This is a genomic window from Corynebacterium sp. USCH3, from assembly GCF_037619475.1.
GTDB lineage: Bacteria > Actinomycetota > Actinomycetes > Mycobacteriales > Mycobacteriaceae > Corynebacterium.
This window is the reverse complement of the sequence record NZ_JAQPZT010000004.1, coordinates 1-56,022: the sequence shown is the minus strand read 5'-3', so window position 1 is coordinate 56,022 and position 56,022 is coordinate 1. Positions and strand designations below refer to the sequence as shown.

The following is a 56,022-nucleotide window of genomic DNA, read 5'->3' as shown; positions in this document are numbered from 1 at the left end:
CCGTCCTTGAGGTAGACCACGCCGCCGCGGAAGTCCTGCGCGGTGCCCGTGACTGCGCCCCTGCGGTCGTCACGGATCTCGTAGACCTCGCTGATGCAGTCGCCGAGGTCGTAGTTGTTCTGGTTCGTGCGGTAGCGTTCCACCGCCTCGGCGAACGCCCCCTCCGCCTCGCACTGCACCCCGCGGTCAGATTCCCCGAGCCCGAGCGCGTCGGCCATGAACGGCCACGCCTGCTTCATCTCGTACTCCCAGTACGGCCAGATGTGGGTGCCGTTGGGGCGGAATTTCGTGACCGTCTTCACCCCCGCGGCACGGGCGAAGTTCACGAAGGTCTGGCTGGTCACGCGGGACGCCGCCTCCATGGCACCGGCGTTGACGTCGTCCGGGCTGCCCGGCATGTTGTCGTCGGCGTCCCAGGCCCCGGCGAACCCGGTGCCGGCGGCGACGTAGACCGTGGTCCCGGCGCGCCGGAAGTTGCCGACGAGCAGCTTCGGGTCGTGGGTGAACCACTCGCGGGAGTAGTAGTTGCCCCACATCTTGCGCGCGTCGAACCCGGCCTGACCGGTGATCATGCCGAACGCCCGGGGCATCAGCGGCGACGAGGTGTCCAGGTACCCGGAGAACGACGCCGCGAAGTCGAACATCTCGGCGTTGCGCCCGGCGAGGACCATCGCCCCGGTCGCCCCCATCGACAGCCCGCTGACGGCCCGTCGATCGTTGGTGCGCCACCCCTGCTCCAGGATCGGCGGCAGCTCCTTGGTGAGGAACGTCTCCCACCGGAAGTTCCTGCCGCCGTCGGGCGACTGCCAGTCGGTGAAGAAGGAGCCACCCCCACCGACCGGCAGCACGAGGTTGACGTTCTTGTCCGCGTAGAAGCGGACGGCGTCGGTGGCGTAGGACCACGCGCTCTCGTCCTCGCTGCTGTAGAGCGGGCCGAGCTGCCACACCGACGGGAAGGTCTTCTCCGGGGAGCTGTACCAGTCACGGGCCAGGTGGACCTGCACCTTGACCGGACGCTCCGGCATGGCGGCGGAGTTGATGTGGAGCATGACCCACCGGTCGGTGATCCACTCCACCTTCTCCACGGACACCCCGTCCGGCAGGTCCGGCAGGTCCTGGTCGGTGACGGACAGCGGTTCGCGCTGCGGGGCGGGCCCCGGGTCCATGAACGCCAGCGGGGAGTTCTCCGGCGCGGTCCCCGCCGGAGCGTCCACGGCACCGATGGCTTCGTCGGACGCTGCCGCGCCGTGGGCGGGGCTGTCGTCGATGTCGAGGGCGGTCGCCGGTACCGTCGGCGAGAAGACGAGGGCACAGGCCAGCAGCGCGCCGGTAATCCGGGCTCGCCGTGAGAGGCGCAGGGACACGGGGGATTCTCCTTGAGTGAAACGTCGGTGCAACCCCTGCCCAATCGCCGGAGTGCCCGTTATTTATACCTTAAGATATAAACTTTTACTCAAAGGTGTCGCAGGTCACCCGTCACCCATGCCCCGGCGTGACCACCCGTGACGGGATTCGGGCCGGTCAGGAGCAGTAGTGGCTCTCCGCGGCCTCGGTAATGATCCGCTCAGCATCCTCAGCCGACACCTCGGTGAGTTCCTGCACCTGGAGCTGGCCGGCGATCATCGGGACCGCGAAACCGTCGCGACCCTCCTCGTTGGCCAGGCACTGCTCGTGGGCGGCGGCGATGACCTGGTCCTGGATCTCGGAGTCCCCGAGATCGATGTCGTTGTCCTTGAGCTCGGAGAGGAAGGCGTCGTCCTCCGGCATCCGGGGCGCGACCTCACCTCCCGGCTCCTCGACCTCGTTGACCTCACCGTCGCGCGGGGTCTCCCCACCGTCCCCGGCGTCCGGGGCGGGGCTCGAGGTCGGCGAGGACGCCGTGGCGGAGCCGGTCGTCGAGGAACTCACACTGGGCACCCCGCTGCTCTGCGCGTCATCGTCGCTGTCGACGGTGGAATCACCACCGCACGCGGCCAGGGCACCGGCCAGCAGCAGCGTCGCCGCCACCGAGCCGGCCTTCGTCACCGAACTGCGGATACTCATCGCGGGTCCTTCTCGATCCGTCCGTTGATCTCCCGGATCTCACCGTGCTGGAACTTCACGACCTCACCGCCGGCGGGGATCCCCTGCTGGTCCTCGACCGGCCAGCCGAAGCGTCCCTGCTCCCACTTGTCCTCGCCCCAGGCGTCGAAGATCTTGCCCTTGCGGATGATGTGGGCGCCGGTGGACGCCGACCAGTAGATGTTGCCGTTCTCGAAGGCGGTGAAGGCGCCACCGCGGACCTTGTTCTCCTCGGAGCGGGGGAAGCCCAGGCCGGAGTCGGCCGGACCGCCGGCCTCGAGGTACTTCTCCCCGATCTTGCCCTCGATCATGCGGACCTTACCCTCGGTGTCCCGGACGGCGACACCGTTCTGGAACTTCTGGATCGCGCCGCCGGGCACCTGCTCGACAGCGGAGACCGGGTACCCGAAGGCGCCGTTCTCCCACTTGCTCCTGCCCCAGGCGTCGACGATGTCGTTCTTCACCGCGACCGCACCGGTCTGCGGCGTCCAGTAGATGATGCCGTTCTCGAAGCGCTGCAGGATGCCGCCGTTCTTCAGACCGGTCTGCTCTTCGCCCGTCGGGTAACCCAGCCAGCTGCCGGCGCCGCCCATCTCGGAGTAACGGGCACCGATCCGGCCCCACGTCGCCCAGGCCTTGTCCGCGTCCTTCTTCCAGTAGATCCGGCCGTTGCGGAAGTCCTGCACCTTGCCGCCGTTGGCGGCGTCGTACTCGTTGGTGGTGCAGGTGCCCAGGTTCTGGCTGCGCTGACGCTTCTCCGCCTCGGCGATCTTGCCCACCGCGGCACATTTCGCGCCCCGGTCCTCCTCGGACAGGCCGAAGGTCTGGGCGATGTAGGGCCACGCCTGGGTCATCTCGTACTGCCAGTACGGCCAGTCGTGGGTGCCGGAGCTGCGGTACTTGGTGACCACGTCGACACCGGCGCGCGTGGCGGCGTTGGCGAAGGTCTGGGTCGTCATCCGCGACATCGCCTCCAGGCCGAAGGCCGCCGGATTCTCCGGGAAGCCCGGGATCGGACCCTGGCGGTCGTACGGGCCGGCGTTGCCGTTACCGGCGGACACGTAGACCGTCATGTCCTTAAGCGCGTCCACGTGCTGCTTGGGGTCATTCTCGTTCCAGCGTGCCGAGCCGTAACGACCCCACATCCGCTGGGCGTCGTACCCGGCGCCGTCGTTCGTGGCGTAGTTGATCGCCTGGGGGACACCGGGCGAGGTGGTGTCGAGGTACCCGGAGAACGACCCGACGAACTGGAAGAGCTCCGGGTGGCGGTGCGCCAGGTTCATCGCGGCGGTACCGCCCATGGAGATACCGGTGATCGCACGCTGCTCGGTGGTGCGCCAGCCTTCACGCAGGACGGCCGGAAGCTCCTGGGTGAGGAAGGTCTCCCACTTGTAGGTCTTGCCCTCCTCCGGCTGCTGGTCCCAGTCGGTGTAGAACGACGAGTTTCCGCCGACCGGCATGATGACGTTGACGTTCTTGTCCGCGTAGAACTGCTGGATGTTCGTCGACAGGGTCCAGCCGGACTCGTCGTCGCGGGCGCGCAGGCCGTCGAGCGCCCAGACCGACGGGAAGTCACGGTCGGGCTGGCTGTACCAGTCCCGGGCCAGCAGAATCTGCACCAGCACCGGGCCCTCCGGCATCGAGGGGGTGTTGATGTAGACGTTCGCCCACCGGTCGGACAGCCACTCGACACGGTCGACGTCCACACCGTCCGGGAGTCCCGGCAGGTCCTGCTCGGTGACGTCCTGCGTGGGACGCTCCGGGACATCGTCCGGGTCGAGGTAGTTCCCCAGGCTGCCGCCCTGGGCCGCGGCCGGGGCGGCCAGCGGGAGGGCGAGCGCCACAGAGAGCGGCAACGCCAGGACGGCGGCACCGACACGCCGTGAGGCCCGACGGGACGGACGGCTGGCGGGGGACTTCCCGGTGCGGGTGTTCGCAGCGATTCTCATGGTGGTGGCGATTCTTCCTTCGTAGGTACGTCTCGACGGCATCAGCGGTGTCAGCAGTATCGGCGGCACCGGCGGCAGTCCCGGCAGCGGGTTCCCCTCCCACTGCCGGGATCCGGTCGGAACCGGTGTCCGCCACGGTCTGCCGTGACGGCAACACCGGCAATTATGGCAATCGGCCCCCGGTTTCCCGGGACAACACGCCAGAACCTTGAAGTTTTACTTGAGACTTAGTTTCTGGTGGGAGTGTAGCACCCGCCCGCCGTCGGCCCCTACCGCAGCACGAGAATCCAGATCGCCACGTGATGCAGTCCTCCCGCCACGATCGTCGCAGCGTGGAACACCTCGTGGAACCCGAACCAACGCACCGACGGGTTCGGACGCTGACGGCCGTACACCGCCGCGCCCAGCGAGTAGATGATTCCCCCGACCACGATGAGCACCCCGGCGACGAGCGGAATCGTCTCGACGAACCCACCGATCTTGAGCACGGCCAGCCAGCCCAACGCCAGGTAGACCACCACGTCCAACCAGCGCGGGTGCCCGATCCAGAAGATGTTCATCGCCACGGCGGCGATCGCCAGCACCCAGCAGACCGGCAGGATCCACAGCCCGTCCGACCACGAGTCGAAGGCGAACACGGCGATGGGACCGTACGTACCGGCGATGAAGATCGCGATCATCGAGTGGTCGGCCCGGCGCCACGCCTGCACGGTCGCGTCGCTGCGCCACGGGGCCCGGTGGTAGAGCGCCGACACCGCGAAGAGTCCGATGAGGCAGAGGGTGTACAGCGCGGTGATCCACGACAGCGTCGTGTTGCCGTGCAGGATGAAGGCGGTGACGGTCAGCGCCGTCCCGGTGCCACCGAAGTACCAGGCCGCGTTCTCGTGGAGCCGGCCGCGCATGTACGGCCGCGCGCCCCGGTCCACCGGCCGCAGCCGGCGCTTGTCCCCTACGCCGTCCCCTGCGCCGTCCCCTGCGCCGTCCCCGATCCCGTTCGCTTCTGTTTCCATACCTGCCATACCTCAGCAGTGTATGCGTACGGCCCGGGAGATGTCGGTACGACATCTCCCGGGCCGGCACGTTCCCCCTCCGCTATCCGCCTGTCAGCAGACGACCTTGCCCGCGCGGTAACAGACGTTCAGGGCATCCAGGACCTTCGGCCGGGCCTTCTGCAGCTCCGGGGTCCACAGCGTCCAGTTGTGCACGCCGACCGTCGGGTAGCTGGCGGTCACGTTCGCACCGGAGGCACGGGCGGCCAGTTCGAAGGTCGCCGTGGAACCGCGCGATGCCCACTCCAGGCCGATGCCGGCGATACCCCCGACCGGGTTGGCCATGAAGTCGTCCCGCGGGCCGGGGATACCGGCGGCTGCGGACACGTACACCGGCATACCGGCGAGCTTCGGGGCGTTCAGCAGCGGGTCATTGGCGAACCGGGTCGGGTGCACCGGGTGGCCCCACATGTCCCAGATGTTCGCGCCCGGGGAACCTTCATTCATGGCGAACTGCAGCGCCATGTACATTCCCGGTGCGGTCGTGTTCAGGTAGCCGGACAGCGAGGTGACCTGCTTGAACTGGTTGCGGTGACGGGACGCGAGGTTGATCGCGGCGGTACCGCCCATCGACAGACCGACCAGGGCGTTGCGGGTCGGGCTGATGCCGAACCCACTCTGCAGCTGTGCCGGCAGCTCACGGGTCAGGAAGGTCTCCCACCGCGGCTTCTTCGGCGTGGTGGAACCGTTGAACGGGCCGATCCAGTCCGCGTAGAACTGGGAGGCACCGCCGACCGGCATGACGACGTTGACGTCGTCGTTGACGAACATCTCCGGGGCGTGCCCCAGGTAGGTCCAGGCGTTCCAGTCGTCGCGGGCACGCAGCCCGTCGAGCAGGTAGACAGCGGCGTCGCTGTTCGAGCGCTTGATCTGGACCTGGATGTCCTGGCCCATCGCCGCAGAGTAGAACCAGCAGTTCTGGACGAAGTGATTGTAGTTCGCCCAGCTACAACGGGGACCGAGGATCCCCCGGTCATCGGCCGAGGCGGTCGGGGCCACGACGGCGGCCAAGCCGAAGGCGGTGCCGATCGCGACAATCAGGGCCATGATCTTGCGGCCCAGCGAGCCGGTCGCGGACCGGTGCTTTCCGGTGGCAGTCGTCATGTTTTCCTTTACGTGCTTGTGTTCAGACGGCGGAGTCCGTGCCGTCCGTGCCTACAGTGTTCGGAACGTTACCAAACAGTGATCTTTCCCGCCAAGAATATCGGCAAGCCGCCGCCAAGCGTTACGGCAGCGTCCGTCCAGCTAAGTGACAGCCGGAATAACGTAGACGGCCACCGCGATCGTGGCCACCCACAGCAGCGCCAGCGCCTGCAGCGTCCGGTCACTCAACGCGATCTCGTCGGGCGCGCCACCCTCACCACGGTCGACGTCGGCGGCGTAGCGCAGGATCGCGACGGTGAACGGCACCATCGACACCTGGTACCAGACCGACGCGTGCCCCGGGTGCTGCTGACTCATGTCGAAGCCCCACAGGGCGTAGGCGAGCACCACGGCCGTGGCCGCCAACGTCCACACGAAACGCAGGTACGTCGGCGTGTAGCTCTCCAGCGACTTGCGGATCTTCGCCCCCGAACGCAGCGACAGCTTCAGCTCCGCATACCGCTTGCCGGCGGCCATGAACAGTGAACCGAAGGCGGCGACCAGCAGGAACCACTGCGACAGGTCGATGCTCGCCGCCACGCCACCGGCCATGGCCCGCAGCATGAATCCGGACGAGACCAGCGCGATGTCGATCACCGGCTGGTGCTTCCACCCGAAGCAGTAGCCCAGCTGCAGGGCGATGTACACCGCGATGACGATCGCCAACGACCCACCGTTGGACGCCAGGAAGCTCAGGCCCACCGCCGCGACGATGAGGACCACCGCCATGGTGTACGCCAGGCCCACCGGCAGCACACCCGCCGCGATCGGCCGGAAACGCTTCGTGGGGTGCTGACGGTCGGACTCGACGTCCTTGGCGTCATTGACCAGGTAGATCGACGACGCGCCGAGGCAGAAGACGACGAAGGCGATAATGATGTCGGTGATGACCCGCCCCTGGAAGAGAAGGTCCCCACCGGCGGCCGCGGGGGCGGCGACGACCAGGACGTTCTTCACCCACTGCTTGGGACGCAGCGCCTTGACCATCGCCTCAGGGAGGTTACGGGGCGCACGGTGGGACGACCCGGCAGCGGCGCCGGCGGCACCTGTGGCACCCGTGCCCTCCGCCGCACCGGACTCCTCACGCGCATAGGTCTGGTCCTCCCACGCCGCCGGCTCCTCGAGCCCGGAGGTGTGCGGTTCCGACCCGATGAACACCTGACGCTGCAGGGACTCGCCCGGCCGCTCGTTGGTGTCGTGGGACTCGGCGGGGTCGAACTCCGGATCCGTGCCTGGACGAGTCATCGCTTGATCTCCTTCGCGGTTCGGTGGACGGTCTTCTCCGTCGCCACACCGAGGGCGACCCCGGCGAGGACGTCAGTCGGGTAGTGCACGCCGAGGACCAGACGGGACGCCATCATCACCGGCACACCCGCGAGCGGCAGGCGCGAGCCGGTGATCCGACCCAGCGACCTCAGCGCCGCAGCGGTCGACGTCGCGTGGGACGAGGGGAAGCTCAGCCGGGACGGGGTCGACACCCCGACCCGGATCCGCGGATCCGAGGGACGGCGGCGACGCACGACGCGCTTGAGCACGACAGAGGCGGCGTGGGCGGAGAAGGCGGAGACGCCGAGCTCCAGCCACGGGGCCACCGTCCTGCCACGGGCGGCGGACACCGCCGCACCGGCACCGGCCAGGGCGAACCAGCCGAGGGCGTGCTCACCGAAGTGACTCAGCCCCCGGGCCGTGCCCAGCACGGCCTCCCCGGACGACCCGGAGAGGACGGCGTCCTGCACGGCGACGAGGACGTCCGCCTCGGCCCTGCTCATCGGTTCTCCCCCGGCTCGAAGATCTGTGCCCAGGCGTCCACGCTGGTCAGCTCGGGGTGGGCGACACGGTAGCGCTGCCGCATCTCGTCGAAACGGGCCGCCACCTCCTTCTGCAGGCGTGCCGACTCGCGGGCCAGCTCACGGGCCTCGTCACGGTCACGCTTGCGGTACACCACGCCCCGACCGTCGGCGGTGGTGACGGTGGCGCCGTCGAGCCGGCCCAGGGAGAACCAGCGGGCCTCGATCGGCGGCAGGTTCACCTGCGGAACCTCATGGTGGTGCGGGTCCGCGGCACGCAGGTTGTTCGCCAGCACCTTGGCCAGCCGGGTCACCTTCGCCACCGGGCTCAACGGGATGTCGGTCAGCTTCGCCGGGCCCCCGTCCGCCGCCGGCAACGCGGAGGACGACGGGACGACGACGGCATCCGGGAACTGCTTACGCAGCGCGTTGATGCGTGGCAGCGCCGTCTCCAGGATCTCGAAGAGCTGGTCCGGCCCGGCGAGGAAGTCCTTCATCGCCTCGTTCTGGATCGCGACGGTGGAGTACTCCATGCAGATCAGGTGCTTGGCCGTGGCCTTGGTCATCGAGGCGATGATGCCCGTCGGGCTGCCCTCGTGCTGCAGTGCGGCGACGATGAGCCGGTTACGCAGGTGGAAGTAGGCCTGCCAGTCGATCGCGTCGTCCTTGTCGGACCAGGCCATGTGCCAGATCGCGATACCGGGCCACGACGCGGTCGGGAAGCCGTGGTCGCGGGCGCGCAGGCCGAACTCGCCGTCGTCCCACTTGATGAACAGCGGCAGCGGCTGGCCGACGGTGTCGGCGACGACGCGCGGGATCATGCACATCCACCAGCCGTTGTAGTCGGCGTCGATACGACGGTGCAGGTCCTTCGAGTCGACCTGCTCGCCCGAGGCGTTCGTGCCGTACTCCCCGCGGTCACGCAGCGGGTGGTTGTAGAAGTCGTGGTCGTAGTGGGTGTGCGGGGCGGCGGTCCACATGAAGCTGCCGCGGTCGATGATCTCACCCATGGTGTGCAGGTGGCTGCGTTCCTGCAGGTTCAGCATCTGCCCGCCGACGAGCATCGGGGAGGACGCGTAGCGCGACGCGGCCAGGGCACGCAGCACACTGTCCGGCTCGATGGCGATGTCGTCGTCCATGTAGAGGATGAAGGGGCTGTCCGTGCCACGCTCCGGGTGACGGGCCTCGTACATGATGCGCGAGTAGCCGCCGGACCCGCCGAGGTTGCCCTGGACCGGCATGCGCAGCCGGTCGCCGTAGTGGGCCTCGACGGCCGGGAAGCCCGGCTCGTCCTTCGGGTGCTTCGTCCCCTGGTCCGGCATGATCAACGCGTCCACCACGGAATCGACCACCGGGTCGGAGGAGAGCGCCTCCAGGGCGGCGACGGCGTCGGTCGGACGGTTGAACGTCGGGATGCCGATCGTGACGCGGGCCTCCGGCGCCGGCAGGAGGTCGCCCTCCTTGAGGGTCGTCTTCTCCCCCGTCGCCGGGTCGGTGACGACCGTGTCGGAGACGACGCGCTGCTCGGCGGCGTCCTGCGTGGCGAACCAGCCGGCACTGTGGATCGTGGTGTCCGACTCGCAGGTGATGTCGAACCAGATCCAGCCGCCGTCCTCGAAGGGCGCGAGGGACACGGTGAACTCGGCGACACCGTGTCCGTCCTCGTCGACCTCGACGATGCCGCCGGTCACGGCGATGCGGGAACCGTCGATCTTCGACCGGTAGATGTCGATGCGGGCGTCGCCGGTGAGGTCGACGCGCAGCTGGACCTCGTCGAGCTGGCTCCAGCGGCGCCAGTAGGACGCCGGGAAGCCGTTGAAGTAGCTCTCGAAGCTGACCTCTTCGCCGGCGGGGATCCGCGCCGAGGTGCGGGACAGTGCCGTGACACGACCCGGGGTCTGCTCATTCTCCACGATGTAGAGGGAGCGGACGTCCCTGGGTTCTCCCCGCTTCGGCAGAATGACCCGGGCGAGTCGCCGCGGGTCGTAGCGATCGTCACGGCGATCGTCGCTCATCTCAGTGGTTGCGCTCATGAAGTTCTACGCCGGCCTCCGTTAGACAGTTGTACGCCGACGATTATTCCCCATCACGGCCGTCCGGGCGTAGTCGAGCACGCGACGGACGCCTGTGAGTCCTCTGTGGGTTCCTGCCGACCGTGCGTACCGTGGACGGCATGAGCGACACCAGAACCATCGTGATCACCGGCGCCAGCGACGGCATCGGCGCCGCCGCGGCACGTCACCTGGCCGACGCCGGTCACCGCGTCGTCCTCGTGGGCAGGTCACCGGAGAAGACCCGCGCCCTCGCGGAGGAACTCGACCTGCCGCACCATCTGGCGGACTTCCAGCACCTCGACGAGGTCCGGGTGCTGGCGTCCACGCTCCTCGACGCCTACCCGCGCATCGACGTACTGGCGAACAACGCGGGCGGCATCTTCTCCCGGGAGACCACGCAGGACGGTCACGACAAGACCTTCCAGGTCAACCACCTTGCCCCGTTCCTGCTGACGAACCTTCTCCTCGACCGGCTCCGCGAATCCCGTGCCACGGTGATCCAGACCTCCAGCATCGGTGCCCGCCTGTTCGGCAAGGTGGACCTCGACGACCTGGAGAACACCCGGAGATGGACCGCGAACAAGGCCTACGGGGACGCGAAGCTGGAGAACATCCTCGTCACCCGGGAGCTGGACCGGAGATTCGGCGACGAGATCAACGCAGTGGCGTTCCACCCCGGCGTGGTCAGCACCAGCTTCGCCTCGGAGACGTCCAGTCTGATGCGATTCGTCTACCACCTCCCCGTGGTGTCGAAGCTGCTGATGACCAGCCCGGAGGACAGTGCGCGACTGCTCGTGGAGCTCGCCCTCGGCAGCCCGGGCAGGGACTTCACCCCCGGCGGGTACTACGAGGACGGGAAGATCGCCGGGAAGGTGAACCCCCAGGTCCACGACGCAGTACTGGCGGAAGGCCTGTGGAAACGCAGCGCGGAGATGACCGGGCTAGGGTGAGCCGGGCCCCTCGACGCCTACACCGTCTCGTCGACCGTCCGCCCGGTCCTGTCGTCGACCGTGTCGCACGTGTCACGGTGGTCGTCTCCTCCGCCGCGCGGGCGGCGGCGTCCTCCGCGCCGATGCGCGGAGAATACGACGAAACATGCCAGAGAATCCCCTTCATCAGGGAAAGTACCCGGGAGTATGTTAGATAGGTTTATCATCGGAAGTATGACGGCCGACATCCTCTCCCGCGACGACCTCGCCTTCCTCCTCTACGACTGGCTGCACGTCGAGTCACTGACCGAGCACGACAGGTTCTCCGAGCACTCGAGGGAGACCTTCGACGCCATGTTGGATGCCTCCCGCGAGCTCGCGGAAACCTGGTTCCGGCCGCACATGCGCGCCTCGGACCAGGCCGAACCGACCTTCGACGCTGACGGCGTGCACACCCACGAGGCCATCGCCCCCGCATTACGCGCCTTCGCCGACTCCGGCCTCACCGCAGCCTCCTTCAGTGAGGAACACGGAGGCGTGGGCCTTCCGCTCACCGTCTCCCGTGCCTGTTTCGCCTGGCCGCAGGCGGCCAACATCGCCACCGCGGCCTACCCCATGCTGACCATGGCCAATGCCGCACTCCTGCTCGCCCACGGCACACCGGACCAGATCAGCACCTACGCCGAACCCCAGCTCGCCGGCAGATACAGCGGGACGATGTGCCTGTCCGAACCCCATGCGGGGTCCTCACTGGCCGACGTGAAGACCCGCGCCCGGCGCGACAGTGCCGACAGTGCCGACAGTGCCGACAGTGCCGACGCCTGGCGGATCACCGGGACGAAGATGTGGATCTCCGGCGGCGACCACGAGATGACGGACAACATCATCCACCTCGTCCTCGCCCGTACCGGCCCGGTGGAGGACGGGGTCAAGGGCCTCAGCCTCTTCATCGTCCCGAAGTTCCTGCCCTCAGGTGAGCGCAACGATGTGATCCTCGCCGGTCTGAACCACAAGATGGGCTACCGCGGGACCACCAACACCCTGCTGAACTTCGGCGAGGGTGCACACACACCCGGCGGTTCGGCCGGGGCGGTGGGTTACCTCGTCGGCGAGGAGAACCGTGGGCTGCAGTACATGTTCCACATGATGAACGAGGCGAGGATCGGCGTCGGGACCGGTGCCGCCGCCCTGGCGATGACGGGGTACCTCGAGTCGTTGGACTACGCACGCAGCCGCCCGCAGGGGCGTCCCGTCGGCGCGAAGGACCCTGCCCAGCCCCAGGTGCCGATCATCGACCATGCCGATGTCCGGCGCATGCTCCTGGCGCAGAAGGCCTATGCCGAGGGGTCGATGGCACTGTGCCTGTACGCCGCACAGCTGGTGGACCTCGCCAGCGTCGCCCCCGACGACGAACGTCCCCGCCTCGAACTGCTGCTGGACGTGCTGACCCCGGTGGTCAAGAGCTTCCCGTCCCAGTACGGCCCGGCGGCCAATGACCTGGCGATCCAGATTCTCGGTGGCGCCGGCTACACCCGTGACTACAACGTGGAGCAGTTCTACCGCGACAACCGGCTCAACCCGATCCATGAGGGCACGCACGGCATCCAGGGCCAGGACCTGCTGGGGCGCAAGGTCGTCATGAAGGACGGCGCGGGGCTGGCACTGCTCGCCGAGATCATCATGGAGACGGTGTCGACCACGGCCGCCCTGTTCCCCGAGTACTCCACCGCGCTCGCCGACCGCGTCCGACGTCTCGTCCACGTCACAGAGATCCTGTGGCAGGACGGCGACGCGGCCGCCGCACTCGCCCATGCCACGGACTACCTGGAGGTCACCGGGCATATCGTGGTGGCCTGGATCTGGCTGGACATGGCGCATGCCGCAGAAGCCGCGGGCTCGCCCCTGGCCGCCGGAAAACTGGCCGCGGCGGAGTACTTCTTCACCCGGGAGCTCCCCACGGTGGACCCCGTCCTCGACCGTCTGGAGCACCCCGACCGGCTGTTCACCGACCTGGACGAGAGCGTGTTCTAGAGCGTGTCCTGGAACGTGCCCTGTTACGTGTCCCGGCCGTCTACCGCTCCCGCTCCCGGTGGATCGCGGCGACGCCTTCGGCGTAGGTCGTGACCCGGAAGTCCGGGAAGGCCTCGGCGAACTTGTCGGTGACGAAGACATTGTCCACCGCGTACCGCGGGAGGAGTTCCCAGAGTTCGCGGACATTCTTGCTGAACAGGCGACCGGCGGCGAAGGCGACCTTCGGCACCACGGAGTAGCCGACCTCGCGCCCCCACTGCCGTGACGCGAGCCGGACAAGGTCCTTGTACGTGATGCGTTCCTTGTCGACCGGAAGGTGCCACGTCTGACCGTAGGCGGAGTCGGTGTTGCCGATCAGCGCCATGGCCCGGCTGGCGTCCGGTGTCCAGATCAGGCTGCGTCGGGTGTCGGCGCTCAGTGGCACCCGCGCCTTCTTCCCCTCGGCGACAGCGTCGAACACCAGTGTGTTGGTGAAACTCTGGGTCTTCCCGGGACCGTAGAACTCCGGGGCGCGGCAGATGACCGCGTCGACCCGGCCCTGTTCCATGGCCTCCAGCAGCATGGTGGTCATGGTGGCCCGGGTGCGCCCCTTGCTGCCGCGTGGTGCGAACGGGGTGTCCTCGGTCTGTGGCACGCTGGTCATCGGGTACATGTAGGTGTTGTCGAAGAAGACGAGCCTGGCACCGTGCTTCTCGCAGGCGTCGATGGTGTTCCTCATCATCGTGGGGAGTTGCGCGGCCCAGAGTGCGCTGTCCGGGGGAAGCCCCACGGTGAGGTAGACGATGTCGCTGCCCTCGACGGCCCTGTCCGTCTCGTCGGCGTTCATCAGGTCGGCGGACACCAGCTCGTCACTGTCATGCAGTTTCCGGGGGTGGCGGCTGACGAGCCTGATGTCCGCGGTGTAGTTGTCATGGAGCTCGCGTGCGAGTCCGGTTCCGATCTGTCCGTTGGCTCCGAGAATGGTCTGCATGGGTGACACTGTAAACATCAATGTGTACGGCGTCAACACCGGTGCGGCCGGCCGGCCGGAACCACCTCAGCGGACAGGCCGGAAATCCCGGGGTCCACGTCCCGTGACCCGCCGCATCGCCGTGCTGAATGCACTGGCGGAGGTGTACCCGACCTTCCGGCACACCGTCCCGACGGGAACCTCGTCCGCCAGCAGCGGCACCGCCGCCGACATCCGCGCCACCGTCCGCCACTCACTGAAACTCATGCCCGTGTCCGCACGGAAGGCACGCGCGATGGTCCGTCCGCTGGTGTTGAGAATCCACGCCCAGTCCTCCAGCGAGCGTGAATCATCGGGACAGTCCAGGATGTGCTGCGCGACCGGCTGGATCAGCCGGTTGTCCGGCAACGGCAGTTCCAGACCGGGCAGTGACGGTTCCGCCATGAACTCCAGACACAGCCGCTGGGCACGGAAGCGCTGATCGCGCTTCAGCCCCTGGTACGCCAGCAGGACGAGCATCTCCCTGGTCGCGGTGTTCACCGCCACGTCCCGTACCCCGTCCACCGGTGCCACCCACGCCGACGGTCTGACGTAGACGGCCGTGAGCGTGGTGGACGCACTGGTGTCGGCCACGTGCCCCACGCCGGCCGGAACGAAGACCCCGGTCCCGGGCGGAAGGTGGTGACGGTGGCCGTCGACATCCACGTGGGCGGTCCCCCTCATCGCCCAGAACACCACGTGGTGCCCGGTGTGCCGGTGGAAGCGGTCGGAACAGATCTCCGGCTCCAGCGGACTGGGGTAGCGCAGTTCCCGCATCGTCAGGAGGTAGTCGCCGGGAATCAGGCTGTCGCTCCGGGTCTCACCGAGGTCAGACGGCGCATCCACAACGGTCACAGCCCGTTCTCCTCGTAGAGCGCGTCCACCAGCTCGTCGATCTCGTCGTCGTCTCTGCCGCTGGCGTACAGCGCCTGGACCGTGTCCCGGAAGTCCTCACCCAGGGCGTCGTGGACGGCGATCCACCCCTCCTTGTCGTGCACCCAGTAGCCCATGGTGGTGGCGGCCGCCCTGGCGAACCCCTTCTCCTCCCGCAGCTGCCGGCGCAACGTACGGGACGTACGGGTCTCCGTCGCCACCCACACCGCGGCGTCCTGCGGGACCTCCAGCGCAGACAACGCACCGGGCAGGCCGCTGGGGGCGACACCGTTCCCCGTACCCGACAACCAGACGCAGTCGACCTCCCCGCGGGTCGGGGTGATCTCGAATCCCTCGCCCCGGACCTCACAGACCAGCGTGGACCACATGCCCGCCGGGCCGTCTCGCAGAGACGCAACGCGGCGGGGAGCCCGGGCTCATCGCAGAAGAGGATCTGGCGGGTGACACCGTCGGGGCGCCGGTAGACGTCGACCGGTTCCGTCAGCCCGACCTCGCCACCGACCCCGACCGAGGTCGCCCATGTGGTCGCGACGCCGTTACCGTGGACGACGAAGTCGATGTCCACCTCACCGGGCCGCCAGTCACGGATGGTGTAGGTCCGCATCTCGGACGGCTCCACGCCGTCCGCGTAGACCCAGCCCCTCCCCTCCACCGTGGGCAACCGGACAGGTTCACCCGGAGTGTCCGGGAAGAACACCCGGACCCATTCGTCCCCGACACCCGTGGTGGGGTAGTCGACCATGTCCGCTCCACCAAGGCTGACCCGGATCATGGCTTTCCCCACGCGGGTCACGGCCGTCACCTCCGCCCGGTGGATCCGCGGCTCGTGTCCTGCCTCACCTGCACCCATATCTGTCTCCTCCTGTCCGCCACGGGCCTCCGGCCCCACTCACGACATATTCGCTAAGGCAACCCTACATACCGGGATCTTCGCGCAGCGGACAGGAGGTGGTGCGTAGGTGACCCGTGCCTGCGGTCGGGACGACGGGACTGTCGCGCAGCAGACAGAATCTGTCCGTTACGCAGCCACCCGGGCAGTTAGCGTCAACGACATGACACTGAAAAGACGCTCCACCCGGCCGGTGTTCACACCCGTGCTCGCCGGCCTCTGCGCTGTCTCCGTGACCTCGCTGGCCGCCCTGACCGCGTGCTCGTCCGACGACGGAGACGGTGCCGGCCGCAGCACAGGCGACACCGTCACCTTCGACTACGCGGGACGGCAGGTCGAGATTCCGGCCGACCCGCAGCGGGTCGTGTGCATCGAGACCCGCCTGTGCCCCGAGTTCGCCGAGATCACCGGCCTCAACCTGGTCGCGACCCCCGAGACCACCGCCGAATCGGCGGAGGACAACGTGGTCAACGACGACCTCCCTGACTCGGTGACCAGGTACGCCTTCGACACCACGGCACCCGATGCCGAAGCCGTGGCAGACCTGGATCCGGACCTCATCATCACCACCGCCGCCTGGTTCGACACCTACGACAACGAGCAGCAGAACCGGCTGGAGGGCATCGCCCCGGTACTCGGGCTCGACGGGGACCTGGCGACGACGTCCGATGAGGCCGGCGGCGCCGACACCGACGCCTGGCTGGCCCCGCTGCTGGACCAGGCGGAGCAGCTGGGCAAACGGGCGGACGCCGAGGCAAGCATCGAGGACTACCACCGGACGGTCGAGGAAGGTGCGGCCCGTCTCGACGACTACGAGGGCGCGACGGTCGCCGTCGTCGCCCTGCAGGACGACCAGTTCGTCCTCGAGGACGAGAACCTCGTCCCCGAGGTCCTCACCGACCTCGGTTTCTCCGTCCTCACCGACAGCGGGTCCCGCGAGCCGGACGGCTCGCTGAAGCTGTACAGCAGGGAGAACCTCAACATCCTCGCCGACGCCGACGTCATCCTGGTGCAGAACCCCGACTCCCCCGTCGCCGAGGACGCGCTCTGGAAGCGGCTGCCCGCCGTCGTCGACGGCACGACCCCGCAACTCCTGTACAACCACCGCGCGGGATACTCCAAGGTGGGGGCGAACTTCGCGGAGTACGTCGTCGACCAACTCACCTCGTGAGAGCTCAGCGCACGGGGGATGCCGGCACCGCCCCGCGCTGATCAGAAGCTCCACGCCGAGACGGCGCACATACCCTGTTCCCCATGATGTCAGGCCTCCAGCGGGGCGAGGATCCTGTCCTCGACGACGTCGAGGTACGCCGTGGCGGACGCGTAGTCGGTGACGAGCCCGTCGACCTCGACCACGTGGTCGTCCTGCGCGGCCTTCAGCTGCTGGAACAGGGGGCTGTCGATGATCTCCTGCATGATCGGGTCGGGTGTCCCGTCCGCGAGCACCGGGACCAGGATGACGTCCGCCTCCCCGAGCAGTGCGTCGATGTTCTCCGTGGAGTACTCCTCCCACCCCTTGGGGAACTCCCCGCCCGGCACCGACGGGGCGGTACGCATACCGACCTCCTCGTACACCGCGCCCAGGATGCCCGACGGGTAGTTGATGTAGAAGTTGGCGGAATCCGCCATGGGCCCGATCGAGGCGAAGGTGTGGCTGTCGAGGATGTCGCGGTAGTCGTCCTGCAGTTCGGCGAGACGGTCCGCGTAGGTCGCCCTCGTCTCCTCCAGTGCGTCCGCCGCGCCGACGGCGGCGGCGATGTCGGCGACGATGGCCTTCCAGTCGCCCCGGGTCTCCCCCTCGACGATGACGGTGGGGGCGATCTCGGAGAGCTTCGCGTGGATGTCCTCGTCGATCTCGAGCACGTCCCCGACGATCACGTCCGGGTCAGCGGCGGCGACAGCCTCGATGTCCAGGTCGAAGAACGCCCCGACGGGCTCCGCGGACTCCACGAAATCCATCTGCTCGTCGGTGAACCCCTGCGCGTAGTCGCTGTAGTCCTGGGCACCGACCGGAGTCACGCCGAGCGACTTCAGTTGCCACGGGGTGTCGTAGGAGACCGCGACGACCCGCTCCGGCTCCCGGGGGACCTCCACCTCGCCGTAGGCGCTGTCGACGGTGTGGAGACCGTCGCCGTCCTGCCCGTCGTCGGACGTGCCACAGGCCGCGGCTGCGACCACGACCCCCGCGGCCACGGCCGTGGTCAGGATCCTCCGTCCCACGACGCGCGCCCGGCGCGTCAGGGTGGTTGTGTTCATGGCTGCTCCTCGTGTCTGCTGAAACGTGTCTGCTGAAACGTGCGGCGTCGATGCCGTTCAGGTCCAGACGGTATCGAGTACCGACCTCCCGCAACGGACATGTTCTCCCGCGGAGCGGACACGACCCCGCCCGGGCGGTCCCGGTGTCCGTTCCGCGACGACACTCGTCCTCCCCGACCCCGTCGTCCGCCCTAGCGTGAACACCCATGCGCCCGACTCACCTCCTCCCCACGGACCCCGGCGACTCCGGGAACTCCGGCTCCCCCACCACGGGCCGGATCCTCCGGCTCGCGCTGGCCCGTGACGGCCGTGCCACCCGACTGGCCCTGTGCACCGGAGGGCTGATCGTCCACGACATCGGGGAAGCCGCGGTCCCGGTCCTCATCGGCACCGTCATCGACCGGGCGATCATGCCCGGCGACCGGACGGCCCTGGTCGTCTGGCTCGGCGTCCTGGCGGCAACCTTCCTGGTCATGTCGCTGAGCTACCAACGCTCGATGCTCGGCATGGTGCGGGTCTACGGCCTCGGCGAGCACGACCTGCGCCAACTCTCCGTCGGCCGGGTCCTCCACCCGCGTCGTCATGCACACCGTCCCACCGGTGAGCTCCTCTCCATCGCCACCAACGACACGTACCAGGTCGCGGGCGTGTCCTGGAGCATCGTGCAGCAACTGGCCACCGTCGCCGGACTCCTCACCGCGGCCGGGGCCCTGCTGGTCATCTCCGTGCCGCTCGGGGTCGGCGTCCTGCTCGGCGCCGTCGCCGTCCTGTCCCTCATGCAGTGGCTCTCGCGGCCGATGTTCGCCCGCGGCCGCACCGAGCAGCGTGCGGTCGCCGCGGCCAGCGACGTCGCGGCGGACGCGATGGCGGGCCTGCGCATCATCAGTGGCCTCGGGGCACAGGACGAGGTCAGCAGACGGTACCGGGCAGCCAGCCGCCACTCCCGGGACACCGCCGTCGCCTCCGCGGTGTCCCTGCGCACCTATGACGCGGTGAGTGAGATCGTCTCCCTGGTCTATCTGGCGGTGCTCACCGTCGCCGCCGGATGGATGGCCGTCGGCGGGACCATCACCCCCGGTGAACTCGTGACCGTCATCGGTCTGGCGCAGTTTCTCAAGGGGTCGCTGGCCCACATCGGCACCTTCGGCGCGAACTGGTCCTACAAACGGGCCTCCGCCGCCCGGCTATGCGCACTGGTCGCCGACCCGTTCCTGCTGCCGGCGGGGCTGTCCCCGGGCACGGTGCACGGTGAGGTGACTGGCGGGGTGACTCTCACCTGGACCAGCCCCGACGGGGCCCGGCTCACCGCGTCCCCCGGACGTCTCGTCGGCGTCCGGGTGCGGGACGCCGCCGCGGCCCGGCACCTGGTCGACCGTCTCGGGTTCCGCACCGCGCCGCGCCGCGGGGAACTCGCACTCGGCGGGGACGACGCCCTGGACATCGGCCCCGACCGGTGGCGGCGGACCGTCACCGTCCCCCCGCGGGACTCCACCCTGTTCAGCGGCACCCTGCGACACAACGTCACCTTCGAGGTTCCCCCAGACGGTGCCTCAGGCGCTGCACCGGCGGCACCGCTCGACCCCTCGGTCACGGCCGCGACGGCGCTCGACGACGTCATCGACCATCTCGGGTCCGTCGACGCCCCGGTCGGGGAGGGTGGCCACCGGCTCTCCGGTGGCCAACGCCAGCGTGTGACACTCGCCCGGGCACTCCACACCGCCGGCCCGGTGCTCGTCCTGGACGAACCGACGACCTCCCTGGACCCGGTGACCTCGCGCGAGGTGGCGGCAGGTCTCGCCCGGCTCACCACCTCGTACGGGCCCTCCCCCGGGCGGGCCGTCGTGGTCGTCACCACGGACCACGCCCTGCTCGAACTCTGCGACGAGGTGGTGGAGCCGTGAGCCCCACCGGCACCCGGGACCGACGACTTCCCGAGGCGTCCGTCCGCGACACCGGACGCGTCGTCCTCACCCTGCTGCGCCCCCGACTCCGGACGCTCACCGCCGTGGTCGTCCTGTTCGCCCTCGGCTCCGGCACCGCCCTCGCCGTACCTGCCCTGCAGGGACGCGTCGTCGACGACGTCATCGCCGGCCACGGCCTCCCCCGCCTGTGCCTGACCGGCGGGGCCATCGTCGTGTCCGGCGGCCTCGCCGCAGTGCTGATCCTCTGGGGAGGTCGCCTGCTGGTCACCGCCCTGCAGACCACGCTGGCCGACCTCCGGGAGAAAGTGTTCGACGCGGCGGTCAACCTCGAGGTCGGTGACGTGGAGACGTCGGGCAGCTCCGACGTCGTCTCCCGCGTGACCGGGGACGTCGAGTCCGTCACCGGCGCCGTCACCGAGGTCCTCCCCCGCACCACGCAGGCACTGTTCACCCTGGCCGTCACCGCCCTGGGGGTCGCCGTGCTGGACCCGTGGCTCGCCCTCGCCGCACTGGTGGCCCTCCCCGTGCAGATCCTCTCCGGGGTGGTGTTCCTGCGCCGGTCACGACCCCTGTACGTGCGCCAGCAACGTATGGACGCCGAGCGCGGCCAGGCCCTCATCGAGACCGTGAACGGCGCCGCCACCGTCCGTGCCCACGCACAGGACGAGACCCGTCTGACGCTCATCGCCGAGCGCAGTCTCGCCTCGGTGGAGATCGGGCGAACGGCGACGAAGGTCCGCAACGTCTTCAACGGAGGACTGAACACCGCCGAGTTCCTCGGTCTCGCCGCGATCCTCGCGGTCGGCTTCTGGCGGGTGGACGCCGGGATGCTGTCCGTCGGTGCGGCGACCACCGGCGCACTGTTCTTCCAGCGGATCTTCGCCCCGGTGAGTGTCCTGCTGGCCAGCATCGACGACCTGCAACGCGCCGAGGTCGGACTGGCACGCCTCGTCGGCGTCCTCCAGGCGGAGCGGGACACCGGGCCGTCGCAGACCGTCCAGGACGCGGACCTCGCCATCGAGGGACTGTCCTTCCGCTACCCCGGGTCCGTGCGTCCCACCCTCGGGCACGTCAACCTGACGGTGCCCGCCGGCCGACGTGTGGTCCTGGTCGGTGCCTCCGGATCCGGGAAATCAACACTGGCCCGGCTGATCGCGGGGACCCTGCGGCCGGACACGGGCACCGTCCGCATCGGCGGGGTCGACGCGCACGTGGCCGCCGCCCCGTCCGGAACCCCGGCGGTCGCCCTGGTCACCCAGGAGATCCACCAGTTCTCCGGGACCGTCGCCGACAACCTGCGGCTCGCGACGCCGGACGCCACGGACGGTGACCTCCTCGCCGCCCTGACCCGGGTGTGTGCAGGCGGCGAACTGCTGGACCTCGACCACGACGGTCGCCTCGACGAATCAGCGGTCCAGCAGCTCGCGTTGGCCAGGATCCTGCTGCTCGATCCGCCGGTGGTGGTCCTCGACGAAGCCACCGCCTACACGGGGACCGTCGGAGACCCCGACACCGGGACCGGGACTGTCACGGGGACTGTCACCGCAGGCCGGACGTCCGTGATCGTCGCGCACCAGCTGTCCCAGATACGGACCGGTGACCTCGTGGTGGTGCTGGACTCCGGACGGATCGCTGAATCGGGTACCCACGATGATCTCGTCGCCTCGGGCGGACGCTATGCGCGACTGTGGGACGCCTGGCGGGCCTCGTCACGCTGAGACAACCACGTGAGGGCGGATCTGACCGGTAGAACCGCCCCCACGTGGTCGTCCCAGGATGCAGGGGCCGGTGCGGGGCCGGTGCGGGACGGATGCGGGGCGGATGCGGAGCAGACCCCGGCCCCTGCCCCTCCCTGGCTACCCCAGCATCTGCTCCCGGACCTCCACGCGACGCACCTTCCCCAGCTGGTCGGCGGGCAGCTCGTCGAAGACCTGGAACACCCGGGGAACCTTGTAGCGGGCCAGTCCGTCCCGGCAGTGTTCCTTGAGCACATCCTCGTCCAGCCGTGCCCCGTCCTCCAGCACGACACCGGCGGCGACGGTCTCCGAGCCGTCCTCCCGCGGCAGCCCCACGACACTGGCCTGCGCGATCGACGGATGCTCGGTGAGCACCTCCTCCACCTCCGCGGGGTAGACGTTGAACCCGCCGGTGACGATCATCTCCTTGATGCGCGAGACAATCTTCACGAATCCGTCCGTCTCCTTCACCGCCATGTCACCGGTGCGGAACCACCCGTCGACAAAGGCCTTCTCGTTGGCGTCCGGACGGTTCAGGTAGCCGCCGAAGACCTGCGGGCCCTTCACCACCAGCTCACCGGCCTCCCCGTCGGGCAGTTCACGGGACGGGTCGTCCTGGTCGACGACACGGACGTCGGTGTCGGGGAAGGGGATGCCCACGTAGCCGGGACGGCGGTCGGTGCTCATCGGGTTGCCGATGACGATCGGCGAGGTCTCCGTGAGCCCGTAACCCTCGACGAGCAGGCCGCCGGTCATGTTCTCCCAGCGCTTCACGAGCTCCACCGGCAGACCCGAGGCGCCGGAGAAACTGGCCTTGACCCCGGAGATGTCGATCTTCTGCTTCTCCGCGATGTCCATGATCGTCTGGTAGAGGGCAGGCACTCCCGGGACCCAGGTCGGCTTCTGCTTCTTCATCGCCGAGGCCAGCAGGGGTTTCTCCGGCGCCGGCAGCAGCAGGACGGTCCCGCCGATCAGCGGGGCGAGGGTGATGTTCATCGTCAACCCGTAGGCGTGGAAGATCGGCAGCGCGGCGAGCATCCGCTCCGGTTCCTCCCCCTTCCCCAGTCCCGGGACCCAGGCGACGCCCTGGATGATGTTGGCGCACAGGTTGGCGTGGGACAGCGCCGCGCCCTTCGGGGTGCCGGTGGTGCCCGAGGTGTAGAGCACAATCGCGGGATCGGACGGGGTGACCTCCGCGGTCTCGATGAGCGCCCGCCCCTCGGATTCGGAGGCGTCCTTGACCAGGTCGGACCATTCGGTGAGTCCGTCGGTGCTGCCCTGCAGTTTGTCGCGCATGGCCTTGACCGGCTTCACCGGGAGTTTCAGTGCGGCACGCAGGTACACCGGCATCGCCCGGGTGACGGTGACCGGGATGATCTGCTCGAGCGGGGCGACGGTGCGCAGTTCACGGGCGACCTCGACGGCCTTGTCCCAGAAGATGCCGACCTTCGCCCCGTGGTCCTTGAACGCCACCGACAGCTCACGGGCGGTGTACAGCGGATTGTGCAGCGTGGCCGTCGCCCCGAGGGAGAGCACCGCGTAGAAGCTGATCAGCGCCTGCGGACAGTTCGGCAGGGCGATCGCGACCCGGTCGCCCTTCCGGACGCCACGGTTGTGCAGCATCGAGGCGGCCTTGCGGACTTCGCGCCCGTAGTCGGCGTAGGTCAGCGTGGCACCGAAGAACGTCATCGCCGGACGGTCCGGCCACGTCCTCACCGCATGGTCGAAGACGGCGGCGAGGGTGCGCGCGTCGGCGCCGTCGTACTCCAGCTCGGGGCTGGTCCATTCGGGGTAGTACTGCTGCCAGGTCCGATTGCTCGTGCTGTCACTCGTGCTGTCACTCATGGTGTCTCAGGATACGCCTGTAAGATAGGTCACCCTTCTGCACTCACGGCATCCACGGCACCCCGGTGCCCGCGGCGCAGATACCACCACCGAAAGGTCACCACCATGTCCACCTGGCTCAACCCCTACCTGAAGTTCCGGAACACCGCCGCCGAGGCCCTGGCGTTCTACGCCGAGGTCTTCGGCGGGAAAGCGGACACCCTCACCTTCGGCCAGGCCGGCGCGGCCGACACCCCCGAACGTGAATCCCTGCTGATGCACGGCCACCTGGAGACCCCGGACGGCTGGACGTTCATGGCATGCGACACCGCCGACACCGACCCGCGTGAGTTCGACGCCCCTCCGGTCGACCTCTGCATCGGCGGCGACGCCGACGAATACGACAAGATCGCCGGCTGGTTCGCCGGGCTGTCCGACGGCGGCACCGTCGTCCTGCCCCTGGAGAAGCAGATGTGGGGTGACCACTTCGGACAGGTCCGTGACAAGTTCGGCATGTCGTGGATGGTGAACATCGCGGCGGAAGGTGCCGCCGGCGACCCGTCCTGACCCTGGTCTGACCCTGGTCTGACCCCGTCCAACAGCAGTACTCCGTGGTATCAGCGCTGGTAAAATGGCTTTGACAGTTGCCATGACCCAGATCACAGTGCACAGTGGAACTCATTCGAGTGCACCACCACACACCACTGACACCATGGAGATGAGAACCGGATGACAGACATATTCGATCCGGACGGGGCGACGGTCGTCGTCACCGGCGCGGGCAACGGTATCGGCGCGGCACTGGCCCGTGCCCTCGCCCGGCGCGGCGGCAGGGTCGTCGTCTCGGACCTCGATGAGGCCGGGGCCGCCCGGACCGTCGCGTCGATCACCGCCGACGGGGGCGAGGCCGTGGCCGCTGTCGGGGACGCCTCCTCCGAGGAGGGCGTCGCCTCCCTCGTGGAACGCGCCCGCGACACCTACGGCGACATCGACGCGTGGTTCGCCAACGCCGGGGTCGACCGCGGTCGCGGTCTCGATGCGGCCGAGGCCGACTGGGACACGTCGATCCAGGTCAACATGATGGCCCATGTCCGGGCCGCACGACTGCTGGTGCCCGGCTGGGTGGAACGGGGCCGCGGGCGCTTCGTGGTGACCGCCTCGGCGGCAGGCCTGCTGACGATGCTGGGGGCACCCGCCTACTCGGCGACCAAGCACGGTGCGGTGGCCTTCGCCGAGTGGCTCTCGGCCACCTACCGCCACCGGGGAGTCGTGGTCCAGGCGGTGTGCCCCCAGGGCGTGCAGACCAGCATGCTGGCCGGCGCCGGGCCGTACCAGGAGCTGCTCGGGAAAGACACCGCGCTGACCCCGGAACAGGTGGCCGACACCGTCCTGGAGGCACTCCAGGGCGACGACTTCTACATCCTCCCCCACCCGGAGGTCGCCGACTACTACACGAAGCGAGCCACCGCACCGGACCGGTGGCTCAACGGCATGAACAGGATCGCCCGGACCGTCGAAGACCTCGAAGGCGTCGAAGACAAGGAGCAGAAATGAAGGCATGGCAGGTTTCCGAGCTCGGTGAGCCCTCCCAGGTTCTCACCGCCGTCGAGAAGGACATCCCGGAGCCCGGCCCCGGGCAGGTGGTGGTCAGGACGCGTGCCACGGCGTCCAACTTCCCCGACGTCCTGATGTGCCGGGGGAAGTACCAGGTCCGGCCCGATCTGCCGTTCACCCCGGGGGTGGAGCTGTGCGGTGACGTCACCGCCGTCGGTGAGGGCGGCGAGGGCGTTAAGGGCGTCACTGTCGGCGACCGGGTATACGGCACGTCCGAACTCCCCCACGGTGGTTTCGCCGAATATGCCGTGCTCGGCGCCGCCACGTGTTTCCCCGCGCCCGCGTCGCTTGAAGACGGCCAGGCCGCATCGCTATTCATCGGCTACCAGACGGCGTGGTTCGCACTGCACCGTCGTACACAGCTGCAGGTCGGCGAGACACTGCTCGTCCACGCCGCGGCCGGCGGTGTGGGCAGTGCGGCGATCCAGATCGGCAAAGCTGCCGGCGCACGCGTCATCGGCGTGGTCGGCGGCCCGGACAAGGCGGAGATCGCCCGTCAGCTGGGTGCGGACGTCGTGGTCGACCGCCACTCCGAGGACTTCGTGGCGGTGGTGAAGGAGGAGACCGGCGGTCGCGGCGCCGACGTCGTCTTCGACCCGGTCGGTGGGGACACCTACCGCCGTTCCACCAAGTGCATCGCCTTCGAGGGGCGCATCGTGGTGATCGGCTTCGCCGGCGGTGAGATCCAGGAGGTGGCGCTGAACCACGCCCTGATCAAGAACTACTCGATCCTGGGCCTGCACTGGGGCCTGTACAACAAGTTCGACCCCGATGCGGTGCGCCACTGCCACGAGGAACTGACGACCCTGGCCGACGAGGGGAAGGTCGCGCCACTGGTCAGCGAGCACCTCAGCTTCGACGAGGTACCGGACGGACTGCAGCGTCTGGCGGACGGCGCCACGGTCGGACGTGTGGTCTATCAGGCGTGAACACGTCAGAAGAAGGACGCCCTGTCGCCGGCAGGGCGTCCTTGCCGTATCCGTCGGAAGATTTCGTTTACGTCTCATCCAGGGCCTGGCGCGCGGCGGACTGTGGGGCGATGTCGTCCTCCTGCTGACCGGATCCGCAGGACCCGAGAAGCGCAGGTCTCAGGGGCCTTCGGCCGGATGGGCATCCCCGCCCCGACTGCTCCTGGGCAACCTCATGATGATCGGTTGCAGCCTGGCGATGCCCGACGGCGCGTTCCTCAGCTGGCACTGGAACACGATCCTTCTCGGTGCAGGCCTGCTCGCCGGAACGAATGCGGCGTCAAATCTGGGCCCGTCCACCGTGCGGACCACGGAAGCAACCCGCGTCACTCGTGCCGCGCTCGATCACGAAGCGGGATCAGGCGAGGCCGGGGCCGCGGGTCGCGACTCCTGGAGCATCTCCGGCGAGTCGTGGATGCACATGATACGGAGCTCTGAGTCGCCGGTGTTCGTGAACGCGTGCCAGACGCCGGGTTGCACGACTGCGGTGTCACCGGTTCGGGCGACGAGTTCCTCATCACCGATATGGATCGTGGCTTCGCCCGCGAGAATGGTCCAGGTTTCCGTGTATGGATGGCGATGTAGTCTTGGACCCCCTCCAGGGTCATTGATGGCCAGGAAGAAGCTGACACCGGAACCGTGATCCCGACCCTCGAACCTCAGAGTTCGACTCCCCGAGACGCGGATCTCGTCCGCCGGGATGATTCGGCTGTGGGTAGGGTTCACGTGTGCACGGCCCACGGTTAGAACGGCCGTGAATCTATGCCGTCGAGCCAGAGCCGCCCGATGGATCCGGGCGGTGTCGCAGACGGGTCGGGGTTGGCGAGGTCAACGGAGTCGAGGTTCCGGATGATCTGGGCGAGAGCAGTGGCGTGGCCGTGGCCCAGGCCGTGCTCGTCCTTGAAGTAGGCGACGATCTCGCCGACTTTGGATGCCTCGGTGAACCCGGCCTCGCCTGCGGTCGCGATGAGCTGGCGGGGCGTCTTGCCGGTCTGCTGTTCGATGGTGGTCAGATATGCCTGAGCTGACATGGGGACTCCTGTGGTGGCGCGGGGGTGGGAACGGTGGCTGGTAGGAGGACGGGGCCCTAGGCCGGTCGGTAGACGTCGAGGCGGGCTCCGTTGCCGAGTGGGGTCGATTCGTCATGGCTGAAAGCTATGCGTCCGGCGCCCCACCCGTCGAAGAGTCGACGTCCAGTGCCGAGCACGAGGGGGTGGACGATCAGGCGCAGTTCGCTCAGCAGCCCGTCGGACAGGAGCTGTTCCACCAGACTGATGCTGCCGGCGACGGTGATGCGGTCGTCACCGCACTCGTCCAGACTGCCGATTGCTGACGCCAGGTCGCCCCGTGGACGCAGGATCCTCGTCTCTCCCCAGTTCGCCTCAGCCTCCGCGATGCGATCCGAGACGACGACCTTGGTCATGCCGTTGAGCTGTGCCGCGAGCGGGACATCGTCGCCCTGTTCGGGCCAGGACGATGCGAACACGTCGTAGGTCGTTCTCCCCAGAAGTAGCGTGGAGGTGGTCTGTTCACGGCTGATCTCGGTGAGCATGGCCTCATCGACCCACGGAAAGTGCCACTCCTGCGGCGCTGCGACGACGAGGTCGATACTTGTGAACAGCTCGGCGGTGATCGGTCGCTTCATGACTCACGTCGCACGAAGGCCGAGAAAGCAGGGGCGACGAGCGCAGGGTCGGTCTGGTGAGTTCCGCCGGGGAAGGTCTCGACGCGAGCGTCGGGCAGCGCGGCGGCCACCGCCTCGCCTGCCGCCGTGAGGAACGGCCAGGTGTCCGCACCTATTCCGACGAGCACCGGCACCGAGACCTCGGCGTAGCGAGCGAGCGGTGCCGGGTCACCGATCGACAGCGGGGCCATGAAGCGGCCGTCGTACCGGATCGTGTGCGCGGCTGAGGCCAGTTGCTCCCAGTTCGGTGCGAACGTGACGCCCTGCGCCATCTCCTCCGGCAGGCCGACGGCGTCGACGAAGAAGATGCGGAACGCCTCGGCGGGATCGTCGGACGCCGCGGCGGCATCGAGTCGTTCCACGTAGTCTCCGGGCAGAGGCGGTCGACTGTCATCCACGACGACCGCGGGCTCGTACGCGATCACGCGATCGGCGGCCACCCCCGCTCGCGCAGCTTCCAGTGCCAGCACCGCGCCGGAGGACTCGCCTATCAGTGCGGCTACCCGCCCTCCGAGCGTCTCGATGATCGCGGCGATGTCCTCGATCTCGCGCTCGAGCGCGTAGGGGGCGGTATCGCCGCTCTCGCCGCGGCCGCGGCGGTCGTAGTCGATGACGCGCAGCCCGGTGAGATCGGCGACCCTGCCCGGGACATCGTGGAGTGCGCGGAACATGGTGGCACCGTGCACCCAGAGGGCGATGGGAGCATCTGCGCGTCCGTGTGTCTCATAGGCGAGTCGGGTGCCGTCGGCGGAGGTGGTGAAGTGTGTGGGCATGGGGCGGTCCAATCCCTGAGGTGTACGGTACCGTTCGGTACTGTTATCTCTGATAGAGTACTGACCGGTACTGCACTCGTCAAGACCCGAATCTGATTGGGAGAGGATGGCATGATGGACAGTCATGAGATCGATGCCACGGGGCGCCGCATCCTGGATGCGGCTATGGAGGTGTTCTCTCTCGAAGGCTTCACCGGTGCGACCACGGATCAGATCGCCGCTGCTGCCGCAGCGTCCAAGCAGTCGATCTACCGGCGCTTCGGCGACAAGAAGAGCCTGTTCGCCGCGCTCATGGACGATTTCCTCACTCGCGTCCGGTCCGAGATCATCGAGGTCGACGTCTCGGGGTGCACCACTGCCCGGGATGCGGTTCAGCTTCTCGCGCGTCAGTTCGCGGAGTCGATTCTCGACCACCGCGTGCAACGGTTTCGGCGTCTGGTGATCGCCGAGGCGACACGGTTCCCCGACCTCGGCATGGCGTACTACCGCGGAGCGTTCGAGGCGACCCTCGAGGGCATCACGCGAGTTCTGGACGGCCTTGTCGTGAGAGGGTTGCTGCGCATCGACGACACGGCCCAGGCAGCGAACCACTTGGCGGGCCTCATGCTGTGGGTGCCGAGCAACCGGATCATGATGACGGGGCGCCTCAACTCCGTCGACAGTGACGACATCGACCGTGCCGTGGAATCCGGGGTGACGGTCTTCCTTTCCGCGTACGCAGAACACGCCGAGTGAGTCGACGCCGGTGATCAGGACGGGCCCGGCCTTGCCGGTACTGTCCGTTAGCATGTCGACCTGTCGGGGGAACCTGAGCGCCTTAGTGATGGTGTCGCGCACCGACTGTCCCTTCGAATCCCCCGACTGCGCACTCCGCTCCCGCGGGCCCACACCCGCCTTCAGCACCGCTTCAGCCTGTCCGTGCGACACTGAAGCCCATGCGGATTCTGCTGGTGGATGATGAGAAACGTCTCGCCGACGGTGTGCGCCGCGGCCTGGAGGCCGAGGGCATGGTCGTCGACGTCGCCCATGACGGAGGCACCGGGTTCAATATGGCATCCGACGCCGACTACGACGTCATCGTCCTCGACGTGATGATGCCCGGCTTGAACGGCTACCGCGTCTGCCAGGCGCTGCGCGCCGACGGCGACCACACCCCCGTCCTGTTCCTCACCGCGAAGGACGGCGAATGGGACGAGGTCGAGGGACTCGACACCGGTGGCGACGACTGGCTGACCAAACCCTTCTCGTTCCCGGTACTCATCGCCCGCCTCCGGGCTCTCGCCCGTCGCGGAGCCCGGGAACGTCCCGCCGTCCTCGAGGCCGGGGACCTGCGACTCGATCCAGCCGCCCGGCGGGTCTTCCGCGGCGAGCAGGAGATCACGCTCACCGCGCGCGAGATGGCGGTGCTGGACTTCCTGCTGCGCCGCCGCGGGGAGGCCGTGACCCGCCGGGAGATCATCGCCAACATCTGGGGCGACTCCTTCACCGGGGACGCCAACATCATCGAGGTCTACATCGGGCACCTGCGCGCCAAGGTCGACCGGCCGTTCGGACGGCACGCCATCGAGACGGTGCGGGGCGTGGGCTACCGGCTGTCCGGGACGGGTGGGTAGACCGTGGGTAAGGCGTCACGGTCGATCCGTGCGCGGGTCACGGCGGGAGCGACGGCGATCGTCGCGCTCATCCTCGTCGCCAGCGCGGTGGTGGCCGTCCTGGTTCTCGGCCGCGTGTTCACGGCGTCCGTCGAAGAATCCGCGGAGCAGGACCTCGACGCCCTGAGTTCTCAGGTCGAGAATGACCCGTCGCGGGTGGAGGGCATCATCACCGGAGTCGACGACGACCAGCTCGTCCGGCTCGACGGGCCCGGCGGCACCGTGGTCAACGACGACGAGGCGCGTCAGCTCCCGACGCCCCCTGAGGACAGCTCAGAGCAGGTCACCGTGGACGGTGAGCCCTACCTGGTGGTCTCCGAGGACACCGACCTCGGGACGTTCACCGTCGCCCGGACGACCGAGCACGTCGACGAGACGGTCGGCGCGGCGACGGTCCTGCTGGCCGTCGCCGTCCCGCTCGTCATCGTGCTGGTGGGGGCGGTGGTGTGGATCGTCACCGGACGCGCGCTCCGCCCGGTCGAGAGGCTCCGCCGCCAGGTCGACAGCATCACCGCCGAGGAGCTCTCCCGCCGGGTGGACGCCGGGGATGACGAACTCGGGGCACTGGCGACGACCATGAACCGCATGCTCGCCCGCCTCGAGCATTCCCAGGCGGTGCAACGCAGGTTCATCAGCGACGCCTCCCACGAACTCCGGTCACCGTTGGCGACCATGCGCCAGCACGCCGAACTGGGGGCGTCCTACCCGGATGCCACGTCCCTGCACGAACTCAGCGAGGTGGTCATCGACGAGGGGGACCGGATGCAGAACCTGGTGGAGGGCCTGCTGCTGTTGGCGCGGCTCGACGAGAACCACCGTCCCCCCACGGAACTGGTGGACCTCGACGACCTGCTGCTGGCGGAAGCGGTCCGGCTGGGGCGGATCAGTGCGCTCACCGTGGACACCTCCGGTGTGGACGCGGCCCAGGTGGAGGGGAGTCCCCGACTGCTTGGCCGGGCGGTGCGCAACCTCGTCGACAATGCCGCCCGCCATGCGGAGTCGCGCGTCGTTCTTGGTCTCCGACCGGCCGACCACACACGTTCGGCTGTCGTACTGACGGTCACGGACGACGGCGCCGGCGTTCCCGAGGATGACAGGGAGCGCATCTTCGACAGGTTCGCCCGCCTGGACGAGGGACGCGCCCGCGACGCGGGAGGCAGCGGTCTCGGACTCGCCATCGTCAAGGAGATCGTCCAGGCCCACCACGGGCAGGTCACCGTGGGTGAGAGCACAGAGGACGCGACGCGCGGAGGCGCGGTCTTCACCCTCACCCTGCCGAGATAAAGACCCTTTCAGCAAGTTTCAGAAAGGGTTCAGTACCTGCCGGTCATAGTGGGTGCATGTCCGAAAACACAGGAAACACAGGAAACACAGCACACACGGAAACCACTGAATCAACCACAACGCCACGGCGGAAACGTAAGGGCCTGGCCGTCGGAGCCGGCGCGGTCGCCGCACTGCTCCTCGCCGGCGGTGTCGCCTACGGGGTCTCGGAGAACTCCGACGATGACGGCAACGACAGCGTGCGTACCGTCGCCGCCGAGAACCGGGCTGACAACGACGGCGCACCGGCCACCGCCGGGACCGACGCCGCCTCATTCCGGGACGCCGCTGAGCAGGCGATCGCCGAAGCGGGCGGCACCGGTGCCAGTTCCGTCGACGTCGAGGGCGCCGGTCACGAGGTCGAGGTCGAACTCGACGACGGCGGGTCAGCGGAGGTCCATGTCGCCGCCGACGGTGCCATGCGCATCGAGACCGAGGGGCCTGACCCGTCCGACCAGCAGGATCCGGTCCTCGACCTGGACGCGCTCGACGATGCCGTCGACGCGGCCGTGGCAGCGGCTGCCGACGCCGGTGTCAGCGACGGCACCGTGGACTCCGTGTCCGCCTCCGACGACCGGGGTGTGACCTACGAGGTCAGCGTCCAGGGGCAGGACGGACGCGAGGTCGACGTCGACCTGGCCGACGACTTCTCCGTGGTGGCCACCGACCTCGACGACTGAGCGACAGGCACCCACCTCACATCTGAAATGGGCACCGTCCTGTGCACGCGATATCGCTGATCCGCGGGCACAGGACGGTGCCTTTTCCGGGGGAGAACCCGGTGAGGTTCTTCGGGGGACGCTCCTCAGGAGTTCCCCGCCCCCGTTACCTCTACCCCTCCAGCAGCGGGGAGACCTTGTTGTCGAACATGCTCAGCGCGGAGCCGATGGCCATGTGCATGTCCAGGTACTGGTAGGTGCCCAGGCGCCCGCCGAAGAAGACCTTGTTGTCGGTGGTCTCCGCCTCGGCGAGTTCACGGTAGCGCAGCAGCTTCTCGCGGTCCTCGGGAGTGTTGATCGGGTAGTACGGCTCGTCCTCACCTTCGGCGAAACGGCTGAACTCCTTCATGATCACGGTCTTGTCGTCCGGGTAGTTCTTGCGCTCCGGGTGGAAGTGACGGAACTCGTGGATGCGGGTGTAGGGGACGTCCGCGTCGTTGTAGTTCATCACCGGGGTGCCCTGGAAGTCACCGGTCTCCAGGACCTCGGTCTCGAAGTCGAGGGTGCGCCACCCCAGGTGGCCCTCGGAGTAGTCGAAGTAGAGGTCCAGCGGGCCGGTGTAGACGACCGGGGCGCCCGGGTTGGCCGCGCGCAGCTCTTCGCGGACGTCGAACCAGTCGGTGTCGAGGCGGACCTCGATGTTGGCGTTCTTCGCCATGTTCTCCAGCCACGCGGTGTAGCCCTCGACGGGCAGGCCTTCGTAGGTGTCGTTGAAGTACCGGTTGTTGAAGGTGTAGCGCACCGGCAGGCGTGAGATGTTCGCCGCCGGGAGTTCCTTCGGGTCGGTCTGCCACTGCTTGGCGGTGTAGTCGCGGACGAAGGCCTCGTAGAGCGGCCGCCCGATCAGGGAGATGCCCTTCTCCTCGAGGTTGGCGGCGTCCTCCGGGTTGAGCCCGTCGGTCTGCTCCTTGATCAGTGCGCGGGCCTCGTCCGGGCTGTAGTACTTGCCGAAGAACTGGTTGATCAGGCCCAGGCCCATGGGGAACTGGTAGGCGGTTCCGTCGTGCATGGCGAACACGCGGTGCTGGTAGTCGGTGAAGTCGGTGAACTCGTTGACGTAGTCCCAGACCTTCTTGTTGGAGGTGTGGAACAGGTGGGCCCCGTACTTGTGGATCTCGATACCGGTCTCCGGCTCGGCCTCGGAGTAGGCGTTGCCGCCGAGGTGGCTGCGACGCTCGAGCACGAGCACCTTCTTGTCCAGCTGGCTGGCGGCGCGCTCGGCGACGGTGAGCCCGAAGAATCCGCTGCCGACGACGATCAGGTCGTAGGCGCTCTGGTCACTGTTGTCACTCATGGACGGTAACGATACAGGCCGTGGCCTGCCCGGGTGCGGTGCCATGCCGGTGGCCCTACTATGGGACGCCATGAGTTCCCGTGCAATCGAGCTGCCCACGACCATGCCGGCCGTCGCCGTCACCGGTGAGTTTCCCGTGGATGACCCCCGGTGCCTGACCGACGTGACCGTCCCCCTGCCGGAGATCGGCCCGCGTGACCTCCTCGTCGAGATCCAGGCGGTGTCGGTGAACCCGATCGACACGAAGATGCGGCGCCGCTCCGGCGACGCCCTCGCACGCGGCGAACAGCCGGTGCTCGGGTACGACGCCGCGGGCGTCGTCCGCAAGGTCGGCGGGGACGTCGAACGGTTCGGGATCGGCGACCGGGTCTTCTACGCCGGAAGCCAGCTGCGCAACGGCACGAACGCCCGTTTCCACGCCGTCGACGAGCGCATCGTCGGCCACCGTCCCACGACGTGTTCGGCGACGGAGGCCGCCTCCCTCCCCCTCACCGCGTTGACAGCCTGGGAGGCGCTCTTCGAGCGGCTCGGCGCGTCGATCGACTCGAACGGTTCGCTGCTCGTCCTCGGCGGTGCCGGCGGGGTGCCCAGCGTGATGATCCAGCTGGCCCGCGCGCTCACGGGGCTCACCGTGATCGCCACCGCGTCGCGTGAGGAGTCCCGCGACTGGGTCGTCGAGATGGGCGCACACGAGGTCGTCGACCACCGCCGTGACCTGGCGTCCCAGGTCCTGGACCTGGAGCCGGACGGCATCGACCTGGTCTTCACCTCGAACTCCTCCGGCCACGCCGAGGAGTTGGCCGAGATCATGACGCCGCAGTCGCGCCTGTGCCTCATCGACGACCCGGAGGATTTCCAGATCGCGCCGTTCAAGCAGAAGTCGATCTCGATCCACTGGGAGTCCATGTTCACCCGGACCGTCTTCGACACCGAGGACGTCGATGAACAGGGCGTGATCCTCGACCGCATCGCCGGGATGGTCGACGACGGCCGCCTGATCCCCACCGTCGGCGAGACGATGATCGGCATGAACGCCGCGACCCTCGCCGAGGCCCACAGCGAGCTGGAGCGTGGGCACGTCACCGGCAAGATCGTGGTGCGGATCTGATCCGCTCAGAACACCAGCACGGCGACGACGTCCGCGACGCACACCGGTCGGTCCCCTCCCTCACGGTCGATCGTCACCCGGGTCACGACCCGCTGTCCGCCGCCACCGGGCTCGACTGAGACGAGTTCGACGCCGGCCCGGATCCGCGAATTCACCGGCAGCGGCGCGGGGAAGCGGACCTTCTCGGTCCCGTAGTTCACCCCCATGGTGGTTCCCTTGACGGTGTAGACCTGCCACACCAGCGTCGACACCAGGGACAGGGTGAGGTAGCCGTGCGCAATGGTCGTGCCGAACGGGCCGGACCTGGCGCGTTCGGCGTCGACATGGATCCACTGGTGGTCTCCGGTGGCGTCGGCGAACTGGTTGATCCGTTCCTGGTCGATCTCGAGCCAGTCGCTGTAGCCGAGGTGTTCACCGACGGCTGCCTGCAGTTCCTCACGTCCGTCGAGTACCCGCATCGTCCCGCGCCCCCTAGTCCTTCGGTCCGCCGGCGACGTACAACACCTGGCCCGAGACGTACCCGGCCCCCTCGCTGGCGAAGAAACTGACGGCATGGGCGATGTCGTCCGGAACACCGGCACGCTGCACGGGAACCTCCTTGGCGACGGCGTCCGTGAAGTCCTCGAAGCTCACACCCATCCGCTCCGCGGTCGCCTGGGTCATCTCGGTGGCGATGAAGCCGGGCGCGATGGCGTTCGCGGTGACCCCGAACTTGCCGAGCTCGATGGCGAGGGTCTTGGTGAACCCCTGCATGCCGGCCTTGGCCGCCGAGTAGTTGACCTGGCCGCGGTTGCCCAGTGCCGAGGTCGACGACAGGTTGATGATGCGCCCCCACCCCTCCCTGGTCTGGTGGGCCTGCACAGCGCGGGACATGAGGAACGCGCCGCGCAGGTGGACGGACATCACCGCGTCCCAGTCGTCCGTCGTCATCTTGAACAGCAGGTTGTCGCGGATGATACCGGCGTTGTTCACCAGGACGGTGGGGGTGCCGAGTTCCTCCGCGACGCGGTCGACGGCGGTCTGGACCGCTGCCTCGTCGGAGACGTCGGCACCGACGGCGAGAGCCCTGCCCCCGGCGGCGGTGATGCGGTCGACGACGTCCTGGCACGCTCCCTCGTCGAGGTCGAGCACGGCCACGGCCAGGCCGTCCCCGGCCAACCGTGCTGCGACCTCCGCACCGATGCCGCGGGCGGCGCCGGTGACGATAGCGGTTCGTTGAGACATGTGGACTCCCTGTGGTGTGGTGGCTGTTGTGGCGTTCACCACGGATACTACTAAGAATCATCTCGGCGTGGACACTGAATCGACGAGACGTCCACGCCTGACTCCCCAGCGGCGGTCAGCCGACCCCGCCCGGGTAGGTCTCGCTCATCTCCGCGAAGAAGAGGTTGCCCGGGTGCACCGTCATCCCGATGTGCTGGTAGAGCTGCTCGTCGGTGACACCGAACTCGTAGCCCACCGCGTGCTCGACCAGGATGTGCTGGTCCTCGTCGCCGTCAACCCCAAGATGGGCTTTCGGCAGTTCGTCACGGTACTCGGCGGGAAGCCATCCCCTCCAGTAGCCGGTGACCGACAGGACGTTGCTGGCCTCCCCCGCGATGGAGAACCAGTACGTGGCATGGTCCCATTCCGCGCTGACCTCCGTGTCCCGGTCGACCCGGTAGGCCAGGCCGAGCCGCTCCAACGTCTCCATCACACGCCGACGGGACAGGGGCTCAAGAACGGCAACCGGGACGGAGTCGGAGATGCGGTCAAGATCATTCATGGTGGTGTGCTCCTCTGGGGCCGGACGCTGAGATGGTCATCCATGTTCTACCCGCCCCGACGGACACCGCACTGACGCGTTCGCACCGCGCGTTCGAACCCTGCGTCCGACCCCTGCGTCCGAACTGTCAGAACCACTGCTCCAGGACCTCGGCGACGCCGTCCTCGTCATTCGAGGACGTGCGGTGGTCGGCGATCGCCGTCACCTCGTCGACGGCGTTGCCCATCGCCACGCCCGTTCCCGCCCAGCGCAGCATCGCCACGTCGTTGGGCATGTCCCCGAAGGCGATGACGCGGGACGGGTCCACCGCGGGGACGTCCGCCCCGTCTCCCCCCAACGCGTGCGCCACCCCGGAGAGCTTCGAGACCCCCGGCAGGTTGATCTCCAGCAGTCCCCCACTGAATGACCAGGTCACATGCGCCTCGGCCGGATCGACCACCGGATTGACCAGATCGAACAGGTCGGCACTCTCCATGGCCTCGTGGCGTACCAGCAGCTTCACCGCCGGCACCGCGCAGAGGGCGTCCAGGGGTTCCACCGAATGCTCGTCGGTGTCCCAGGCATGCGGGTACTCGGGCTGCACGGCGAACAGTTCGTCGGCGCGGTCGAAGGCGCTGCGTCCGGCGCGCTCCACGGCGAAGGTCACCGGGGCCAGTCCACGGCCACGCAACCACGGACGCGTCGCCTCCGAGATCGTGGCGGTGACCCGGGCCAGGACATCCGTCGGCAACTCGGCGGCGTAGGTGATCCGGTCGGACGCCGAATCGTAGACCACCGCCCCGTTGGCGCACACGCACATCGGCCGCAGCCCCAGCTGGTCGATGACCGGCAACATCCAGCGGGCCGGACGGCCCGAGGCCGGGATGAACGTCACCCCGGCCGCCACCAGACGGTTGATGACCGCACAGGCCCGCGGCGACACCCGCTCCGCGGAGGTGACGAGCGTGCCGTCCAGGTCACTGACGACCAGGGTGGGGGCCGGAGGGGTCACCTAGCGTCCCAGCTTCCCACGCAGGCGTCCGATCAGGGACTTCTTCGTGCCGGGAGCCACGCCGGCCGCCTTCTCCGCGTCCTGGCGGATGCGGTCCTCCTTGCGCTTCGCCGCGTCCTCACGGTCCTTCGTCGTCGCCTCCTCCAGCGACGGGGCGGACCCGCCCAGTGAGGCAGGCATCCAGTACTCCCCGTCGGGGAACGGGCCGAAGGCGTCGGCGTAGCGGGCCCGTGAGGTGTCGAGGATGGACGTCATGGCCTCGTGGAGCCGCTCCGTGGCCTCCCTCGGCGTCCCGCTGAGGTCCACCGGCTCGCCCACCGAGATGATCAGGGAGGCGTTCTTCGGACGCCAGATCGGCTTGCGCCCCTTGGTCCAGATCCGCTGCGAACCCCACAGGACCACGGGGATCAGCGGGACTCCGGCATCCTGCGCGATGCGTGCGGCACCGTCCTTGAACTCCTTGATCTCGAAGGAGCGGGAGATGGTCGCCTCCGGGAAGATGCCGATGAGCTCCCCGCCGGACGCCCGACGGGTCGCCTCCCGCACGGACGCGCCGCCGTCGGCACGGTCGACGGGGATGTGGTGGCACCCCGACATCGCCGGCCCGGCGACCGGGTTGTCCCAGATCTCCTTCTTCGCCATGAAACGCACCAGCCGCCCGCCGTTGACCGCGGAGGGGATACCGCCGAACACGAAGTCCCAGTAGCCCGTGTGGTTCACCGCCAGCACCGCGCCGCCGTCGGTGGGCAGGCGCTCAGGATGGTAGATCTCGACGTCCAGACGCTGGACGTAGCGCATCCACGCCTTGGCGAAGGGGATGATGATCCGGCCGTAGAACAACTCCTTCGACTCGGGGTGTGCCGGGACATCCGGCACACCGGTGGGAATCTCGAAGCCTTTGGGGATCCACATGCCGTGCTACGTCTCCTTGGTTGGTTGCGGGGTCTGGTGCGGGTCTGCAGGCACCTACCTCGGGGTGAGGACGTCCTTGCCCACGAACGGGCGCAGCGCCTCGGGTACGACGACCGAGCCGTCGGCCTGCTGGTTGTTCTCCAGGATCGCGACGAGCCACCGGGTGGTGGCCAGGGTGCCGTTGAGCGTCGCCGCGATCTGTGCCTTGCCTTCCTCATCACGGTAGCGGGTCTTGAGCCGCCGCGCCTGGAAAGTGGTGCAGTTCGACGTGGACGTCAGCTCCCGGTAGGTGCCCTGGGTGGGCACCCAGGCCTCCGTGTCGAACTTGCGGGAGGCCGACGAACCGAGGTCTCCGCCGGCGACGTCGATCACACGGTAGGGGACCTGCACGGCGGCGAGCATGTCCTTCTCCATCGCCAGGAGTTCCTGGTGCTGTGCCTCGGCGTCCTCCGGGCGGCAGTAGACGAACATCTCGACCTTGTCGAACTGGTGGACGCGCAGGATGCCGCGGGTGTCCTTGCCGTAGGAGCCGGCCTCCCGGCGGAAGCAGGACGACCAGCCGGCGTAGCGGGCCGGGCCGTCCGACAGGTCGATGATCTCGTCCTTGTGGTACCCGGCCAGCGCCACCTCGGAGGTGCCGACGAGGAACATGTCGTCGGCCTCGAGCCGGTAGATCTCGTCGGCGTGCGCACCGAGGAACCCGGTGCCGGCCATGATCTCCGGACGCACCAGCACCGGCGGGATCATCAGCTGGAAACCGTGGTCACGCGCCTTCTGGGCCGCGAGGCTGAGCATGCCGAGCTGGAGCAGGGCGCCGTCGCCGGTGAGGAAGTAGAAGCGTGCGCCGGACACCTTCGCGCCGCGTTCCATGTCGATCAGCCCGAGCGACTCACCGAGTTCGAGGTGGTCCTTCGGCTCGAAGTCGAACTCACGGGGCTCCCCGACGTGCTCCAGCACGACGAAGTCGTCCTCCCCGCCCGCCGGGGCGCCGGTGACGACATTCGACAGCCGCATCTGCAGGTCCTGCACGTCCGCCTCGGCGGCGGCCTGCGCGTCCTCAAGTTCCTTCACCGCGGCGGAGCGGGTCTTCCCCTCGGCCCGCAGCGCGGTCCGCTCCTCGTCGGTGGCGTCCTTCATGGACTTCCCCATCGACTTGGAGAAGGCCTTCTGCTCCGCCCGCGCGGTGTCGGCGGCGGCGATGGCCTCACGGCGACGCTGGTCCGCCTCCAGGAGCCGGTCGACGAGCGCCGGGTCCTCGCCACGGGTGCGCTGGGATTCACGGACGACGTCAGGGTTCTCCCGCAGGAACTTGAGATCAATCATGCCCCGTAGTTTAGCTACAGTGGATTCCACCGTGTGCAGCGCTGTCCGGCACTGCCCGAAGATTTCCAGTGATGTCCGGTCCCCGTGAAAGAATGCGTGTTATGCCGTCCAGCACCCCGTCCTCCACCGCCGACCGTCCTGCCGACGCACGTCCCCGTAAAGGCCGCCGCAGGACGGTCACCGTGCTGCTCACCGCGGCCCTCGCAGGAGCGGTGGGTGCCGGTGCCTACGAGTACTTCGCTCCCCAGGGGGCGTCCGTGGTCGCCCAACGCGGTGTGGACCGCACCGAGGAGGCGCCGGAGCTCGTCGCCTTCACCGACGCCGACACCGCCGACTGCGTGAACTGGTCACAGGACGGCGACATCGCCACCGACTTCGCCGTCGTCGACTGCGCCTCACCGCACCGCTTCGAGGTCTCCACCCGCGAGGACCTCGCACAGTACCCGACCAGCGAGTTCGGCCCGGACGCCCCGCAGCCCGACCTGGAGCGCCAGGGTCAGCTGACCTCCGAGCTGTGCGAGGGACCGACCCGTACCTACCTCGACGGACGACTTGACCCGCAGGGCCGGTACTCCATCGTCCCGATCCTGCCGCCGGAGGCCGCGTGGGACGGCGGTGACCGCACCATGCTGTGCGGGGTGGCGGTCCCCGAGGCCGACGGCGTGTACGCCGAAGCCACCGGACGTGCCGCGGACACCGACCAGTCCCCCGCCGAGCCGGCGGAGACCTGCATGCGCGCCCAGGGCGACGCGGTCAACGTCACCGACTGCGACCGTCCGTACTCCTGGCAGGTGACCTCCGTGGAGAACCTCGGGGACACCTTCGACGGCGCATGGCCGACACTCGAGCAGCAGAACGACCACCTCGACGCCGTGTGCACCGCCGCAGCCATCGAGTTCCTCGGCGGCGGGGACGACGAGAAGCTCTACCAGTCCACCCTGACCCCCTTCTGGACCACCCTGCCGCAGGAATCCTGGAACGCCGGATCGCGCACCGTGAACTGTGCGTTGACGAAGGCCCGGGAGGGTGGCGGCTTCGCCGACCTGCAGGGTGACGTGCGCGGTGACTTCACCATCGACGGCAACCCGCCCGCCGAGCAGCCCGAGCGCAACCCGCGCCGCAACAGCGACTCCGGTAACGAGGCACCGTGATCGAGGTCAGTGACGACGACTTCGAGGACCTCGTCGACCGCGGTCTCCGCCTGATCCCACGACAGCTGCTCGATGCACTCGACAACGTCGCCATCGTGGTGGAGGACCGCAACGAGGAGGAACCGTCGATCCTCGGGCTCTACCACGGTGTCGCGTTGACGGAACGCTCCGTGGAGTGGCCGACCTTCCTCCCCGACAAGATCAGCATCTACAAGGACGCGCTCTGCGACTACTGCTCCACCCACGAGCAGCTCGTCGACGAGGTGGCCGTCACCGTGGTCCACGAGATCGGGCACCACTTCGGCATCGACGACGACCGCCTGCACGAACTCGGCTGGGGTTAGATGTAGTGCCCCGGCTACCGGGCACGGGGCGGCTCGCCGTGCCCGGCCCAGTCGGTGACCGTCCACCCGTCGGCGACGACCTCGTCGAGGTCCCCCGGCACCAGCGGGCCGCCCAGATCCGGCACCTCGAGATCCACCCGCAGCGTGTTCGGCAGCAACGTACGCACCGCGAACTCCGGATCGACCCGCCCCAGGTAGGCGGCGACCAGACGGATCACCGCACCGTGACTGACGACCGCCAGATCCGCCCCGGCGCGCTGGGTGGCCGACAGCACGGGCAGCAGGGTGCCCAGGTAGCGCCCGACGACCTCCCGACCGGTGGACGCCCCCGGCACAGGCAGGTCCATCTCCCCTCCCAGCCATTCAGCGAAGGTGCGGTGGTAGCCGTAATGGGCGTCGGGGTCCATCCGCATCTCGTACCGGCCGGCAGGGATCTCCGAGATCCCCGGGACGGCGCCCGGCATGATCAGCGGCGCATGCGGGACGGGGGACGGAGAGATCAGGTCCCCGTCCGTCCCGGAGCGGTCCCTGGCGCCCCCACCGAGCGCTGCCGGGACGTCCGCTGTCGTGGACTCCTCCGGGCCGATCTCGGCATGGTCGATGCCGTCGGTGACCTCCAGTTCCGCCAGCTGCGCCAGGGCGTCGGCGAAGTCACTGCCCGGTGCGGTGTGCTCGAGGCTCAGGCCCCGCGGGCGGCTGCCGAGGGCTATCCCGGCGGCCGTCTGACGTGCACGCAACGCCTGCGACGACACCATCGCCAACGGCACGTCCTGCTCCTCCCCGGCGAGACGCTCACCGGCGGCGCGGGCCTGCGACCAGCCGAGTTCCGTCAGTGCCGCACCCGGCAGGCTGGTGTCCAGGGCGTGGCTGACGTTCGAGGTCGTCTGTCCGTGCCGGATCAGCAGCAGTCGGCTCACGCCTGACCACCGTCCCCCTGCTCCTGTGTCAGCCCCCGCAGGCCCTGGACCCAGTCCCAGGACGCGGTGTAGTCCGGCGGCACAGACCCGTCGGGGCCGTCGACACCGCCGACCCACCCCTCCTGCGGCCAGGAGCCGAGGAACCTGATGCGGTCGCAGTAGCGGTGCAGCCCGGCCAGAGCCTCGGCGACGGCATCGTCCTGCAGGTGTCCGACGATCTCCACGTGGAAGTTGTAGGTGCCGGCCTTCTCGCGGGTCGGACGTGACTCGATGCGTGACATGTCGACCCGGCGCGTGGCCAGCTCCATCAACGCCATCACCAGTGAGGCCGGGGTGTTGGGAACCTGCAGCACAATGGCGGTCCGGTCATGCCCGGTGCGCGGAGTGGGTGTCTGGGGCAGGCCGACCATCACGAACCGGGTGTGCGCCCCGGCCACGTCGGCGATCCCGTCAGCGACCGTCTCGAGTCCGTGGATCGCCCCGGCGCGGGCCGGGGCCGCGGCGGCGTCAGCCTCGCCGGCGGCGACGGCGGCGGCGGCTGCACCGTTGGAACTGGCGGGGATGAACTCGGCGTGGGGCAGGTGCTCGGCGGCCCACCGGCGGACCTGGGCCTGCGCGACCGGGTGAGTGGTGAACGTCCGGACGTCCTCGAGGTGGGTGCCGGGGCGTACGAGGATCGAGAAGACGACGGGGACGTCGTGCTCGCGCAGGATCTGCACCGGCACGCCGTCCGCCAGGGAATCGAAGGTCTGCGTGACCGGCCCGTCCACACTGCTCTCCAGGGCGACGACGGCCCGGTCAACCTCCCCCCGCCGAACCAGCTCCAGCGCGTCCGCCGGGGAGCTCACGGTGCGGTGGACGACATCGTCCGGCAGATGGCCGGCGGCCGTCAGGTTCAGGACGGCCTGTTCAGTGAAGGTTCCGCGCGGGCCGAGGTAGGCCACCGTCTCGATGTCGCTCATGACACCAACCTACCGGGCGGCGGTACGCTGTCCGACATGAATCCCCCAGCGTCCACCGGCACCAGCAGCACCGAGGCCGTGTCGTTGCGTCTCGCGCGCCTGAGTGCACGGACCGGGCTGTCCCCCGCGGAACTCGGCGTGGCCAGGATCTACGACCGGGCACACACGGACCCCCGGGAGTTCGGACCTCTCCGGGGACTCGACGTCCTGGTCAAGGACCTCAACCGGGTGGCCGGCGAAGTCACGACCTTCGGCTCCGTCGGCCACGCCGTCGACGCCGACGCCGACGACACCACCGTGACCCGGCTGCTGGAGGACGGGGCCCGGCTCGTCGGTGCCAGCGTCACCGCCGAATTCGGGGCGACGGTCTACACCGAACCGGCCGACGGCCCCGGGCCGGTGAACCCGATCGACCGCCGGATGACGACCGGTGGGTCCTCGTCCGGCGCCGCGGTCGCCGTGGCCCGCGGCATCGTCGACGTCGCCCACGCCAGTGACGGCGGCGGATCGATCCGCGTTCCCGCCGCCGCCGTGGGCCTGCCGGGCCTCAAGCCGACGCACCGGGTGGGGGACGGGCCTCTGCCGAACCCGGCGGCACAGGGTTTCATCGCGCGGGACCTCGACCTCACCGCCCGCGCCTACGGGCTCACCGGTCCCGCCTCCCCGGCCCGGCCGCTCAGCCGACCACTGACGCTGGGGCACACCAACAGACCGTTCCACACCGACAGTCTCGTCGACCCCACGGTGGCCAACGCCACCGCTGCCGCCGCATCCCTGCTGGTCACCCATCCCGGCGTCCGCGGGGTCCGGCCGGTGGCCGCCCCCTACCCGGTCGAGCACTTCGACATCTTCTCGCGCATCATGGCGGCCCGTTGCCGGGACCTGCCCGACCCCGCCACGGCGATGCCGACCTGGCTGAGGCAGCGTGGCCTGGACCTCACCCCCGCGGAGATCACCGCCGCCGCGGACGCGGTCACGGCACTGCCGCAGGAGATCCGTGCAGCGTGGGACGGCACCGACGATCCGGTGGACGTCGTCGTGACCCCGATGCTGGCGTGTGCCCCACCCCGGACCGGCGCCTTCTCCCGCTACTCCGGGGAGGAGTTCAACGACCCCGCCGCCGATTTCCGGGCCCAGACCGCCTGGACCCCGTGGGCGACCTTGTGGAACCTCACCGGCTGGGCCGGACTCTCCGTCCCGCTGCTCACCCCTGACCGGGCGTCGGGACGATGGCCTGTGTCGGTCCACCTGGGCGCCGTCGGGGACCGGGTGTCGGCCGCCGAGCTACTCGACCTCGCCTCCCATCTGCAGGTCACCGTCGCCCGGATGGTCGACGCCGATCCGGAGGTGCTGGAGTCCGTCAGTGTCGACGGCCCGGGGGACGTCGAGCGCCTGCTCGGCGATCCCCCCGGGGCAGGAAGGTGAACCAGACCGTGGCCGTGAACGAGGCGGCGACCGGCCCCGTGTCCCCGGCGGACCGCCGGGCGATCCGGTGGGAGCTGCTCATCGTCCTGGCCGTCACCTTCGGGGCGTCCGGCGTGCGGTCGGCGCTGAGGCTGCTCGAGGCGGCGGCGCGGCCGGAGGGTCTCGGCGAGCAGAGCACCACCCTCAATGCCCGCCAGTCCGCACTGACCTGGCTTGATCCCGCCTTCCAGCTGATCTCCACCGGAGTCCTCGTCGCCTGGGGCGGTCTGGCGTTGTTCCTGCTGTTACGGCACGTCCCGCCGACACTGGTGCGGACCGCAGTCGACGACGGGCAGGGAAAGCCCGCCACGGCTCCCCGCAACGTCCTGTCCCTGCGTCCCCGGTGGCGCGACGCTCTGCCCGGCGTGGGGTTGGCGGCACTGATCGGCGTCCCCGGACTGGTCCTCTACGTCGGGGCCGTGCAGCTGGGACTGTCCAAGGAGGTCATCCCCACCGGCCTCGACCGCAGTGCCCAGGACCTGCTGCTGCTGATCCTGAACTCGTGGGCCAACGGTTTCGCCGAAGAGGTCCTGGTCGTCGCGTGGCTGTGTTGCCGGCTCCGCCAACTCCGGGTCCCCTGGATGTGGGTGTTTCTGGCGTCCGCGGTACTGCGCGGCAGCTACCACCTCTACCAGGGGTATTCCGCCGGGCTGGGGAACATGGTGATGGGGCTGGTGTTCGTCTGGTTCTTCTACCGCACCGGACGGGTGTGGCCGCTGGTCATCGCCCACGGGTTGATCGACACCGTCGCCTTCGTGGGCTACCAGGTACTGGGGTCCACGCCCGGCTTGTCGTAACGGATGTCGTCTGAGCCACCGCAGGGGTCAGAGATCCGCCGTTGCGTGACCCCGGCGACGGCCCAGATGACCGGACGGGGTCAGCCGAAGACCTCGAGCTCGCGCTTGACGACCTTGCCGATCGGGTTCCGCGGCAACGGCTGGTCCATCAGGACCACGTCGCGGGGGACTGCCGGTGCCATGAAGTTGTGCTCCACGTGCCGCCGGATGTCGTCCTCGCTGAGCTCGACGGTGCCGTCGGTGACGACATAGGCCTTGACCCGCTGGAACTTCTCGTCGTCCTCCACGCCGACGCAGTAGGACTCCGCCACGCCGGCGGCGCGGTCGATGACGTCCGCCACCGACGTCGGCCAGATGTTCTCGCCACCGACGATGATCATGTCGTTGTTCCGCCCCAGCACCCGCAGGCGACCCGACTCCGGGTCGATGACTCCCTTGTCCCCGAGGTCAAGCATGCCGTCGCGGTACTCGGGCCTGTCACGGTCACCGAGATAGCCCTTCATCGACATCGCGTTGTGGGCGTGGATGATCCCGACCTCTCCCGGCGCGACCGGTTCGCCGGTCTCCGGGTCGAGAAGCTCGAGGCGCCCGTTCCAGACCTGGTGGCCTGCGGTGAGGGGGTCCTCGACGAGGTCCTCCGGGGTCGCGTACGCCACGAGCAGCCCTTCGGTGGATCCGTAGCCGCTGGACAGGATGTTGCCGTAGCGCTCCTGCAGTCCGCGGACGAGATCCTCACTCATCGCGTTGCCGGCGTTGAGGATCCAGGTCATCGTCGACAGGTCATAGGACCCGTCGTCCACCGCGAGCACGTCCTTGAGGAAGACCGCCGAACTGAGCATGCCGGTGCACCGGTAGTCCTGCACCTGCTGCAGCACGACCTCGGGCTTGAACACCCGCTGGGTGACCAGCGTGCATCCCGCGGTGATCGCGAGGACCGCGGCACCCCACCCCAGCACGTGGAAGAGGCTGGCGGTGAGCTGGAGACGGTCGCCGGCCTTGACGTCCAACCCCTTGAGGACAGGGCCGAGGACGCCGACGGGGAAGCTCGGCTCGGTGTGTGCGACCGCCTTGGGCGTCCCGCTCGTCCCGGAGGACATGAGGATGACCCCGCCCTGGGTGGGGCGGCCCGGGAACGCGTCGTTGTGCGGCCCCGGCGCGGTCCAGAACTCCTCGATGGTGGGGTAGTCGATGTCGGTACGGTAGCCCTCGGCCACGTCCGCGTGGATGAGCGTGGCGCCGAAGTCGCTGAGGTCCTCGGGGAAGCGGTCGTCGAACTCTGAGTCGTAGAAGATGACGTCGAGCTTGTGCTCCTTGACGATCTCCGAGATCTGGTGCTTGCTCGCACCGACGTTCAACAGGAAGACGGTGTACCCGAGGTAGCCCTTGGCGGCCAGGGGGAAGAGGAACCCGCGCCCGTTGCGCGCCATGATGCCGACACGGCTGTCCGAGGTGATGCCGTGGCTGGCCAACGTGTGCGCGGTGAGGCGGGAGTAGTTGGCCAGCTGCTGGTACGTCAGCTCACCGTCATCGTCAACGAGCGCCAGGCGCGAGGGGAACCGGGCGGCGGTGCCCTCCAGAAGCCCGGCCAGGCTCGTACCGTAGCGGCCGAGCGCCTTGGCCACCCCCAGACCGCCGGACGGTGTGGATCCCTTGAGGAATCCGGTGTCTACGAAGGCTTTGGCCCCTTTCACGGCGCCCTTGAGGTCATAGGACAGCTGTTCGAACACTGTCACTCCTTTTCTGTGTCTGCGGTCTGGTCGCTTCGGCGGTCGTATTGTTGTCGTTCCCCCGGTGCAACGTACGCGTGACGTGACAAGGGGCGGGCGTCGGGGCGGCGCACCGATGCCCGGGTCAGTAAAGTACTTTCGCCCACCATACCGGGTCGGAAGGCTCTGGCGTTACCCGTCCAGCTACGGCATGATGTAGAGCACACAATCCCATGCGTAACTTAGGTCACTTTAGTCACAGGGGTTACATTCCGGATGATTAGTGGATAAAGTCACGCTAATGTAACGTCGTTGTCCCAGGGAACGGTTTAGGAGACCGGATCCGTCTACGGCTTGTCGGGGACACGTCGGGACACATGACACGTTTCAGGAGAGGAACCTCAGCAATGAGCGCACGACACCGTACGGCCTCGCGGGCCGGTCGCCGCATCGCCGGAATCGCCGCCGCGGCAGTGGCCACCGTGGCCGCACTGTCCGGCACCCTGCTCTCGGCCCCCGAGAGCCAGGCTGCACCCGGCAACACCGTGGTCCTGGGCGATTCCATCGTCGCCAACCCCGACATCTACAACTACCTCGCCGGCAAGGGCCTGCCTCTCCCGGACCCGATCCTGAGCGGCTCCGGCTGCGGCACGGACAACCGGTTCGCCAACTCCTACGCACAGGCGTCCGGTAAGCACGTGGACAACTACTCCTGCGCCGGTGGCTCCTACCGCACCGGTGGCATGCACGTCACCGAGCAGGCCGACCGTGCACAGCGCGGCGGGGCACTGAACGCCGGCACCAACGAGGTCGTCATCTGGGCCGGCGCCAACGACACCTACCCCTACATCCTCGGCGACAAGCTCCCGGTCTCCCAGATCGAGCGTCAGCTGCGCGACTCGGTGAACCGGACCGTCGCCCACGTCAAGAGCAAAGCCCCCAACGCCACCGTGAAGGTCCTCGGCTTCCCGCACATCACCAACGGTGCCGGCCAGGTCTGCCCGATCAACATCATCCCGAACGTGCAGATCCCCAGCGCCCTGATCCAGGCCTCCGACGTCGAGTGGGCCCTGGAACGCGCACTGCGCGACGGCGCCACCAGTGCCGGCGGACGCTTCGTCGACCTCAAGGGCGCGAGCCGCGGTCACGAGATGTGCTCGAACGACCGCTGGGTCGTCGGCCTGATCGACACCACCTCGGAACGGCGCAACCTCCCGCTGCACATGACCGACACCGGTCTGCGTGCCATGGGACGTGCCGCCGCGAACGCCTGACACCTTCCCGGCGTCCCCTCAGACGGGGCCCGACAGTCCTCTCCGGACGGTCGGGCCCCGTTTGCGCTTCCCGGGTGCTGTCTCAGCGCACCGTGTCCGCCAGCAGCGGAGCCAACGTCTCCACCGCCCACCGGGTGGACAGCGGCCCGGGGTACGCAAGCGCCCACGCGAGATTGCCCTCGTAGTGCTTCCCGTTCGCCTCGAAGGACGGGTGGTTGCCCTCCTTGAACGCGTTGTTGCTGATGACCAGCACCCGGTCATCCCGCACCGCCGGAATGCCGGCGAACACCGCGCTGTCCTCGAGTTCACCGATCCGGCCGTTGGAATTGTCGAGCACGATGATGACATCGGCGGCCAGGTCGTCCACCCGCTCACCGCTGAGCTGCACGCCCGCCAGGTCAGCGGTGCCGGGATCGTCGCCGAACCCGAGGTCCCCGAACAAGGCGGCGGCATCCGAGCCGGAGGGGTTGAGCATCCGCATCTCGTCCAGACCGAAATACTGGATCAACGACACGGTCTTCCCACCGAACTCGGGATACTTCTCCCGCACCGACGCTGCGGCATGTTCGGTGTCGTCGATCACCTCGTCGGCACGCTCCTCCTCGCCGAGTGCCTCCCCCAGGTTGATGACCGTCTGCTGCCAGTTACCTGCCACGTCCTCCTCCGTCTCCGCGGCGATGACCGGGGCGATCCCGGACAACTGGTCGTAGACGTCCTTCAGGTCAAGCTGGCTGGCAATGATGAGGTCCGGCTCCGCCGCCGCCAGTTCCTCGACCGGCGGCAGGCCGTTGGCGTCATAGGCGAAAGTCGATTCCGGGTCACCTGACAGCGCCTCCAACGCCTCCAGCGTCCACGCCTCCTGGTCCACCGTGTTCTCCGGGACGATCACCGGCGTCTCCCCCATCGACGCGACGATGTCGGTGTCCTTGTACCCGACGGCAGCGATCCGTTCCGGACGTGCCTCGAGTGTCGTCTCACCCCACGGGGTCGTGAATGTCACCGGGGTGAAGTCGGTGTCGAGGGTGTCGAGGGTGTCGACGGTACCGGCGTCGCCGTCCCCCTGCCCCGATGAGCACGCCGTCAGGGCGAAGGCCCCTGCCACGACGACGGCCGACAGAGCGGCCAACGCCGTGGTCCTCCGGGTCTTCCGGGTCGTCACCGTACCGGCGGGACGACTCCGCCGGCGGCCGGGAAAACTGCCGCGCACGCTGTTCTCGGTCATCAAAGCTCCCTCAGGACGGTCAGACGGTGCTACCCCGCCGCGACATCACGGCACCAGGTCATGCCGGTCACGATCATCGTACATGCAGGGCAGCCTTCCCTGGCCCGACGCTGCTGGGCAGGGGAACCGACTACCGCCGTTTCCCACCCTTGCCCTTGTTCCGACCTTTTTCACTGCCCTTCTTCGCCGACTCCGCAGCCCGGGCGGCACGGTTGGCGGTCCGGACCAGGGGGACAAGACTGACGACAACCACCACGAACGGGGCCACCCCCAGCGCCGTCACCCAAGCACCCTCGACGAAGAACGAGAGGATGATGATCACCGCGGCGAGCACCGACGTCACCAGGGTCACCGTCCGGGCGAACGGTGCCGCCTCCGCATGCCCGGCTTCCCACGCGTCGTCACTGGCTTTCGTCGCGGAGGTGCGGATCCCGACGGCACCGGATCGTGGCAGGTCGCCCCCGGCGGCAGCCTTCGTCACCTGCGAGATGACCATGGCCAGGACCACCGCCATGATCGCCGGAAACGCGACACCCATCAATGCATCACTCATGGGCAGCATCTTACGGGACTCCTTTTTCCACCCGTCCAGCCCGTAGTATGTCCCCATGTCACCAACCCCGCCCGAGAACGACGGCCGCTCCGGAGACTCTGTCGCCCGCGACAGGCACGGACGGCCGATCCTGGACCGGTACGGGCGTCCTGTACCCCGTCGTTCCCCGGCCCCTCCCCCGCAGGGCACCGGGCAGGACTCCACCCGTGTCTACGGTGGTGAGTCCCCGGCGCGGCCCCGCCACCGGGCGCCGAACGAGGCCCCGAACCAGGCCCCGAACCAGGCCCAGCCGCCGCAGTACCGCCGGCAACCGGAACAGCCGCCCCAGGCAACCCCGTACCAGCCGTACCGGCAGGAACGCGACGCTCACCCGCGCTATCAGCCACAGCCACAGCAGCCGTCGGGACCGCCTCCCCGTTCCCGTCGTCCGCGGAAGCGTCGGCGGATCCGCCCGCTCCGGGTGATCGGCGCGCTGCTCCTGGTCATCGTCCTCGTCGCCGGCGGCACCGCCTGGTGGGTCGACTCGAACCTCAACCGCGTCGACGCGCTCACCGACTACGAGGGGCGGATCGGCAACACGGCCGGCTCGAACTGGCTGCTCGTGGGTTCGGATTCCCGGGCAGGCATGAGCGAGGAGGATGGCGAACGTTACGCCGCCGGCGACCTCTCAGAGGGCGGGGCCCGCACGGACACGATCATCGTCGTCCACGTGCCCTCGTTCGGCGGTAAGCCGACCATGGTGTCGATCCCCCGCGACTCCTACGTGTCCATCCCCGGCTACGGCGAGGACAAGATCAACTCCGCGTTCTCTTTCGGCGGCCCGCAGCTCCTGCAGCAGACCGTCGAGGGTGCCACCGGGTTGCGGATGGACCACTACATGGAGATCGGTTTCGGCGGCTTCGGCAAGATCGTCGACGCCGTCGGCGGTGTGGAGCTCTGCCCGTCCGAACCGATCGACGACCCGATGGCCGGACTCAATGTCGAGGCCGGCTGTCAGGAGATGGACGGGCCGACGGCGCTCGGGTACGTCCGCACCCGCTACACCTCGGCCAACGGCGACCTCGACCGGGTGGAGCGCCAGCGCGAGTTCCTCGGCGCCGTGGTCTCGAAGGTCGGGTCCTTCGGCACGCTCGCGAACCCGTTCCGGGCACTGCCCCTGATCAACGCCTTCTCCGCCGCCCTGACGGTCGACGAGGGGGACCATGTGTGGCATCTGGCCCGTCTCGCCCTCGGCATGATCCGGGGCGCCGACCAGCAGACCGTCCCGGTCGGCGGGTTCGCCGACACCGATGCCGGCAGCGTCGTGCTCTGGGACGACGCTGCCGCCGAAGAGCTGTTCAGCGGACTGCGCTGAACAGCACCTCGACGGCGCCCGGCCGGTGGCCGTCAGTTCAGGACGGCGAGCGCGGCGTCGTAGTCGGGTTCGGTGGTGATCTCCGGGACGAGCTGGGAGTGCAGGACGGTGCCGTCGGCGTCCAGGACGACCACGGCCCGACCCAGCAGTCCGGCGAGCGGGGAGTCGGTGAGGGTCACACCGAAGTCCTCGCCGAAGGAGGACCGGAAGGCCGAGGTGGCCTCGACGTTCTCGATGCCCTCCGCGGCGCAGAAGCGGCCCAGCGCGAAGGGGAGGTCCTTCGAGACCGAGACCACGGCCGTGTTCTCCAGGTCGGTGGCGCGGGTGTTGAACTCCCGCTCGGACGCGGCGCAGACGCCGGTGTCGACCGAGGGGAAGATGTTCAGCACCACGCGCTTGCCGCGGAGCGAGTCGCCGTTGACGTCCTTGAGCTCGGCGGAGACGGTGGTGAAGTTGGGTGCCTGCTCGCCGACTGCGGGCAGGTCACCGACGGTGTGGGCGGGGGTTCCTTGGAATGCGGTATCAGCCATGCCACCCATGGTGGCACAGATCGCCGGTCAGCGGATCGTGACCTCGCGGGCGATGATCGTCTGACGCGACTTCTGCTCCTCGGCGGTGAGGGCGCCACCGTCGGCGATCTCGGCCGCCGCGGCGGCGATCCGGGCGTCGAGCTCCTGCAGGGGTGCGGCGAACTCGCTGGCGTCGACGGTGTTGTCCAGGTCGAAGACCGGGACGAGGATGCCGTGGGTACGGAAGACGCCGGCGAAGCGGGTGTCCTCGCCGAGGTTCAGCTGACCGGCGGCGTGGACGCGGGCCAGCGCGGGGAGCAGCTGTGCCTCGGTCTCCGGACGGACCCAGCGGATGTGGGCCTTCTCGCCCGGGTCGATCCACCACGCCGCACCGGTGATCTCGGCGTCCACCCGCGAGCTCGGCAGGACCGAGGCGTTGGCCTGGTCGAGGGAGGCGACGACCTGCGGGTTGGCACGCTGATCCTCGGTGAGCCACCAGTTGAAGTCCTCGCGGACCTCGATCGCCGGGGTCTGGTCGGCGACCAGCAGGGACGACAGGGCCGGCTCGGAGCCGTCGGCGACGGCGACCTCCAGGCTGCTCCCCGGAGCTGCGTCCTTCGCCCAGTTCAGGGCGAAAGCCAGGTCCCGGTTGGGGTTGTCGCCACGGTGCTGGGTCTGCAGGGCGACCAGCGCCTCCCCACCCTCCTCCTCGGCACGCACCAGGGCGGCCGCGGCACCGGGCAGGACGGTGCAGACGGTCACCGTACGGGTGAAGCCGGCGTCCGGGACCGTCTCTGCGGTGAAGTGCGCCGAGGGGACGAACTCCTGCAGTGCGATCAGGTCGGCCTCGGCGGCGAAGCCGTCGTAGGGGCGCGGGTCGCGCTCCAGTGCGGCGCGCTCAGCGGCACGCTTGGCGAGCTTCGCCTGACGACGGCTCATGCCCTCGGGCAGGTCGTCCTGGTTCTTGTTCTTCCTGTTCTTCTTAGCCACGGCCCACAGTCTAGCGGTCAGCGAATCCGCACGGCACCGTCGAGCACCGTCCGGGCGCGGTCGGGGTAGTCGGTGGCTGCCCACTGCACACCGTGCCGCTGCAGCCACAGCAGGTCGTCGGACGCGTTGGCAGTGAACACGTAGGTCCGCGCGCCGTCACCGACGACGTCCTGCGGCGCCGACCGTGCCCGGTGGACCGAGTAGCCCTGCGACGGAGCGACGTCGGACGGCTCGAGGTGCCTGAGCAACCGCCACAGGCGGTACTCCTTGCGCAGGTAGATCCGGTGGATCTGCGGATTCAGCGCACCGAAGCGGGCCAGGGAGCCGTGGTCGAAGGAGATCAGGTGGACCGGGACGCCGGAGGCCCCGGCTGACCCGGCGGCCCCGTCCGCCATGCCCACCGCATGCAGTTCGCGGTTCAACGCCGCCTCCAGCCGTCCGTCCCGCTCGGCCGCACTGCCCAGACGTTTGGTCTCCACGAACAGTTCGGGACGGTAGTCGCCGGTCTGTGCGTCGCGCAAGAACTCCAGCAGTTCGCGCAGGGTGGGGATGCGCTGGGGACGCCCGGCGGTGCCGACGTTGAACTCCCGCAGCTGTGCCAGGGTCATCCCGGCGACGGCCCCGGTGCCGTCCGACGTGCGGTCGACGCTGGCGTCGTGGATGACCACGGGGACCCCGTCCGCGGTGAGCCGGATATCGCACTCGACACCGTCGGCACCGAGTTCAACAGCAAGTTCGTAGGCGTCGAGGGTCAGCTCGGGGCGGTATCCGCTCGCCCCGCGGTGCGCGATGATCTTCACGGCCCCATTCTTACCCGATCCGACCGGTGTCGCCGGCCGGCGCACTGTAACATGTACTCCCGTGGCAGATTTTCCGGCAGGTACACGCCTCTCCCCGGGTGGGGGGCCGGCACGGGGCGTCCCGAGCGCCCCGGTCAGTGACACCGCGCTGGTGTTCGAGGGCGGGGCGATGCGCGCCGCATTCTCGTCGGCGATGGTGCAGGCCCTGCTCGAGGAGGGGATCCAGTTCGACTGGACCTACGGCAACTCCGCGTCGGCGGTGCACGTGGCGACGTACCTGTCGCAGGACACCCGTCTGGCCCGCGACTACTTCACCGTCTTCCCCGGCGACCCGCTCTTCGGCGGCATCCGTCCGTTCCTCCGGGGGGACGGGTTCTTCAACGCCCGCTACATCTTCGGCCCCGACGCGCAGGTCGAGGACCGCAGCATGGTGCCGGACTGGGACGCGATCACCGCCAGCCCCGGGAACTTCCGTATCTCCGGGTTCAACGGCCGGACCGGTGAGACGGTGCACTGGTCCCGCGACGACATGCACGGCCTCGATGACTTCCTGCGTCATGCCCGCGCCTCGGCATCGCTGCCGATCGTCATGCCGCCGACGAAGATCGGCACAGACGTGTACTTCGACGGAGCATTCGGCTCGACGGGTGGGATCCCGGTCGATTCCGCGATCGAGATGGAGGGCTTCGACCGCTTCCTCGTGGTGATGACGCGCACCCGCTCCTACCGCAAGAGCGCCTCGAAGTTCTCCTGGTTCGTCAAGCGGGCGTTCCCCCAGTACCCCGCGTTGGCGCAGTCGATGCTGGACCGGCACGCCCGGTACAACCGGACCCGGGACTGGATCTTCGAACAGGAACGGCGTGGCAAGGCGTACATCTTCGCGCCGCACCGGATGCCGCTGGGCAACGGCACCCGCAAACTCAACGAACTCGCGGAGACCTACGAGGCCGGGCTGGCGCAGGCCCGTGAGGAGATGCCGCTGATCCGGCGGTTCCTCCGGGTCTGACGTCCCGTGGGGCCTGGCAGGCACGCCGCTCCGGGGCCGCCCCGGGCCCGCTCCGGGGCCCACTCCTAGAGGTCGAACACCCCGGCATCGGACATGACCTGCTGCAGGGTGTCGGCGGAGGTGTCGAACTGGGCCTGCTCGGTGTCGTCGAGCCCCAGTTCGATGACCTCGCGGATACCACGGCGATTGACCACCGCCGGCGTGCCGATGTAGATCGCCGGCGCGTCGCCGCGACCGTACTGGCCGTCCACCAGCGCGGAGACGGGCAGGACCACGTCCTCGTTGCGCAGCACGGCGCGGCTGATCCGGGCCATACCCACGCCGATGCCGAAGCTCGTGGACCCCTTGGCGTTGATGATCTCGTAGGCGGCGTCGCGGGTGCGCCGGAAGATCTCACCCACACCCTCCTCCCCGTCCGGGGACTGCGCCAGCCGGACGGGCAAGGGCACGCCGGCGACGGAACCGGCGGACAGGACGGGCAGTTCGGTGTCGCCGTGTTCACCGATCACGTAGGCGTGGACGGACGTCGGCGCGACCTGGAAGTACTCCCCGAGTGCAGAGCGGAACCGCGCGGTGTCGAGGATGGTGCCGGAACCGATGACCTGGTTCGACGGCACGCCGGCGATCCGCCACGTGGCGTAGGAGAGGATGTCGACCGGGTTCGAGGCCACCAGGTAGACACCGTCGAACCCGGAGTCCCGGACCCTGCCGACGATGTCCCGGAAGATGGCGACGTTCTTGCCCACCAGATCCAGGCGGGTCTCCCCGGGCTTCTGTGCCGCCCCGGCGCAGATACAGACGATGGAGGCCTCGGCGCAGTCGGCGTAGTCGCCCTGGGTGACCCGGGTGCCGTGGCCGGACCAGGGGACGGCATGGTTGAGGTCCTGGACGTGGCCCCAGGTCTTGCGCTCGTCGACGTCGATGATGACCAGATGGTCGCAGAGCCCCTGGTTCACCAGTGCGTAGGCGTAGGCCACGCCCACGTCGCCCGCCCCGATCAGAACGATTCTCGTACCTGCACTGGCTCTCATGGCTGCTCCTGTGGGTGGGGGTCGGTCTGCGTGGGCCACGGTGAATCAATCCCCAGCGTACGCGGGAGCACGGATCACCGCAGGTGGGACGGCATCCGCTCGCCATGTCGATATGTTCATCTGATTGAACTCTTCAATTCAATAGGTAAATCATTGCGAGCGGCCCGGAAACTGACCACACTGGTGGACGGCAATATAACGATTACCCTCACCGAAAGGATCGAGAACATGGCTGTGTACGAGCTTCCCGACCTCCCCTACGACTACGACGCCCTCGAGCCGCACATCTCCGCCGAGATCATGC

The 56,022-nt window shown here is 68.6% G+C and carries 53 protein-coding genes and 2 pseudogenes (1 of these 55 only partly in view); 21 read left to right on the top strand and 34 right to left on the bottom strand.

The genetic code is table 11. The features are described from left to right. The 8 genes from PQI66_RS09370 to PQI66_RS09335 form a co-directional block, all read right to left on the bottom strand. Nucleotides 1–1,364, bottom strand: partial view of an alpha/beta hydrolase-fold protein gene (locus PQI66_RS09370; protein WP_339997793.1) — the 5' portion only. The gene continues 1,036 nt to the left of window position 1, outside the view; 1,364 of the gene's 2,400 nt are visible here — the first part of the coding sequence; it begins with the start codon at nt 1,362–1,364; its stop codon lies beyond the left edge, outside the window. 157 nt (nt 1,365–1,521) lie between these two features. Beyond that, nucleotides 1,522–2,043, bottom strand: coding sequence for a DUF732 domain-containing protein (locus PQI66_RS09365; protein ID WP_339997791.1), 522 nt, complete (start codon nt 2,041–2,043; stop codon nt 1,522–1,524). Beyond that, nucleotides 2,040–4,010, bottom strand: coding sequence for an alpha/beta hydrolase-fold protein (locus PQI66_RS09360; RefSeq protein WP_339997789.1), 1,971 nt, complete (start codon nt 4,008–4,010; stop codon nt 2,040–2,042). Before PQI66_RS09360 ends, PQI66_RS09365 begins: the two co-directional genes overlap by 4 nt. Before the next feature lie 269 nt (nt 4,011–4,279). Then, the gene (gene trhA, locus PQI66_RS09355; RefSeq protein ID WP_445228027.1) at nt 4,280–4,912 is read right to left on the bottom strand and encodes a PAQR family membrane homeostasis protein TrhA; all 633 of its coding nucleotides are present in this window, start codon (nt 4,910–4,912) and stop codon (nt 4,280–4,282) included. Nucleotides 4,913–5,113: 201 nt separating this feature from the next. Continuing rightward, on the bottom strand, nt 5,114–6,163 hold the full coding sequence (locus tag PQI66_RS09350; protein WP_339997786.1) for an alpha/beta hydrolase: 1,050 nt from the start codon (nt 6,161–6,163) through the stop codon (nt 5,114–5,116). 141 nt (nt 6,164–6,304) lie between these two features. Further along, complete coding sequence (locus PQI66_RS09345) at nt 6,305–7,447, bottom strand: decaprenyl-phosphate phosphoribosyltransferase (RefSeq protein WP_339997785.1); 1,143 nt, start codon at nt 7,445–7,447, stop codon at nt 6,305–6,307. Further along, nucleotides 7,444–7,971: a phosphatase PAP2 family protein gene (locus tag PQI66_RS09340; protein ID WP_339997784.1), complete on the bottom strand. Its 528-nt coding sequence runs from the start codon at nt 7,969–7,971 to the stop codon at nt 7,444–7,446. Before PQI66_RS09340 ends, PQI66_RS09345 begins: the two co-directional genes overlap by 4 nt. Next, complete coding sequence (locus PQI66_RS09335) at nt 7,968–10,022, bottom strand: glycosyltransferase (RefSeq protein ID WP_339997782.1); 2,055 nt, start codon at nt 10,020–10,022, stop codon at nt 7,968–7,970. The genes PQI66_RS09340 and PQI66_RS09335 overlap by 4 nt, the downstream gene beginning before the upstream one ends. A 140-nt stretch (nt 10,023–10,162) precedes the next feature. Between PQI66_RS09335 and PQI66_RS09330 the strand changes: the two genes are divergently transcribed. Together PQI66_RS09330 and PQI66_RS09325 are read left to right on the top strand one after the other, a co-directional pair. After that, the gene (locus PQI66_RS09330) at nt 10,163–10,993 is read left to right on the top strand and encodes an SDR family NAD(P)-dependent oxidoreductase (RefSeq protein WP_339997780.1); all 831 of its coding nucleotides are present in this window, start codon (nt 10,163–10,165) and stop codon (nt 10,991–10,993) included. Between the two features lie 213 nt (nt 10,994–11,206). Continuing rightward, nucleotides 11,207–13,003, top strand: a complete 1,797-nt coding sequence (locus PQI66_RS09325; RefSeq protein ID WP_339997778.1) for an acyl-CoA dehydrogenase — start codon at nt 11,207–11,209, stop codon at nt 13,001–13,003. A gap of 40 nt (nt 13,004–13,043) precedes the next feature. On the opposite strand, the gene PQI66_RS09320 is transcribed toward PQI66_RS09325, so the two are convergent. The 4 genes and pseudogenes from PQI66_RS09320 to PQI66_RS09305 form a co-directional block, all read right to left on the bottom strand. After that, a complete protein-coding gene (locus PQI66_RS09320) occupies nt 13,044–13,973 on the bottom strand; it encodes an NAD-dependent epimerase/dehydratase family protein (RefSeq protein WP_339997776.1) in 930 nt (309 codons plus the stop codon). A 66-nt stretch (nt 13,974–14,039) separates the two neighbouring features. Next, the gene (locus tag PQI66_RS09315) at nt 14,040–14,846 is read right to left on the bottom strand and encodes a helix-turn-helix domain-containing protein (protein WP_339997774.1); all 807 of its coding nucleotides are present in this window, start codon (nt 14,844–14,846) and stop codon (nt 14,040–14,042) included. Continuing rightward, on the bottom strand, nt 14,843–15,253 hold the full coding sequence (locus PQI66_RS09310) for an SIP domain-containing protein (RefSeq protein WP_339997772.1): 411 nt from the start codon (nt 15,251–15,253) through the stop codon (nt 14,843–14,845). Before PQI66_RS09310 ends, PQI66_RS09315 begins: the two co-directional genes overlap by 4 nt. Before the next feature lie 164 nt (nt 15,254–15,417). Beyond that, nucleotides 15,418–15,657: pseudogene (locus tag PQI66_RS09305) on the bottom strand (siderophore-interacting protein); the annotation flags it as partial. 280 nt (nt 15,658–15,937) lie between these two features. Here PQI66_RS09305 and PQI66_RS09300 point away from each other — a divergent pair. Next, a complete protein-coding gene (locus PQI66_RS09300) occupies nt 15,938–16,945 on the top strand; it encodes an ABC transporter substrate-binding protein (protein WP_339997770.1) in 1,008 nt (335 codons plus the stop codon). A gap of 89 nt (nt 16,946–17,034) precedes the next feature. Here PQI66_RS09300 and PQI66_RS09295 read toward each other — a convergent pair whose 3' ends face one another. After that, nucleotides 17,035–18,030: an ABC transporter substrate-binding protein gene (locus PQI66_RS09295; protein ID WP_339997767.1), complete on the bottom strand. Its 996-nt coding sequence runs from the start codon at nt 18,028–18,030 to the stop codon at nt 17,035–17,037. Nucleotides 18,031–18,236: 206 nt separating this feature from the next. Here PQI66_RS09295 and PQI66_RS09290 point away from each other — a divergent pair, with 206 nt between their 5' ends. Beyond that, nucleotides 18,237–19,931 (top strand): ABC transporter ATP-binding protein, encoded by a 1,695-nt coding sequence (locus PQI66_RS09290; RefSeq protein WP_339997766.1) that lies wholly within the window; start codon nt 18,237–18,239, stop codon nt 19,929–19,931. Then, nucleotides 19,928–21,670, top strand: a complete 1,743-nt coding sequence (locus tag PQI66_RS09285) for an ABC transporter ATP-binding protein (protein WP_339997761.1) — start codon at nt 19,928–19,930, stop codon at nt 21,668–21,670. Before PQI66_RS09290 ends, PQI66_RS09285 begins: the two co-directional genes overlap by 4 nt. A gap of 138 nt (nt 21,671–21,808) precedes the next feature. On the opposite strand, the gene PQI66_RS09280 is transcribed toward PQI66_RS09285, so the two are convergent. Then, entirely contained in the window at nt 21,809–23,533 is a 1,725-nt protein-coding gene (locus tag PQI66_RS09280) for a long-chain-fatty-acid--CoA ligase (RefSeq protein WP_339997759.1), read from the bottom strand. Between the two features lie 105 nt (nt 23,534–23,638). On the opposite strand from PQI66_RS09280, the gene PQI66_RS09275 reads away from it, so the two are divergent. The 3 genes from PQI66_RS09275 to PQI66_RS09265 all read left to right on the top strand — a co-directional run bounded on the left by PQI66_RS09275 (nt 23,639) and on the right by PQI66_RS09265 (nt 26,055). Next, nucleotides 23,639–24,079 (top strand): VOC family protein, encoded by a 441-nt coding sequence (locus tag PQI66_RS09275; RefSeq protein WP_339997757.1) that lies wholly within the window; start codon nt 23,639–23,641, stop codon nt 24,077–24,079. A 162-nt stretch (nt 24,080–24,241) separates the two neighbouring features. After that, a complete protein-coding gene (locus tag PQI66_RS09270; RefSeq protein ID WP_339997754.1) occupies nt 24,242–25,066 on the top strand; it encodes an SDR family NAD(P)-dependent oxidoreductase in 825 nt (274 codons plus the stop codon). Next, on the top strand, nt 25,063–26,055 hold the full coding sequence (locus PQI66_RS09265) for an NADPH:quinone oxidoreductase family protein (protein ID WP_339997752.1): 993 nt from the start codon (nt 25,063–25,065) through the stop codon (nt 26,053–26,055). The genes PQI66_RS09270 and PQI66_RS09265 overlap by 4 nt, the downstream gene beginning before the upstream one ends. 384 nt (nt 26,056–26,439) lie before the next feature. Here the strand turns inward: PQI66_RS09265 and PQI66_RS15435 are convergent, their stop codons facing one another. Genes PQI66_RS15435 through PQI66_RS09250 form a run of 4 tightly spaced genes read right to left on the bottom strand, consistent with a single transcriptional unit; the run spans nt 26,440 to nt 28,551 of the window. Then, nucleotides 26,440–26,820 (bottom strand): cupin domain-containing protein, encoded by a 381-nt coding sequence (locus tag PQI66_RS15435; RefSeq protein ID WP_445228021.1) that lies wholly within the window; start codon nt 26,818–26,820, stop codon nt 26,440–26,442. Between the two features lie 17 nt (nt 26,821–26,837). Then, nucleotides 26,838–27,125, bottom strand: coding sequence for a DUF4287 domain-containing protein (locus tag PQI66_RS09260; protein ID WP_339997749.1), 288 nt, complete (start codon nt 27,123–27,125; stop codon nt 26,838–26,840). Between the two features lie 56 nt (nt 27,126–27,181). Then, nucleotides 27,182–27,739 (bottom strand): dihydrofolate reductase family protein, encoded by a 558-nt coding sequence (locus PQI66_RS09255; RefSeq protein WP_339997746.1) that lies wholly within the window; start codon nt 27,737–27,739, stop codon nt 27,182–27,184. After that, the gene (locus tag PQI66_RS09250) at nt 27,736–28,551 is read right to left on the bottom strand and encodes an alpha/beta fold hydrolase (RefSeq protein ID WP_339997745.1); all 816 of its coding nucleotides are present in this window, start codon (nt 28,549–28,551) and stop codon (nt 27,736–27,738) included. Before PQI66_RS09250 ends, PQI66_RS09255 begins: the two co-directional genes overlap by 4 nt. A gap of 111 nt (nt 28,552–28,662) precedes the next feature. Here PQI66_RS09250 and PQI66_RS09245 point away from each other — a divergent pair, with 111 nt between their 5' ends. From PQI66_RS09245 to PQI66_RS09230, 4 genes are all read left to right on the top strand, one after another. Next, nucleotides 28,663–29,286 (top strand): TetR/AcrR family transcriptional regulator, encoded by a 624-nt coding sequence (locus PQI66_RS09245; protein ID WP_339997744.1) that lies wholly within the window; start codon nt 28,663–28,665, stop codon nt 29,284–29,286. 200 nt (nt 29,287–29,486) lie between these two features. Continuing rightward, nucleotides 29,487–30,164, top strand: coding sequence for a response regulator transcription factor (locus PQI66_RS09240; protein ID WP_339997742.1), 678 nt, complete (start codon nt 29,487–29,489; stop codon nt 30,162–30,164). A gap of 3 nt (nt 30,165–30,167) precedes the next feature. After that, nucleotides 30,168–31,487, top strand: a complete 1,320-nt coding sequence (locus tag PQI66_RS09235) for a sensor histidine kinase (RefSeq protein ID WP_339997741.1) — start codon at nt 30,168–30,170, stop codon at nt 31,485–31,487. Between the two features lie 56 nt (nt 31,488–31,543). Beyond that, nucleotides 31,544–32,206, top strand: a complete 663-nt coding sequence (locus tag PQI66_RS09230; protein WP_339997740.1) for a hypothetical protein — start codon at nt 31,544–31,546, stop codon at nt 32,204–32,206. Between the two features lie 151 nt (nt 32,207–32,357). On the opposite strand, the gene glf is transcribed toward PQI66_RS09230, so the two are convergent. Next, complete coding sequence (gene glf / locus PQI66_RS09225; RefSeq protein ID WP_339997738.1) at nt 32,358–33,539, bottom strand: UDP-galactopyranose mutase; 1,182 nt, start codon at nt 33,537–33,539, stop codon at nt 32,358–32,360. 70 nt (nt 33,540–33,609) lie between these two features. On the opposite strand from glf, the gene PQI66_RS09220 reads away from it, so the two are divergent. Continuing rightward, on the top strand, nt 33,610–34,647 hold the full coding sequence (locus PQI66_RS09220) for a zinc-binding alcohol dehydrogenase family protein (protein ID WP_339997736.1): 1,038 nt from the start codon (nt 33,610–33,612) through the stop codon (nt 34,645–34,647). A gap of 5 nt (nt 34,648–34,652) precedes the next feature. On the opposite strand, the gene PQI66_RS09215 is transcribed toward PQI66_RS09220, so the two are convergent. The 6 genes from PQI66_RS09215 to serS form a co-directional block, all read right to left on the bottom strand. Continuing rightward, nucleotides 34,653–35,105 (bottom strand): MaoC family dehydratase, encoded by a 453-nt coding sequence (locus tag PQI66_RS09215; RefSeq protein ID WP_339997735.1) that lies wholly within the window; start codon nt 35,103–35,105, stop codon nt 34,653–34,655. Between the two features lie 13 nt (nt 35,106–35,118). Further along, complete coding sequence (gene fabG, locus PQI66_RS09210; RefSeq protein ID WP_339997734.1) at nt 35,119–35,871, bottom strand: 3-oxoacyl-ACP reductase FabG; 753 nt, start codon at nt 35,869–35,871, stop codon at nt 35,119–35,121. 115 nt (nt 35,872–35,986) lie between these two features. Beyond that, complete coding sequence (locus tag PQI66_RS09205; RefSeq protein WP_339997733.1) at nt 35,987–36,412, bottom strand: YbjN domain-containing protein; 426 nt, start codon at nt 36,410–36,412, stop codon at nt 35,987–35,989. Between the two features lie 127 nt (nt 36,413–36,539). Then, the gene (locus tag PQI66_RS09200; RefSeq protein WP_339997732.1) at nt 36,540–37,403 is read right to left on the bottom strand and encodes an HAD family hydrolase; all 864 of its coding nucleotides are present in this window, start codon (nt 37,401–37,403) and stop codon (nt 36,540–36,542) included. Further along, complete coding sequence (locus PQI66_RS09195; RefSeq protein ID WP_339997730.1) at nt 37,404–38,315, bottom strand: lysophospholipid acyltransferase family protein; 912 nt, start codon at nt 38,313–38,315, stop codon at nt 37,404–37,406. It abuts the gene before it with no gap. Nucleotides 38,316–38,369: 54 nt separating this feature from the next. Next, nucleotides 38,370–39,638, bottom strand: a complete 1,269-nt coding sequence (gene serS / locus PQI66_RS09190; protein ID WP_339997729.1) for a serine--tRNA ligase — start codon at nt 39,636–39,638, stop codon at nt 38,370–38,372. 101 nt (nt 39,639–39,739) lie between these two features. On the opposite strand from serS, the gene PQI66_RS09185 reads away from it, so the two are divergent. Then, the gene (locus PQI66_RS09185; protein ID WP_339997728.1) at nt 39,740–40,789 is read left to right on the top strand and encodes a septum formation family protein; all 1,050 of its coding nucleotides are present in this window, start codon (nt 39,740–39,742) and stop codon (nt 40,787–40,789) included. Next, entirely contained in the window at nt 40,786–41,133 is a 348-nt protein-coding gene (locus tag PQI66_RS09180; protein WP_339997726.1) for a metallopeptidase family protein, read from the top strand. The genes PQI66_RS09185 and PQI66_RS09180 overlap by 4 nt, the downstream gene beginning before the upstream one ends. Before the next feature lie 14 nt (nt 41,134–41,147). On the opposite strand, the gene PQI66_RS09175 is transcribed toward PQI66_RS09180, so the two are convergent. After that, entirely contained in the window at nt 41,148–42,050 is a 903-nt protein-coding gene (locus PQI66_RS09175) for a histidine phosphatase family protein (protein WP_339997724.1), read from the bottom strand. Further along, on the bottom strand, nt 42,047–43,012 hold the full coding sequence (gene pheA, locus PQI66_RS09170; RefSeq protein ID WP_339997721.1) for a prephenate dehydratase: 966 nt from the start codon (nt 43,010–43,012) through the stop codon (nt 42,047–42,049). The genes PQI66_RS09175 and pheA overlap by 4 nt, the downstream gene beginning before the upstream one ends. 36 nt (nt 43,013–43,048) lie before the next feature. Between pheA and PQI66_RS09165 the strand changes: the two genes are divergently transcribed. Both PQI66_RS09165 and PQI66_RS09160 read left to right on the top strand, forming a co-directional pair. Continuing rightward, nucleotides 43,049–44,437: an amidase gene (locus PQI66_RS09165; RefSeq protein ID WP_339997719.1), complete on the top strand. Its 1,389-nt coding sequence runs from the start codon at nt 43,049–43,051 to the stop codon at nt 44,435–44,437. Nucleotides 44,438–44,445: 8 nt separating this feature from the next. Beyond that, entirely contained in the window at nt 44,446–45,273 is an 828-nt protein-coding gene (locus PQI66_RS09160; RefSeq protein ID WP_339997718.1) for a CPBP family intramembrane glutamic endopeptidase, read from the top strand. An 80-nt stretch (nt 45,274–45,353) separates the two neighbouring features. On the opposite strand, the gene PQI66_RS09155 is transcribed toward PQI66_RS09160, so the two are convergent. Continuing rightward, nucleotides 45,354–47,000, bottom strand: a complete 1,647-nt coding sequence (locus PQI66_RS09155; protein ID WP_339997716.1) for an AMP-binding protein — start codon at nt 46,998–47,000, stop codon at nt 45,354–45,356. A 386-nt stretch (nt 47,001–47,386) separates the two neighbouring features. On the opposite strand from PQI66_RS09155, the gene PQI66_RS09150 reads away from it, so the two are divergent. After that, on the top strand, nt 47,387–48,253 hold the full coding sequence (locus PQI66_RS09150; RefSeq protein ID WP_339997715.1) for a GDSL-type esterase/lipase family protein: 867 nt from the start codon (nt 47,387–47,389) through the stop codon (nt 48,251–48,253). Nucleotides 48,254–48,335: 82 nt separating this feature from the next. On the opposite strand, the gene PQI66_RS09145 is transcribed toward PQI66_RS09150, so the two are convergent. Further along, entirely contained in the window at nt 48,336–49,475 is a 1,140-nt protein-coding gene (locus tag PQI66_RS09145; RefSeq protein ID WP_339997713.1) for an ABC transporter substrate-binding protein, read from the bottom strand. A 130-nt stretch (nt 49,476–49,605) separates the two neighbouring features. Then, nucleotides 49,606–50,028: an SdpI family protein gene (locus tag PQI66_RS09140; RefSeq protein WP_339997712.1), complete on the bottom strand. Its 423-nt coding sequence runs from the start codon at nt 50,026–50,028 to the stop codon at nt 49,606–49,608. Between the two features lie 55 nt (nt 50,029–50,083). Here PQI66_RS09140 and PQI66_RS09135 point away from each other — a divergent pair, with 55 nt between their 5' ends. Continuing rightward, nucleotides 50,084–51,382 carry an LCP family protein gene (locus tag PQI66_RS09135; RefSeq protein ID WP_339997711.1) on the top strand — a complete coding sequence of 433 codons (1,299 nt, stop codon included), beginning with the start codon at nt 50,084–50,086 and terminating at the stop codon, nt 51,380–51,382. A 32-nt stretch (nt 51,383–51,414) separates the two neighbouring features. On the opposite strand, the gene tpx is transcribed toward PQI66_RS09135, so the two are convergent. The 3 genes from tpx to PQI66_RS09120 all read right to left on the bottom strand — a co-directional run bounded on the left by tpx (nt 51,415) and on the right by PQI66_RS09120 (nt 53,681). Beyond that, nucleotides 51,415–51,912, bottom strand: a complete 498-nt coding sequence (tpx, locus tag PQI66_RS09130; protein WP_339997710.1) for a thiol peroxidase — start codon at nt 51,910–51,912, stop codon at nt 51,415–51,417. 27 nt (nt 51,913–51,939) lie between these two features. After that, nucleotides 51,940–52,830, bottom strand: coding sequence for a DUF5926 family protein (locus PQI66_RS09125; protein ID WP_339998292.1), 891 nt, complete (start codon nt 52,828–52,830; stop codon nt 51,940–51,942). Between the two features lie 68 nt (nt 52,831–52,898). Continuing rightward, nucleotides 52,899–53,681: a glycerophosphodiester phosphodiesterase gene (locus PQI66_RS09120; RefSeq protein ID WP_339997708.1), complete on the bottom strand. Its 783-nt coding sequence runs from the start codon at nt 53,679–53,681 to the stop codon at nt 52,899–52,901. 61 nt (nt 53,682–53,742) lie between these two features. On the opposite strand from PQI66_RS09120, the gene PQI66_RS09115 reads away from it, so the two are divergent. Further along, nucleotides 53,743–54,687: a patatin-like phospholipase family protein gene (locus PQI66_RS09115; protein ID WP_339997706.1), complete on the top strand. Its 945-nt coding sequence runs from the start codon at nt 53,743–53,745 to the stop codon at nt 54,685–54,687. 65 nt (nt 54,688–54,752) lie between these two features. Here the strand turns inward: PQI66_RS09115 and PQI66_RS09110 are convergent, their stop codons facing one another. Beyond that, nucleotides 54,753–55,718 (bottom strand): L-lactate dehydrogenase, encoded by a 966-nt coding sequence (locus PQI66_RS09110; RefSeq protein WP_339997704.1) that lies wholly within the window; start codon nt 55,716–55,718, stop codon nt 54,753–54,755. A 228-nt stretch (nt 55,719–55,946) separates the two neighbouring features. On the opposite strand from PQI66_RS09110, the pseudogene PQI66_RS09105 reads away from it, so the two are divergent. Next, a pseudogene (locus PQI66_RS09105) lies at nt 55,947–56,022 on the top strand (superoxide dismutase); the annotation flags it as partial.

What these genes read in the sequence shown, in the direction of transcription:
- PQI66_RS09365 (WP_339997791.1), bottom strand. Translation starts at nt 2,043, where the DNA reads ATGAGTATCCGCAGTTCGGTGACGAAGGCCGGCTCGGTGGCGGCGACG.
- PQI66_RS09360 (WP_339997789.1), bottom strand. Translation starts at nt 4,010, where the DNA reads ATGAGAATCGCTGCGAACACCCGCACCGGGAAGTCCCCCGCCAGCCGT.
- trhA (WP_445228027.1), bottom strand. Translation starts at nt 4,912, where the DNA reads ATGCGCGGCCGGCTCCACGAGAACGCGGCCTGGTACTTCGGTGGCACC.
- PQI66_RS09350 (WP_339997786.1), bottom strand. Translation starts at nt 6,163, where the DNA reads ATGACGACTGCCACCGGAAAGCACCGGTCCGCGACCGGCTCGCTGGGC.
- PQI66_RS09345 (WP_339997785.1), bottom strand. Translation starts at nt 7,447, where the DNA reads ATGACTCGTCCAGGCACGGATCCGGAGTTCGACCCCGCCGAGTCCCAC.
- PQI66_RS09340 (WP_339997784.1), bottom strand. Translation starts at nt 7,971, where the DNA reads ATGAGCAGGGCCGAGGCGGACGTCCTCGTCGCCGTGCAGGACGCCGTC.
- PQI66_RS09335 (WP_339997782.1), bottom strand. Translation starts at nt 10,022, where the DNA reads ATGAGCGCAACCACTGAGATGAGCGACGATCGCCGTGACGATCGCTAC.
- PQI66_RS09330 (WP_339997780.1), top strand. Translation starts at nt 10,163, where the DNA reads ATGAGCGACACCAGAACCATCGTGATCACCGGCGCCAGCGACGGCATC.
- PQI66_RS09325 (WP_339997778.1), top strand. Translation starts at nt 11,207, where the DNA reads ATGACGGCCGACATCCTCTCCCGCGACGACCTCGCCTTCCTCCTCTAC.
- PQI66_RS09320 (WP_339997776.1), bottom strand. Translation starts at nt 13,973, where the DNA reads ATGCAGACCATTCTCGGAGCCAACGGACAGATCGGAACCGGACTCGCA.
- PQI66_RS09310 (WP_339997772.1), bottom strand. Translation starts at nt 15,253, where the DNA reads ATGTGGTCCACGCTGGTCTGTGAGGTCCGGGGCGAGGGATTCGAGATC.
- PQI66_RS09300 (WP_339997770.1), top strand. Translation starts at nt 15,938, where the DNA reads ATGACACTGAAAAGACGCTCCACCCGGCCGGTGTTCACACCCGTGCTC.
- PQI66_RS09295 (WP_339997767.1), bottom strand. Translation starts at nt 18,030, where the DNA reads ATGAACACAACCACCCTGACGCGCCGGGCGCGCGTCGTGGGACGGAGG.
- PQI66_RS09290 (WP_339997766.1), top strand. Translation starts at nt 18,237, where the DNA reads ATGCGCCCGACTCACCTCCTCCCCACGGACCCCGGCGACTCCGGGAAC.
- PQI66_RS09280 (WP_339997759.1), bottom strand. Translation starts at nt 23,533, where the DNA reads ATGAGTGACAGCACGAGTGACAGCACGAGCAATCGGACCTGGCAGCAG.
- PQI66_RS09275 (WP_339997757.1), top strand. Translation starts at nt 23,639, where the DNA reads ATGTCCACCTGGCTCAACCCCTACCTGAAGTTCCGGAACACCGCCGCC.
- PQI66_RS09270 (WP_339997754.1), top strand. Translation starts at nt 24,242, where the DNA reads ATGACAGACATATTCGATCCGGACGGGGCGACGGTCGTCGTCACCGGC.
- PQI66_RS09265 (WP_339997752.1), top strand. Translation starts at nt 25,063, where the DNA reads ATGAAGGCATGGCAGGTTTCCGAGCTCGGTGAGCCCTCCCAGGTTCTC.
- PQI66_RS09260 (WP_339997749.1), bottom strand. Translation starts at nt 27,125, where the DNA reads ATGTCAGCTCAGGCATATCTGACCACCATCGAACAGCAGACCGGCAAG.
- PQI66_RS09255 (WP_339997746.1), bottom strand. Translation starts at nt 27,739, where the DNA reads ATGAAGCGACCGATCACCGCCGAGCTGTTCACAAGTATCGACCTCGTC.
- PQI66_RS09250 (WP_339997745.1), bottom strand. Translation starts at nt 28,551, where the DNA reads ATGCCCACACACTTCACCACCTCCGCCGACGGCACCCGACTCGCCTAT.
- PQI66_RS09245 (WP_339997744.1), top strand. Translation starts at nt 28,663, where the DNA reads ATGATGGACAGTCATGAGATCGATGCCACGGGGCGCCGCATCCTGGAT.
- PQI66_RS09240 (WP_339997742.1), top strand. Translation starts at nt 29,487, where the DNA reads ATGCGGATTCTGCTGGTGGATGATGAGAAACGTCTCGCCGACGGTGTG.
- PQI66_RS09230 (WP_339997740.1), top strand. Translation starts at nt 31,544, where the DNA reads ATGTCCGAAAACACAGGAAACACAGGAAACACAGCACACACGGAAACC.
- glf (WP_339997738.1), bottom strand. Translation starts at nt 33,539, where the DNA reads ATGAGTGACAACAGTGACCAGAGCGCCTACGACCTGATCGTCGTCGGC.
- PQI66_RS09220 (WP_339997736.1), top strand. Translation starts at nt 33,610, where the DNA reads ATGAGTTCCCGTGCAATCGAGCTGCCCACGACCATGCCGGCCGTCGCC.
- PQI66_RS09215 (WP_339997735.1), bottom strand. Translation starts at nt 35,105, where the DNA reads ATGCGGGTACTCGACGGACGTGAGGAACTGCAGGCAGCCGTCGGTGAA.
- fabG (WP_339997734.1), bottom strand. Translation starts at nt 35,871, where the DNA reads ATGTCTCAACGAACCGCTATCGTCACCGGCGCCGCCCGCGGCATCGGT.
- PQI66_RS09205 (WP_339997733.1), bottom strand. Translation starts at nt 36,412, where the DNA reads ATGAATGATCTTGACCGCATCTCCGACTCCGTCCCGGTTGCCGTTCTT.
- PQI66_RS09195 (WP_339997730.1), bottom strand. Translation starts at nt 38,315, where the DNA reads ATGTGGATCCCCAAAGGCTTCGAGATTCCCACCGGTGTGCCGGATGTC.
- serS (WP_339997729.1), bottom strand. Translation starts at nt 39,638, where the DNA reads ATGATTGATCTCAAGTTCCTGCGGGAGAACCCTGACGTCGTCCGTGAA.
- PQI66_RS09185 (WP_339997728.1), top strand. Translation starts at nt 39,740, where the DNA reads ATGCCGTCCAGCACCCCGTCCTCCACCGCCGACCGTCCTGCCGACGCA.
- pheA (WP_339997721.1), bottom strand. Translation starts at nt 43,012, where the DNA reads ATGAGCGACATCGAGACGGTGGCCTACCTCGGCCCGCGCGGAACCTTC.
- PQI66_RS09165 (WP_339997719.1), top strand. Translation starts at nt 43,049, where the DNA reads ATGAATCCCCCAGCGTCCACCGGCACCAGCAGCACCGAGGCCGTGTCG.
- PQI66_RS09150 (WP_339997715.1), top strand. Translation starts at nt 47,387, where the DNA reads ATGAGCGCACGACACCGTACGGCCTCGCGGGCCGGTCGCCGCATCGCC.
- PQI66_RS09145 (WP_339997713.1), bottom strand. Translation starts at nt 49,475, where the DNA reads ATGACCGAGAACAGCGTGCGCGGCAGTTTTCCCGGCCGCCGGCGGAGT.
- PQI66_RS09140 (WP_339997712.1), bottom strand. Translation starts at nt 50,028, where the DNA reads ATGAGTGATGCATTGATGGGTGTCGCGTTTCCGGCGATCATGGCGGTG.
- PQI66_RS09135 (WP_339997711.1), top strand. Translation starts at nt 50,084, where the DNA reads ATGTCACCAACCCCGCCCGAGAACGACGGCCGCTCCGGAGACTCTGTC.
- tpx (WP_339997710.1), bottom strand. Translation starts at nt 51,912, where the DNA reads ATGGCTGATACCGCATTCCAAGGAACCCCCGCCCACACCGTCGGTGAC.
- PQI66_RS09125 (WP_339998292.1), bottom strand. Translation starts at nt 52,830, where the DNA reads ATGAGCCGTCGTCAGGCGAAGCTCGCCAAGCGTGCCGCTGAGCGCGCC.
- PQI66_RS09110 (WP_339997704.1), bottom strand. Translation starts at nt 55,718, where the DNA reads ATGAGAGCCAGTGCAGGTACGAGAATCGTTCTGATCGGGGCGGGCGAC.